General features: G+C 71.3%; 53 protein-coding genes, 1 tRNA gene and 1 pseudogene (2 of these 55 running past the window's edge). 18 read left to right on the top strand and 37 right to left on the bottom strand.

The window, feature by feature from the left end:
* The 4 genes in view from ACFMQL_RS16210 to ACFMQL_RS16195 are tightly spaced (at most 28 nt apart) and all read left to right on the top strand, a layout consistent with a single transcriptional unit that may run on beyond the window.
* Positions 1-824, top strand: partial view of a hypothetical protein gene (locus tag ACFMQL_RS16210; protein WP_378786004.1) — the 3' portion only. It extends 340 nt beyond the left edge of the window; the window shows 824 of its 1,164 coding nt (coding positions 341-1,164); its start codon lies off the left edge, out of view; it ends in the stop codon at positions 822-824.
* The gene (locus tag ACFMQL_RS16205; RefSeq protein ID WP_364062576.1) at positions 811-2,307 is read left to right on the top strand and encodes an SCO6880 family protein; all 1,497 of its coding nucleotides are present in this window, start codon (positions 811-813) and stop codon (positions 2,305-2,307) included. The genes ACFMQL_RS16210 and ACFMQL_RS16205 overlap by 14 nt, the downstream gene beginning before the upstream one ends.
* 28 nt (positions 2,308-2,335) lie before the next feature.
* Entirely contained in the window at positions 2,336-3,826 is a 1,491-nt protein-coding gene (locus tag ACFMQL_RS16200; RefSeq protein ID WP_378786003.1) for an ATP/GTP-binding protein, read from the top strand.
* 28 nt (positions 3,827-3,854) lie between these two features.
* Positions 3,855-4,385 carry an SMI1/KNR4 family protein gene (locus tag ACFMQL_RS16195; RefSeq protein ID WP_378786002.1) on the top strand — a complete coding sequence of 177 codons (531 nt, stop codon included), beginning with the start codon at positions 3,855-3,857 and terminating at the stop codon, positions 4,383-4,385.
* Positions 4,386-4,394: 9 nt separating this feature from the next.
* Here ACFMQL_RS16195 and ACFMQL_RS16190 read toward each other — a convergent pair whose 3' ends face one another.
* From ACFMQL_RS16190 to ACFMQL_RS16175, 4 genes are all read right to left on the bottom strand, one after another.
* Positions 4,395-4,949: a hypothetical protein gene (locus ACFMQL_RS16190; protein WP_378786001.1), complete on the bottom strand. Its 555-nt coding sequence runs from the start codon at positions 4,947-4,949 to the stop codon at positions 4,395-4,397.
* Positions 4,939-5,073, bottom strand: a complete 135-nt coding sequence (locus ACFMQL_RS16185) for a hypothetical protein (protein WP_364062567.1) — start codon at positions 5,071-5,073, stop codon at positions 4,939-4,941. The genes ACFMQL_RS16190 and ACFMQL_RS16185 overlap by 11 nt, the downstream gene beginning before the upstream one ends.
* Positions 5,070-5,456, bottom strand: coding sequence for a hypothetical protein (locus ACFMQL_RS16180; protein WP_364062564.1), 387 nt, complete (start codon positions 5,454-5,456; stop codon positions 5,070-5,072). The genes ACFMQL_RS16185 and ACFMQL_RS16180 overlap by 4 nt, the downstream gene beginning before the upstream one ends.
* Before the next feature lie 418 nt (positions 5,457-5,874).
* Complete coding sequence (locus ACFMQL_RS16175; RefSeq protein WP_364062561.1) at positions 5,875-6,708, bottom strand: helix-turn-helix transcriptional regulator; 834 nt, start codon at positions 6,706-6,708, stop codon at positions 5,875-5,877.
* 165 nt (positions 6,709-6,873) lie between these two features.
* On the opposite strand from ACFMQL_RS16175, the gene ACFMQL_RS16170 reads away from it, so the two are divergent.
* Complete coding sequence (locus ACFMQL_RS16170; protein WP_378786000.1) at positions 6,874-7,893, top strand: aldo/keto reductase; 1,020 nt, start codon at positions 6,874-6,876, stop codon at positions 7,891-7,893.
* A gap of 82 nt (positions 7,894-7,975) precedes the next feature.
* Here ACFMQL_RS16170 and ACFMQL_RS16165 read toward each other — a convergent pair whose 3' ends face one another.
* Together ACFMQL_RS16165 and ACFMQL_RS16160 are read right to left on the bottom strand one after the other, a co-directional pair.
* Positions 7,976-8,320, bottom strand: coding sequence for a hypothetical protein (locus ACFMQL_RS16165; RefSeq protein WP_364062555.1), 345 nt, complete (start codon positions 8,318-8,320; stop codon positions 7,976-7,978).
* Positions 8,321-8,514: 194 nt separating this feature from the next.
* Entirely contained in the window at positions 8,515-9,213 is a 699-nt protein-coding gene (locus ACFMQL_RS16160) for a TetR/AcrR family transcriptional regulator (RefSeq protein ID WP_378785999.1), read from the bottom strand.
* Between the two features lie 39 nt (positions 9,214-9,252).
* On the opposite strand from ACFMQL_RS16160, the gene ACFMQL_RS16155 reads away from it, so the two are divergent.
* Together ACFMQL_RS16155 and ACFMQL_RS16150 are read left to right on the top strand one after the other, a co-directional pair.
* Complete coding sequence (locus ACFMQL_RS16155; protein ID WP_378785998.1) at positions 9,253-10,254, top strand: saccharopine dehydrogenase NADP-binding domain-containing protein; 1,002 nt, start codon at positions 9,253-9,255, stop codon at positions 10,252-10,254.
* Between the two features lie 724 nt (positions 10,255-10,978).
* Positions 10,979-11,926, top strand: a complete 948-nt coding sequence (locus ACFMQL_RS16150) for a hypothetical protein (protein ID WP_364062546.1) — start codon at positions 10,979-10,981, stop codon at positions 11,924-11,926.
* Between the two features lie 234 nt (positions 11,927-12,160).
* On the opposite strand, the gene ACFMQL_RS16145 is transcribed toward ACFMQL_RS16150, so the two are convergent.
* A tRNA-Tyr gene (locus ACFMQL_RS16145) sits at positions 12,161-12,245 on the bottom strand.
* 519 nt (positions 12,246-12,764) lie between these two features.
* On the opposite strand from ACFMQL_RS16145, the gene ACFMQL_RS16140 reads away from it, so the two are divergent.
* On the top strand, positions 12,765-13,256 hold the full coding sequence (locus tag ACFMQL_RS16140; RefSeq protein WP_364062543.1) for a YajQ family cyclic di-GMP-binding protein: 492 nt from the start codon (positions 12,765-12,767) through the stop codon (positions 13,254-13,256).
* Positions 13,257-13,388: 132 nt separating this feature from the next.
* The gene (locus tag ACFMQL_RS16135) at positions 13,389-13,853 is read left to right on the top strand and encodes an NUDIX domain-containing protein (RefSeq protein ID WP_364062540.1); all 465 of its coding nucleotides are present in this window, start codon (positions 13,389-13,391) and stop codon (positions 13,851-13,853) included.
* A 5-nt stretch (positions 13,854-13,858) separates the two neighbouring features.
* On the opposite strand, the gene htpX is transcribed toward ACFMQL_RS16135, so the two are convergent.
* From htpX to ACFMQL_RS16095, 8 genes and pseudogenes are all read right to left on the bottom strand, one after another.
* A complete protein-coding gene (gene htpX, locus ACFMQL_RS16130) occupies positions 13,859-14,710 on the bottom strand; it encodes a zinc metalloprotease HtpX (RefSeq protein ID WP_364062537.1) in 852 nt (283 codons plus the stop codon).
* Between the two features lie 163 nt (positions 14,711-14,873).
* The gene (locus ACFMQL_RS16125; RefSeq protein ID WP_378785997.1) at positions 14,874-16,337 is read right to left on the bottom strand and encodes an NADH-quinone oxidoreductase subunit N; all 1,464 of its coding nucleotides are present in this window, start codon (positions 16,335-16,337) and stop codon (positions 14,874-14,876) included.
* Positions 16,334-16,684, bottom strand: a complete 351-nt coding sequence (locus ACFMQL_RS16120) for a hypothetical protein (RefSeq protein ID WP_378785996.1) — start codon at positions 16,682-16,684, stop codon at positions 16,334-16,336. Before ACFMQL_RS16120 ends, ACFMQL_RS16125 begins: the two co-directional genes overlap by 4 nt.
* Entirely contained in the window at positions 16,681-18,135 is a 1,455-nt protein-coding gene (locus ACFMQL_RS16115) for a NuoM family protein (RefSeq protein ID WP_378785995.1), read from the bottom strand. Before ACFMQL_RS16115 ends, ACFMQL_RS16120 begins: the two co-directional genes overlap by 4 nt.
* Positions 18,132-20,162 carry an NADH-quinone oxidoreductase subunit L gene (locus ACFMQL_RS16110; RefSeq protein WP_378785994.1) on the bottom strand — a complete coding sequence of 677 codons (2,031 nt, stop codon included), beginning with the start codon at positions 20,160-20,162 and terminating at the stop codon, positions 18,132-18,134. The genes ACFMQL_RS16115 and ACFMQL_RS16110 overlap by 4 nt, the downstream gene beginning before the upstream one ends.
* Before the next feature lie 560 nt (positions 20,163-20,722).
* Positions 20,723-21,019, bottom strand: a pseudogene (gene nuoK, locus ACFMQL_RS16105) (NADH-quinone oxidoreductase subunit NuoK); the annotation flags it as partial.
* Positions 21,019-21,744: an NADH-quinone oxidoreductase subunit J gene (locus ACFMQL_RS16100; RefSeq protein WP_364062525.1), complete on the bottom strand. Its 726-nt coding sequence runs from the start codon at positions 21,742-21,744 to the stop codon at positions 21,019-21,021. The gene ACFMQL_RS16100 and the pseudogene nuoK, both read right to left, overlap by 1 nt.
* The gene (locus tag ACFMQL_RS16095) at positions 21,741-23,315 is read right to left on the bottom strand and encodes a 4Fe-4S binding protein (protein ID WP_378790166.1); all 1,575 of its coding nucleotides are present in this window, start codon (positions 23,313-23,315) and stop codon (positions 21,741-21,743) included. The genes ACFMQL_RS16100 and ACFMQL_RS16095 overlap by 4 nt, the downstream gene beginning before the upstream one ends.
* A gap of 314 nt (positions 23,316-23,629) precedes the next feature.
* Here ACFMQL_RS16095 and ACFMQL_RS16090 point away from each other — a divergent pair, with 314 nt between their 5' ends.
* Entirely contained in the window at positions 23,630-24,901 is a 1,272-nt protein-coding gene (locus tag ACFMQL_RS16090) for a protein kinase (RefSeq protein WP_378785993.1), read from the top strand.
* Positions 24,902-25,074: 173 nt separating this feature from the next.
* Here the strand turns inward: ACFMQL_RS16090 and nuoH are convergent, their stop codons facing one another.
* The 3 genes from nuoH to ACFMQL_RS16075 are packed head-to-tail and all read right to left on the bottom strand — an operon-like array spanning position 25,075 to position 27,111.
* The gene (gene nuoH, locus ACFMQL_RS16085) at positions 25,075-26,016 is read right to left on the bottom strand and encodes an NADH-quinone oxidoreductase subunit NuoH (protein ID WP_364062519.1); all 942 of its coding nucleotides are present in this window, start codon (positions 26,014-26,016) and stop codon (positions 25,075-25,077) included.
* Positions 26,009-26,563, bottom strand: coding sequence for an NADH-quinone oxidoreductase subunit C (locus ACFMQL_RS16080; RefSeq protein WP_364062516.1), 555 nt, complete (start codon positions 26,561-26,563; stop codon positions 26,009-26,011). Before ACFMQL_RS16080 ends, nuoH begins: the two co-directional genes overlap by 8 nt.
* Positions 26,560-27,111 (bottom strand): NADH-quinone oxidoreductase subunit B, encoded by a 552-nt coding sequence (locus ACFMQL_RS16075; protein ID WP_378785992.1) that lies wholly within the window; start codon positions 27,109-27,111, stop codon positions 26,560-26,562. The genes ACFMQL_RS16080 and ACFMQL_RS16075 overlap by 4 nt, the downstream gene beginning before the upstream one ends.
* Positions 27,112-27,774: 663 nt before the next feature.
* Between ACFMQL_RS16075 and ACFMQL_RS16070 the strand changes: the two genes are divergently transcribed.
* The 5 genes from ACFMQL_RS16070 (at position 27,775) to ACFMQL_RS16050 (ending at position 34,046) form a co-directional block, all read left to right on the top strand.
* Positions 27,775-28,146, top strand: a complete 372-nt coding sequence (locus tag ACFMQL_RS16070) for an NADH-quinone oxidoreductase subunit A (protein WP_364062513.1) — start codon at positions 27,775-27,777, stop codon at positions 28,144-28,146.
* A 104-nt stretch (positions 28,147-28,250) separates the two neighbouring features.
* Positions 28,251-29,732: a polysaccharide deacetylase family protein gene (locus tag ACFMQL_RS16065; protein ID WP_378785991.1), complete on the top strand. Its 1,482-nt coding sequence runs from the start codon at positions 28,251-28,253 to the stop codon at positions 29,730-29,732.
* A gap of 248 nt (positions 29,733-29,980) precedes the next feature.
* Positions 29,981-31,825, top strand: coding sequence for a 2-oxoacid:acceptor oxidoreductase subunit alpha (locus ACFMQL_RS16060; protein WP_364062507.1), 1,845 nt, complete (start codon positions 29,981-29,983; stop codon positions 31,823-31,825).
* Positions 31,818-32,864: a 2-oxoacid:ferredoxin oxidoreductase subunit beta gene (locus ACFMQL_RS16055; protein ID WP_364062504.1), complete on the top strand. Its 1,047-nt coding sequence runs from the start codon at positions 31,818-31,820 to the stop codon at positions 32,862-32,864. The genes ACFMQL_RS16060 and ACFMQL_RS16055 overlap by 8 nt, the downstream gene beginning before the upstream one ends.
* Before the next feature lie 189 nt (positions 32,865-33,053).
* Entirely contained in the window at positions 33,054-34,046 is a 993-nt protein-coding gene (locus ACFMQL_RS16050; protein WP_378785990.1) for an NAD-dependent epimerase/dehydratase family protein, read from the top strand.
* Here the strand turns inward: ACFMQL_RS16050 and ACFMQL_RS16045 are convergent.
* The 4 genes from ACFMQL_RS16045 to ACFMQL_RS16030 are packed head-to-tail and all read right to left on the bottom strand — an operon-like array spanning position 34,028 to position 39,572.
* On the bottom strand, positions 34,028-35,323 hold the full coding sequence (locus tag ACFMQL_RS16045) for a hypothetical protein (protein WP_364062498.1): 1,296 nt from the start codon (positions 35,321-35,323) through the stop codon (positions 34,028-34,030). The genes ACFMQL_RS16050 and ACFMQL_RS16045 overlap by 19 nt on opposite strands.
* Before the next feature lie 10 nt (positions 35,324-35,333).
* Positions 35,334-36,662 carry a hypothetical protein gene (locus ACFMQL_RS16040; protein ID WP_364062495.1) on the bottom strand — a complete coding sequence of 443 codons (1,329 nt, stop codon included), beginning with the start codon at positions 36,660-36,662 and terminating at the stop codon, positions 35,334-35,336.
* Positions 36,659-38,791: a glycosyltransferase gene (locus ACFMQL_RS16035; RefSeq protein WP_378785989.1), complete on the bottom strand. Its 2,133-nt coding sequence runs from the start codon at positions 38,789-38,791 to the stop codon at positions 36,659-36,661. Before ACFMQL_RS16035 ends, ACFMQL_RS16040 begins: the two co-directional genes overlap by 4 nt.
* Before the next feature lie 25 nt (positions 38,792-38,816).
* Positions 38,817-39,572, bottom strand: a complete 756-nt coding sequence (locus ACFMQL_RS16030; protein ID WP_364062489.1) for a WecB/TagA/CpsF family glycosyltransferase — start codon at positions 39,570-39,572, stop codon at positions 38,817-38,819.
* Positions 39,573-39,726: 154 nt separating this feature from the next.
* Here ACFMQL_RS16030 and ACFMQL_RS16025 point away from each other — a divergent pair, with 154 nt between their 5' ends.
* A complete protein-coding gene (locus tag ACFMQL_RS16025) occupies positions 39,727-40,272 on the top strand; it encodes a dTDP-4-dehydrorhamnose 3,5-epimerase (RefSeq protein ID WP_364062486.1) in 546 nt (181 codons plus the stop codon).
* Here ACFMQL_RS16025 and ACFMQL_RS16020 read toward each other — a convergent pair.
* Positions 40,269-41,609 (bottom strand): O-antigen ligase family protein, encoded by a 1,341-nt coding sequence (locus tag ACFMQL_RS16020; RefSeq protein WP_378785988.1) that lies wholly within the window; start codon positions 41,607-41,609, stop codon positions 40,269-40,271. The two genes, ACFMQL_RS16025 and ACFMQL_RS16020, sit on opposite strands and share 4 nt — an antisense overlap.
* Complete coding sequence (locus ACFMQL_RS16015; RefSeq protein WP_364062480.1) at positions 41,606-42,328, bottom strand: hypothetical protein; 723 nt, start codon at positions 42,326-42,328, stop codon at positions 41,606-41,608. Before ACFMQL_RS16015 ends, ACFMQL_RS16020 begins: the two co-directional genes overlap by 4 nt.
* A 121-nt stretch (positions 42,329-42,449) precedes the next feature.
* Here ACFMQL_RS16015 and ACFMQL_RS16010 point away from each other — a divergent pair, with 121 nt between their 5' ends.
* Entirely contained in the window at positions 42,450-43,373 is a 924-nt protein-coding gene (locus ACFMQL_RS16010) for a DUF6492 family protein (RefSeq protein WP_378785987.1), read from the top strand.
* Positions 43,374-43,380: 7 nt separating this feature from the next.
* Here the strand turns inward: ACFMQL_RS16010 and ACFMQL_RS16005 are convergent, their stop codons facing one another.
* From ACFMQL_RS16005 to ACFMQL_RS15960, 10 genes are all read right to left on the bottom strand, one after another.
* Positions 43,381-44,178, bottom strand: a complete 798-nt coding sequence (locus ACFMQL_RS16005) for a hypothetical protein (RefSeq protein ID WP_364062474.1) — start codon at positions 44,176-44,178, stop codon at positions 43,381-43,383.
* A gap of 2 nt (positions 44,179-44,180) precedes the next feature.
* Positions 44,181-44,846, bottom strand: a complete 666-nt coding sequence (locus ACFMQL_RS16000; RefSeq protein WP_364062471.1) for a hypothetical protein — start codon at positions 44,844-44,846, stop codon at positions 44,181-44,183.
* A gap of 82 nt (positions 44,847-44,928) precedes the next feature.
* A complete protein-coding gene (locus ACFMQL_RS15995; RefSeq protein ID WP_364062468.1) occupies positions 44,929-45,831 on the bottom strand; it encodes a glycosyltransferase family 2 protein in 903 nt (300 codons plus the stop codon).
* Entirely contained in the window at positions 45,818-47,320 is a 1,503-nt protein-coding gene (locus ACFMQL_RS15990) for a lipopolysaccharide biosynthesis protein (RefSeq protein WP_378785986.1), read from the bottom strand. The genes ACFMQL_RS15995 and ACFMQL_RS15990 overlap by 14 nt, the downstream gene beginning before the upstream one ends.
* Positions 47,321-47,341: 21 nt before the next feature.
* Positions 47,342-48,295 carry a hypothetical protein gene (locus tag ACFMQL_RS15985; protein ID WP_364063251.1) on the bottom strand — a complete coding sequence of 318 codons (954 nt, stop codon included), beginning with the start codon at positions 48,293-48,295 and terminating at the stop codon, positions 47,342-47,344.
* Entirely contained in the window at positions 48,295-49,569 is a 1,275-nt protein-coding gene (locus tag ACFMQL_RS15980) for a DUF4910 domain-containing protein (RefSeq protein ID WP_378785985.1), read from the bottom strand. Before ACFMQL_RS15980 ends, ACFMQL_RS15985 begins: the two co-directional genes overlap by 1 nt.
* Complete coding sequence (locus ACFMQL_RS15975; protein ID WP_364062460.1) at positions 49,566-50,588, bottom strand: SDR family oxidoreductase; 1,023 nt, start codon at positions 50,586-50,588, stop codon at positions 49,566-49,568. The genes ACFMQL_RS15980 and ACFMQL_RS15975 overlap by 4 nt, the downstream gene beginning before the upstream one ends.
* Before the next feature lie 6 nt (positions 50,589-50,594).
* Positions 50,595-51,242 carry a PIG-L deacetylase family protein gene (locus ACFMQL_RS15970; protein ID WP_378785984.1) on the bottom strand — a complete coding sequence of 216 codons (648 nt, stop codon included), beginning with the start codon at positions 51,240-51,242 and terminating at the stop codon, positions 50,595-50,597.
* A complete protein-coding gene (locus ACFMQL_RS15965; RefSeq protein WP_364062455.1) occupies positions 51,239-52,012 on the bottom strand; it encodes a sugar phosphate nucleotidyltransferase in 774 nt (257 codons plus the stop codon). Before ACFMQL_RS15965 ends, ACFMQL_RS15970 begins: the two co-directional genes overlap by 4 nt.
* Positions 52,009-53,232: a class I SAM-dependent methyltransferase gene (locus tag ACFMQL_RS15960; RefSeq protein ID WP_364062452.1), complete on the bottom strand. Its 1,224-nt coding sequence runs from the start codon at positions 53,230-53,232 to the stop codon at positions 52,009-52,011. Before ACFMQL_RS15960 ends, ACFMQL_RS15965 begins: the two co-directional genes overlap by 4 nt.
* A gap of 176 nt (positions 53,233-53,408) precedes the next feature.
* On the opposite strand from ACFMQL_RS15960, the gene ACFMQL_RS15955 reads away from it, so the two are divergent.
* Positions 53,409-54,014, top strand: coding sequence for a dTDP-4-dehydrorhamnose 3,5-epimerase family protein (locus ACFMQL_RS15955; RefSeq protein ID WP_364062449.1), 606 nt, complete (start codon positions 53,409-53,411; stop codon positions 54,012-54,014).
* On the opposite strand, the gene rfbD is transcribed toward ACFMQL_RS15955, so the two are convergent.
* The 3 genes in view from rfbD to ACFMQL_RS15940 are tightly spaced (each overlapping or abutting the next) and all read right to left on the bottom strand, a layout consistent with a single transcriptional unit that may run on beyond the window.
* On the bottom strand, positions 53,937-54,824 hold the full coding sequence (rfbD, locus tag ACFMQL_RS15950) for a dTDP-4-dehydrorhamnose reductase (RefSeq protein ID WP_364062446.1): 888 nt from the start codon (positions 54,822-54,824) through the stop codon (positions 53,937-53,939). The two genes, ACFMQL_RS15955 and rfbD, sit on opposite strands and share 78 nt — an antisense overlap.
* The gene (gene rfbB / locus ACFMQL_RS15945; RefSeq protein WP_364062443.1) at positions 54,821-55,750 is read right to left on the bottom strand and encodes a dTDP-glucose 4,6-dehydratase; all 930 of its coding nucleotides are present in this window, start codon (positions 55,748-55,750) and stop codon (positions 54,821-54,823) included. Before rfbB ends, rfbD begins: the two co-directional genes overlap by 4 nt.
* On the bottom strand, positions 55,747-55,902 hold the end of the coding sequence (locus ACFMQL_RS15940) for a glucose-1-phosphate thymidylyltransferase (RefSeq protein WP_364062440.1). The gene runs 912 nt beyond the window's last position; only the last 156 of its 1,068 coding nucleotides appear in the window; its start codon lies beyond the right edge, outside the window — the gene reads right to left on this strand; it ends in the stop codon at positions 55,747-55,749. Before ACFMQL_RS15940 ends, rfbB begins: the two co-directional genes overlap by 4 nt.

Here is a 55,902-nt window from a genome sequence, read left to right as displayed (position 1 = left end):
CGATGCGGGCCACGGCGGGCCTGCTCACGCTCGCGGTGGTCACCGGCTGCGGCACGGCGGCGATGTCGCTGCTGGTCGAGGCCGGTGACGCCTACTCCGGCTGGATCATCGGCCAGGCCCTGGACAGCGCCGGCCTCGGCTACGACTTCGGCACCGCGATCACCCGGCTGGCCGGTCTGCAGAGCGTGACACTGCCTCCCGGGCTGATGATCGTGCTGGCGTTGGCCTCGATCGTCTCCTGCATCCTGCAGATCATGCTCATGCTGGCGCGCGTCGCGCTGCTCGGCCTGCTGGTCGGGATGCTGCCGATGGCGGCGGCGCTGAGCGGCACCGAGGCGGGGCGCGCCTGGCTGACCCGCATCGCCGTCTGGGCGCTCGCGTTCGCGCTGTACAAGCCCGCCGCGGCAACCGTCTACAGCTACGCCTTCCTCGCGATGGGCACCCCGTCGTCGGAGCTCGCGCAGATGTCCGGCCTGGTGGTGATCATTCTGGCGGTCGCGGCGCTGCCGGCGCTGATGCGGCTGCTCGCCCCGGTGGTCGGCGCGGTCAGCCGAGGCGGCGGCGATACCGTTCCCGCCATGGCGTACGCGGGCGTCGCCACGGGCGCCCGCATCCTGCCCGCGCTCGGGAGGAACCACGCCGCCGTCCCCGGGATGGACGCGGGCAGGACGGTGCGCCCGGCGGGGCCGACGGGCGCGCGGCCCACGACCGACCCCCGCGACTCCCGAGGCAAGGCCCCGAGCGCCCCGACGATCAGGAAGGCGGCCGCCGCCACCGCGGGCGGCACACCCCTACGAGAAGGAGAACCGGATGGCGACCGCTGACTCCGAGCGCACCTACGGCAACTGGCGCCGCCCGGCCAGCCCGGGGATCGGCGAGCTCGGCCTGCTGGGCACCCTGCTGCTGCTCGGCGGCCTGGTGGCCTGCGTCATCACCATGATGGTCTCGTTGCGGGCCGCGCTGGTCCTCGCGGCCGTGCTCGCGTTCGTGCTGGCGCCGATGCTGCTGCTGCGCGACCGGCACGGGCGTACCGGGCTGCAGATCGCCGTCGCCCGCCTGTCGTGGCTGCGCGGCCGCAGCAGCGGGCGGCACCTGTACCGGTCGGGGCCGCTCGGCCTCACCCACCGTGGCGCCTTCCAGCTTCCCGGCCTGGCCGCGGCCTCGCACGTCCTGGACGCCAAGGACTCTCGCGGCCGGGACTTCGGCCTGATCGTGGTGCCGGCGACGGGGCATTACACGGCGGTGTTCGAGGCGTCCGTCGAGGGGGCCGCGCTGGTCGACGGCGACCAGGTGGACACCTGGGTGGCGCACTGGGGGCAGTGGCTGGCGGGCCTGGCGTACGAGCCGTCGCTCGTGGCCGCCACCGTCACCGTCGAGACCGCGCCCGACCTCGGCACCCGCCTGCGGCGAGAGGTGGCCGACAACCTCTCGCCCGACGCCCCCGACCTGGCGGCGGCCGTGCTGAACGACGTCGTACGGACCTATCCCGCCGGTTCCGCGCAGGTCTCCACCCGGATCGCCGTCACGTACGCGGCCAACCCGCGCGGCGGCGGCCGGCCCCGTACCACCGAGGCCATGACCCGCGAGATCGCCACCCGCCTGCCCGGACTGACCGCCGGGCTCAGCATGGCGGGCGCGGGCGCCTGCCGTCCCATGACCAGCGCCGAGATCGCGGAGGCGATCAGGATCGCGTACGACCCCGCGAGCCACCGGCTGCTGGAGGCGGCCAGGTCGGGAGGCGAGCCGGTCGCCCAGCCCTGGGACCAGATCGGCCCGGCCGCCGCCCAGGAGTCCTGGGACCACTATCGGCACGACTCCGGCATCTCGGTCACCTGGGCGATGAGCGAGGCCCCCAGGGGCGAGGTGCTCGCCCCGGTGCTCACCGACCTGCTCGCCCCGCACCGCGACGTCGCGCGCAAGCGGGTCTCGCTGCTGTACCGGCCGTACGATCCGGGTAGCGCCGCCCGCCTCGTCGAGCGCGACCGCAAGGACGCCCGCTTCCGTATCGGCGGCGTCAACGCGGCCGCCCGCGACACCGTGGCCGTGGCCGCCGCCGACCAGAGCGCCCGCGAGGAGGCCAAGGGCGCGGGCCTGGTGCGCTTCGCGATGCTCGTCACCGCCACCGTCCCGCGTTTCGAGGACCTGCCGGCGGCCGTCGCCGCGATCGACACGCTCGCCCCATCCGCGCGGATCCGGCTGCGCCGCATGTACGGCGCCCAGGCCGCCGCGTTCGCCGCCGCGCTGCCGCTCGGCCTGGTACTGCCCGACCACCTGCGGATTCCCGCGTTCGTCAGGGAGACCATGTGACCGCCCCCGTCCCGGGAGGGAGCTGACCATGCCTCGGAGGACTTCCGCGTCACCGCCGCCCGTCCGGCGTCCTGGCGCGCGCGGGTACGCAGGGCGCGGCGGCGGCCGCGTGCCGTACGTCGAGGCTCCGCCCGAGTGGCGCGGCACCACCGTGCAGGTGTGCGGGCTGTGGCCGTTCGGGGTCGGGTCCAGCACGCCCGCGATCGGCGTGCCGCTCGGGCGCGAGCTGACCGGCGGCGCGACGCTGTGCTGCGACCCGATCTCCTGGTTCGCCCGCGCCGGGCTCATCCACAACCCGTCGGAGCTGGTGCTCGGCAAGCCGGGGCTGGGCAAGTCCACCTTGGTACGCCGCCAGATCGTCGGCCTGGCCGGCTACGGCGTGATCCCCCTGGTGCTCGGCGACCTGAAGCCCGACTACACCGACCTCATCGCCGCGATGGGCGGGCAGATCATCAAGCTCGGGCGCGGGCTCGGCGCGCTCAACGTCCTGGACCCCGGCGAGATCGGCGCCGCCGCCGCGCGGCTGTCCGGCCTCGACCGCGAACGGCTGCTCGCCGACGCGCACGGCCGCCGGCTCAACACCGTCTCGGCCCTCATCACGATCGTGCGCGGCCGTCCCGTCGCCGACACCGAACGCACCATCCTGTCGGCGGCGCTGCGGGTGCTGGACGAGCGCCACCCGGGTGTGCCCATCCTGCCCGACCTGATCCACGTCATCGACGTCGGCCCCGACCCGGTGCGCGCGGTCACCCTGGCGCGCGGCAGCGAGGAACGCTACCGGCAGGTCGTCGATCCCCTGCACGCGTCCCTGCTCGGGCTGCTTGACGGGCCGCTCGGCGACGCGTTCGCCCGTGACACCACCACCCCGATCCGGCTGGACACCCCCGCCGGTGCCTGCATCGACATCTCCGGCATCGACGAGGCCGATCAGGAGCTGCAGGCGGCCGTGCTGCTGGCCTGCTGGTCGGAGGGGTTCGGCGCGATCGAGGCCGCGCACGCCCTGGCCGACGCCGGCCTCGCCCCGCAGCGGCGCTTCTGGGTGGTGCTCGACGAGCTGTGGCGGGTGCTGCGGGCCGGGCGCGGCCTCGTCGACCGCGTCGACGCGCTCACCCGCCTGAACCGGCAGCGCGGCGTCGGCCAGGCGATGATCACCCACACGATGAGCGACCTGCTGGCCCTGTCGGAGGAGGCCGACCGCCTCAAGGCCCGGGGCTTCGCCGAACGCGCCGGCATGATCATCTGTGGTGGGCTGCCCGAGGCGGAGATGGCCGCGCTCACCCAGGTCGTCCGCATGTCCGCCGCCGAGCAACGCATGATCGTCGACTGGTCCACCCCGCCGAGCTGGGACAGCGCCCGCGACCGCGACGGCGAGCCGCCCGGCCGCGGGAAGTTCCTGGTCAAGGTGGGCGGCCGGCCCGGCATCCCGCTCCACATCGACCTCACCGCCGCCGAGCTCGCCGTCGATCGCACCAACAAGCGCTGGGCCCTGCCCGAGCCGCGACCCCCCAGGGACGCCTGAGCCCTGATGATCGTCTACCCTTCCGAGGATGGCGGATCTGGCGCTGCCCGATGCCCTGGCCGAAGTGGCCGGGATCGGCTTCGAGTGGGAGTGGGACGAGGAGGCCGACGAGGCCCGCGGCATCGACTTCGAGCCGTACGACCGGTTCGAGGCGCCCGAGCGTACGGCGTGGTGGCTGCGCCTGTGGACCGGGAACCCGGAGGTGGACGGCCGGGAGTTCCGCTTCTTCGGCACGACCGGGGGTGGCGGCTACGCCGGTTTCTGGCTCGTCCGGCCGGGCGCGGCCGTCTCCGAGCAGCCCGTCGTGTACCTCGGCTCCGAGGGCGAGCGCGGCGTGATCGCCCGCGACCTCGGGGACCTGCTCTGGCTCTTCGCCGCCGGCCTGGGCCCCGCCGAAGCCTTCGGCGACCCCGGCTGCGCCGCCGAGCCGAACGAGGGCTTCCGCGCGATCGCCGAACACCACGCGCCGGGTGGCCGCCGCTCACCGGCGGAGATCGTGGAGGCCGCCCGCGCGGAGTTCCCGCACTTCCCGGACGTCATCGACGCGATGTGCCGCTGACGCGCCCGATCAGGCGGGCACGGTGAGTCGCTGCGTACCGACGACGGAGACGAGCCTGAGCGCCTCCTCATCCGGAGAACCAGGCTCAGCCGTATAAATCACGACCTGCTGATCCCGATCGGAGATGTCCAGCACATTGCAGTGGAGCGTGACCGGCCCCACCAGCGGATGGCGCAGGGTCTTGCCCATGCTCGGCTCAGGCGAGACGTCGTGCGAGGCCCACAGCTCGGCGAACTCCGCACTCCCCTCCAGCAGCTCCGCCACCAGCTCCTCCACCTCGGCGACCCCTGGATAGCGCGCGGCGGCGGCCCGCAACCGCCGGGTCACCTCCCGCCCGAACGCCACCCGATCCTCCTCCATCAGGACAGGCAGCCGGGTCTCACCCTCGCGCGGACCGAGAAAGGCGTACCGGACGAGGTTGCGATCACGCCGCGACAACGCGGAGAAATCGATGAGCAGAGCCGCCGCAAGGTCGTTCCAGGCGATCACCTCGTAGGTCGCCGACAGCACGAGCATGGCGGCCTGCGGCAGGCGTTCCAGCAGCTCGAAGACGCTACGGTGCACGTCGCGGCACGGTCCGGGCGGCGGTCCCGGCGGCGCACGCGCCCTCCGGAGCCTCGGCGGACGCCGGGACGGCGGCTGCACCGGCGACCAGCAGGCCGGCGGCGACGGCGAGGGGGAATCTCATCGGTGCTCCTTCAACGGGTTGGTGTCCGCCCAGCGGCTGTCCCTGATCGCGGTGTACGTCAGGAGCCCGCTGTCCGCGGCGGATCGGACTTCGAGGGAAAGGGGCCTGCCGGAAGCCGGGTCGATCACCAGCCGGGTCCTGGTGGCCCCCCGGTAGTCCGGCGGCGCGAACTCGCCGGAGTCGTACTCGACCGCCTGCCCGGCCCGGCCCAGCACGTCGGTCGTCACCCCTACCGTCCCCGTGGCAGCTCTCGTCAAAGCCCGCACCACAACGTTCAGCTCTTCCCGGGCCACCCACCCCGACGGCATGACCGGCACCTGGAACAGCTCGCCACGAACCCGCCGCCCAGCCGGCCACGCCGACCAGACGATCAGTAACGTCACCGCGACAAGGCCGGCGATCAACGCCCACCGATACGCCGTAACCCCGTCGGGCAGATGATCACTGACCACATTGACCGGTGAGCACCACCAGCGTCCCGATCACCGCACCCGCAGCGCGCCGTCTCCGACGAGCCACAACCCACCTCGACGCCATGGCGGCCCCCGCACCGCTTCCGCCCCGATCAGCGCTCACCGTACTCGGCACGTCTCAATCCGCGCGACGTGGATTCGATCATGCAGCGGCATGATGCGTCTCCGTCGCCCCACTTCACGCTCTGGCGACGGCGCTCCTCTCCCGGAGGGATCACCCCACCGATCACCTCTCGTCAGCTCGCTTGCTGCCGGCCGTGTAGAGGCATCGGCCCCGGCGAACCTCCGGTGGCGATGCTGCCCGATCGTGTGCCCGTTCCGGTGCCCGTCAGACCTGGGCGCCCACGACCTCCAGCAGGCGCAGCCGCTCGGCCGTCTCACTGCCCTCCGCCGCCGTGAAGGCCATGATCCGCAGATCGGTGCCGAGCGCCGCGAGGATGTCGCAGTCGAGGGTGAGTTCGCCGACGCTCGCGTGCCGGACCGTCTTGGTCAAGGGCTCGTGCACACCCACCACGCCGGAGTCCCACAGCGCCGCGAAGTCCTCGCTCCGGGCACGGAGCTCATCGATCAGTGCGGCCAGTCCGGCGTCCTTCGGATAGCGAGCCGACGCCGCCTTCAAGTCGGATACGAACGCGGCGCGGTGACCCGTCTCCCTGCTCACCGCCTGGGGGTATCCGGCGGGCGGCTCCACGAAGGACCACCACACCGCGTTCCTCCCGAAGCCGCGCTGCGCGGGCGGGTTGCCGAACAGCGCGGCCCACAGCCGGTTCCACGTGATGAGGTTCCATGCGGCGTCGTACACGCTCAGCGGGGTGCCGGTCAGCCGATCCAGCAGGCGCTGGACGCCTGCCGGCACATGGTCGGAGATCTGCCCGGGGCCCGGCACCGCCTGACCGGCGAGCACGAAGAGGTGCTCACGTTCCGCCATCGTCAGCCGCAACGCCCGAGCCAGCGCGGACAGCACCTGCGGGGACGGGTTCGTCGACCTGCCCTGTTCGAGCCGCACGATGTAGTCGACGGACAGGCCGGCGAGCTGGGCGAGCTCCTCACGCCGCAGGCCGGGCGCGCGGCGTCCTCCGTCGTCCGGCAGGCCGACCTCGGCCGGTTTCGTACGATCCCGCCAGGCGTGCAACGCCCTGCCGAGATCCGTGGATCCGGTCATCTCCCCAGTATGGGCATTCGGCCCTGTCCCGTCGTGGTACTGCGGGTCCACTGGCTGTGGCGGGCACTGGCTGATGCCCGCGGGTCCGCGGAAGGTGGACGCACCGGCCGACGGGCGGTGGCCGGCGGGGACCCACTCGCCGGTCGGGACCGAAGGAGCACGTTCATGAAGTATCGCAACCTCGGGCGTACCGGGATCAAGGTCAGCCCGTACGGACTGGGCACGCTGATGTTCGCCAGCCAGATGGGCAACGACCCGGACGAGTCGGTCCGGATCATCCACAAGGCGATCGACGCCGGGATCAACCTCATCGACACCGCCGACCGCTACGCCGACTCCGAGGACATCGTCGGAAAGGCACTCAAGGGCCGCCGTGACGAGGTCGTCCTGGCCACCAAGGTCGGCCTGCCCATGGGCGAGGGCGTCAACCAGCAGGGCGCCTCCCGCCGCTGGATCACCGCCGCCGTCGAGAACTCCCTGCGCCGCCTCGGCACCGACCACATCGACGTCTACCAGCTCCAGCGGCCCGACCCGGACACCGACCTGGAGGAGACGCTCTCCGTTCTGACCGACCTCGTCAGGGCAGGCAAGGTACGCGTGATCGGCTCCTCGACGACGCCCGCCTCGATGATCGTGCAGGCCCAGTGGGCCGCCGGACGCGCCGGGCTGCAGCGGTTCCGCACCGAGCAGCCGCCGTACTCGCTCCTGAACCGCGGCATCGAGCGGGAGGTCCTGCCGCTGGCGCAGGAGTACGGCATGGGCGTCATGGTGTGGGGTCCGTTCGGCCAGGGCCTGCTCACCGGCCGGGTGCGCAAGGGCGGCGGGAACGACCTCAAACGCGTCCGGTTCTCCCGCCACCTGTCCGACGAACGCCGCATCGACGTCGTCGAACAGCTCATCCCGCTCGCCGAGGAGGCCGGCCTGCCCATGACCCACCTGGCCATGGCGTTCACCATCGCCCACCCGGGCGTCACCGCCGCGCTCCTCGGCCCGCGCACCATGGAACACCTCGACGACCTGCTGGCCGGGGCCGACGTCGAGCTGTCCGACGACATCCTCGACCGGATCGACAAGATCGTCCCACCGGGCACCGACGTCACCGCGCTCGACCAGGAGTACAAGCCGCCGGCGCTGCTCGACCCCACCCTCCGCCGCCGCCCCGCCGGGCTCCGCTCGGCGGCCTGAGCGCTCGAAGGCCTGCCCTGGGGGTGGTCCGGCCCTGGCACACGGCAAGCCGGCGTACGAGGCAAGGCTCAGCACGACCCGCTCACCGCTCAGGAACGGCAGCGTGAGTTGAGCGGAACGCACTGACCCCGACCGACGCCTTCGCGACCGCCATCAATTTCGCGGATCGCGGGCACGGGGCTCGAAGCCATCGATCGAGGACTGCGATGTCTTCGTTGGTGAGTCCTCGAAACGGCTCCACGTGGTGAAGGAGTGCCCGGCCGCTGTGGTGCGTGGAGACCCAGGTGCGATCGGCGTCGGTGATCTCGTCGTCGACCCAGGCGAACGAGCGTCCGGCCGCCCATGTCACCAGGGTGCGGGTCTTCCAGCAGAGCCCGAACCATCGGTCTTCGCGCTCGTGCTCGCCGGATGTCTCCGGCCAGGTCACGACCGGCAGGCGTGGCAGTCCGATTCGGGGTGCTATCTCGGCGTTCGCCTCCTCTTCCCAGGTGGTGGCCCAGACGAGATCGCAGGGCAGCGCCGCCAGCCTTCCCGGCCGGCGCGCCAGCGTCGGCCCGCTCAGCGACCTTCGATTCGACCACTCAGGCAGGGTACGTCCCCGAGCCGATCCACAGGCTCTGATCATCGCTCCCGGTCGTCGAGCGACCGAACGGGGCGGGGCAGCGTGGTGAGCATGCCGACGAGGGCGTCGAGTGCCCAGTCCCGCCACCGCGCATGGCTCCAGCCGCGGTCGCGGACCAGCAGGTTGTACGTCTCGGGGGACAGGACGGTCAGCGCGACGTCGGCCGCGAGCTCGCTGGTGAGCCCGTCGCGCAGGGGCGTCTTGCGGGCGAGCGCTTCGGCGAAGACCCGGAGTACGGTGAGGCGTTGCCGGAGGTTCGTGGACCAGACCGCGGCGAGGTCGGGATCGGCGGTGGCGGCACTGCGTACGACGTCCAGGAGGGCGGCCGCACGGAGGTAGATGTCCCCGGCGCCGGCCACCTGGCGGCGGAGCTGCCCGAGCGGGTCCGGATCGGCGATCGCCTCCCGCGCCCAAGAGCGTTCGAGGGTGGGCACGGGCTCGTCGTCGCCCGCGACAGCCACATCCAGGGCCGCGGTGAGAATGGCCCGCTTGGTGCTGAAAGCGTAGTAGACGGTCTGCTCGCCCACGCCTGCCTTGGCCGCGATGGCGTTGATGCTCGTGCCGGCGTAGCCGGTCGTGGTGAACAGTTCGGTGGCCGCCGCCAGGATGCGGGCGCGCGTCGCCCTGGCCCGTGCGGCCCTGCCGTCGCCTTTCCTCGCCGTACGGATGCCGCTGTCGTGTCGTGGTGCCGTGCTCACGACTTGACTATAGCGTCACTACAAAAACATTCTTGTAGTGTGACTACGAAAAGATCGGTCCTCATCCTCGGCGGGTACGGCGCGGTCGGCCGCGAGGCCGCCCTGGCCCTGGCGGAACGCCCTGGCACGAAGGTGATCGTCGCCGGACGCAATCCGGCTCAGGCCCGGCCCATCCCCGGTGTGACATCGGTACGCGTGGACGCCGCCGACCCCGCCGATCTGGCCGCATCGCTGAATGGCGTCACGACGGTGCTCATGTGCGCCGAGACCGGCAACGCGTCGGTCGCCCGCACCTGCCTGGAACGCGGCATCGGCTATGTCGACGTATCGGCCTCGCCTGACGTGCTGGCCGCGATCGAGGAACTGGACGATCTCGCCACGGCGCGCGGCGCGACCGCCGCCCTGAGCGTCGGGCTCGTACCCGGCGTCTCCAACCTGCTGGCCCGCGTGGTCGCCGAGCGCTCGCCCGGCAACGGCCTCGACATCGGCGTGCTGCTCGGCTCGGGAGAGCGGCACGGCTCGGCGGCGATCGCCTGGACCCTGGACGGGCTCGGCACGCTCAACGGCTCCTGGACGATGACCTTCCCCGAGCCGTACGGCGCGCGCACCGTCCACCGCTTCCCCTTCTCCGACCAGTACACGCTGCCCCGGACGATCGCCGTGCCGTCCGCCCGCACGGGCCTGTGCCTTGACTCCCGCCTCTTCACCACGATGCTCGCCGCCGCCCGCCGCCCCGCGATCGCCGGGCTACTGCGCCGCCCCCGCGTACGACACCTGCTGCTCAAGACCCTGGAGAAGGTCCACCTCGGCAGCGACGGTTTCGCCGTGACGGTCACCGCCGGCACCGCGCGGGCGTCCTTCAGCGGGCGCTCACAGAGCCGCGCGACCGGCCGCGCCGCCGCCCTGCTCGTCCGCCACCTGCCGCAGGCGAAGGCCGGCGTGCACCACATCGAGCACCTGGTGGACCCGATCACCTTCCTGACCGAGCTGGCCGCCGAAGGTTTCGCCCTCGACATCGACGGCCGGCGCCATGGAGAGTAAGGCCGCCGGTAGGACCCCCAAGCGCCTCGAACTCAGAACCCACGGATCAAGGCCGGCGGACATCACGTCACCGCGCACCGACGGGCACAGCGTCGCCGCAGGGCAATCAGGCCCCGTCCGCCGAGTGCTCCCCACGCACGTGGGGATCTCACGAGCCCTCTCGTGGGGCCCACGCGTAGTCCCCGGCGTCAAGCGCTCGGCCCGCAACCGGTGCTGATGCGGCGCCTCGGCTACGACTCCTACCTGGCGCAGGGCGGCGACTGGGGCGGCGTGGTGGCCACCCGCATGGGGAAGCAGCGCCCCGACGGCCTGCGCGCCGTCCACCTCAACTTCCCCGAGTTCCTCGCCCTGCCGCCGGCCGGCGACGAGCCGACCCGGGAAGAGGCCGCGGCCCTGGCCCAGGGCGAGACGTGCGCCCATGTCCACTCCGGCTACCACCTGCTGCAGCGCACCCGGCCGCAGACCATCGGCTACGCCCTGACCGACTCCCCGGCGGGTCAGGCCGCCTGGATCTACGAGAAGTTCCTCGATTGGGCCGCCCCCCGGCGCCTTCACCCTGGACGAGAGGCCGTACGCGGCGGCAAAGAGCCGCGACAGTATGTCCGACGCCCTCGCAACAGCCCTCCCGGCCCTGACAAGAGACAAGCCCGGACGCCCGGACCCAGCACTCCTCCGCAAGGCCCTACGCCACTACGTCCTGCTCCCCGAGGCCAAACGCCCGGATATGCCCGCCGACATCGCACGGGCCGTCCGCTGGCTGGAGACCGCATCGCTCACCATGCAGGATCTCAACGACACCAAGGCGGTCCGCCCGGCCCTGGACGCCCTCGCGCTCCGCCTCGACGGCAAGCAGGCCGGCGCCAACACGATCCGGCGCAAGCGCGCCGTCCTGCACCACCTCTTCGAGTACGCCGTCGAGCTGGAAGAGCTGCCGTCCAACCCGCTGCACCGCATCAAGTGGAAGGTCCCCAAGACGACCGAGACCGTGGATCCGCGGGTCGTGGTCAACCCCCGCCAAGCCCGGGAACTCCTGATCGCGCTCACCTACGTGGGCAAGCGCCAGCGCAACGGCAAGGGCCGGGGCCGGCGGCTGATGGCCATGTTCGCCTGCATGTACTTCGCCGCGCTCCGCCCCGCCGAAGCGGTCGGTCTCCGCGAGCAAGACTGCCACCTCCCAGCCGAGGGCTGGGGTCACATCACGCTCGACAGCTCCCGCCCCGAGGTCAACCGCCGCTGGACCGACACCGGCGACACCCACGAGCTACGCGGCCTCAAACACCGGGGCCAAGACGACGTCCGCCGCATCCCCATCCCTCCAGAACTGGTGAAGATCCTCCGGCAACACATCGAGGAATTCGGCGTGGCCCCGGACGGGCGGCTGTTCCGCAGCGAACGCGGCGGCGTGGTCGCCTCGACGGCCTACACCGAGGTCTGGCAGGAAGCCCGCACCCTCGCCCTCACACCCGCCCAAGTCGCCTCGCCGCTCGCCCGGCGACCGTATGACCTTCGCCACGCTGCCGTCTCGCTCTGGCTCAACGGCGGTGTCCCGGCCCCGGAAGTCGCCGCCCGCGCCGGCCACGGGGTGGACGTGCTGCTGCGGGTCTATGCCAAGTGCATCGACGGCCAGGAGGAGATCGTGAACCAGCGGATCGCGGACGTCCTCACCGCATGAGATCACGATCCGAACTCGAAAGGCCCCGGCTCCCCCGGGGCCTTTCGCCGTTCCCGGGGCCTCGCCATCCCGCGAAGCCCCCGCAACACGGGCCTCGACCTGGGGGAACGCCCCTCAGCTCCATCCCGCGTATATCCCGCGACCACCGACAACGGGCCGCTCAGGGCTGCCTCTGGCTGCATACCCCGGAAATGCAGAAGAGGCCCCGTAGGGCCTCTGAGCTGCACTTACTGCTGGTGGCAGGTGCAAGGTTCGAACTTGCGTAGGCTGAGCCGACGGTTTTACAGACCGCTCCCTTTGGCCACTCGGGCAACCTGCCTTGCCATCCGCTCTCGCGGCGACAGAAAGAAGGATAGCGGACTTCGGAGGTGTACGTGACACCGGTTTGTCCCGGAGCCGGATCTAATCTGATCTAGGCGGCCCTGACGCCGCCCCGGACTGCGACCGAGCGCTCCCCGGACGCCCCGCGCGGCGCCCCGAACGGCCCAGGCGGTACTCCTGGACGCCCCCGCGCGGGGTGCCACGGGTGCCGCCCAAGCCGGAGGCCCGGACACGCCCCGTGCGGAGCCCCGGGCGGCCACGCCCAGGAAGCCCGGCCGGCCCGGTGCGGAAAGCCTGGCGCCGGCACGGTGGCCGGCCCGATGTGGGAAGCCCAGACAGCGGCCCCGAGCCAACGAGGCGCGAAGGGGAGGTCTCGGGCGTACGGGAAGGGTCGCCGTACGACGTGACCAAGGGGGCGCGAACCTGCACGGCGGGCCGATGCTGGCTAGGCTCGTGCGCTGGGTCCGTACGTTCGAACGGCCGGGCCGGTTTCACCGCAGCTGAGAGGATGGGTGCTTTGGCCGATTCATCTTTCGACATCGTTAGCAAGATCGACCGGCAGGAGGTCGACAACGCGCTCAACCAGACGGTCAAGGAGCTGGGGCACCGCTTCGACTTCAAGGGGACCGGGGCGAGCATCAGCTGGTCCGGGCAGAACAACATCGAGCTCAAGGCCAACAGTGAAGAGCGCGTCAACGCGGCGTACGACGTGTTCAAGGAGAAGGTGATCAAGCGCGGGCTGTCGCTGAAGATCCTGGACGCGGGTGAGCCGAAGCTGTCCGGCAAGGAGTACCGCCTGCTGGTGAGCCTCAAGGAGGGCATCGACCAGGAGCACGCCAAGAAGATCTCCAAGATGATCCGTGACGAGGGTCCGAAGGGGGTCAAGGCGCAGATCCAGGGCGACGAGCTGCGGGTCAGCTCCAAGAAGAAGGACGACCTGCAGCAGGTCATCGCCATGCTCAAGGGCAAGGACCTGGACATCGCCCTGCAGTTCGTGAACTACCGCTAGCCGGTCCGCGGGCATGCTGCGCCGGCTCGTACGATCGCGGAGAGCGTATTCGGGGCATGCGGCGACCCATCGCGCCGTGTGCCCCGAGCCGCCTCATAACGATCCGGTAAGCGGTGCGTATGCTCCATAGGCGTGGCGAAAATTCCCCTGCGCCGGTTCACGGCCCGCGTGCTGCCCATCGACGAGAATGACCGCGTTCTCCTCCTGCACGGTCTCGATCCGGCCCAGCCGGACAGGCGGTTCTGGTTCACCATCGGCGGGGCGCGCGAGGACGGTGAGACGCTCCAGGAGGCGGCGGCGCGCGAGCTGTACGAGGAGATCGGCGTCAGGGCGCGGCCCGAGGAGTTCACGGGGCCGCACGCCGAGGCGCTGGTCGAGTTCGAGTGGGGCGATTACGCCTTCACCCAGGATCAGGCGTTCTTCGCGATCCGGCTGGGCGGGCAGGCGGCGGTGTCGTTCGATCACATGGAGCAGATCGAGAAGGACACGACGCTCGGGCACCGCTGGTGGAGCGCCGAGGAGCTGGACGCCACCGACGAGACCGTCTACCCCGAGGACCTCGCGGTGATCCTGCGGAAGATCACCACGGGTCCGTAGAGGCGTCAGCGGCGGTAGCCCGCCATCCGCTCGAGGCGGGCCACCCGCTCGGAGGTGGGCGGGTGGGTGGAGAACAGGCGGCCGAAGCCGGAGCCGCTGAACGGGTTCGCGATCATCATGTGCGAGGCCGAGGTCAGGCGGCTGTTCTCGGGAAGCGGAAGCCGGCGCGCGCCCATCTCGATCTTGCGGAGGGCCGAGGCCAGCGCGAGCGGGTCGCCGGTGAGCCGGGCGCCCGATTCGTCCGCTTGGTACTCCCGCGTACGGGAGATCGCCATCTGCACCATGGTGGCCGCCACCGGCCCCAGCACCATCATCAGCAGCGCGCCGACGAAGCCCGGCCCCTCGTCGTCGTCCGAGCCGCCGAAGAACACCGACACGTAGCTGAGCCAGGTGATCATCGTGGCGAGCGCGCCGGCCACCGAGGAGATCAGGATGTCGCGGTTGTAGACGTGGGACAGCTCGTGTCCGATCACGCCGCGCAGCTCGTCTTCGTTCAGCAGCTGGGTCAGCCCGTACGTGACGCACACGGCCGCCTTGCGCGGATTTCTGCCGGTCGCGAACGCGTTGGGCTGCACCGTCGGCGAGATGTACAGCCGCGGCATGGGCTGGCGGGCCTGCGTGGACAGCTCGCGGACGATCCGGTAGAGGGTGGGCTGCTCGACCTCGCTGACCGGCCTGGCGCGCATCGCCGACAGGGCGATGCGGTCGGAGAAGAAGTACGCCACGCCGTTGCTCGCCAGGGCGAGCACGAGCGCGATCCGCACACCGGTGCCGCCGCCCAACCACGCGCCCACCGCGAGAATCAGCGCCGACAGACCGCCGAGCAACACGGCGGTGCGCAGACCGTTGTGGTGCAAGGTCCCCCCCTTCGTGGTCCGGGTTCCACCACGTCCAACGTCGATGGCCCGGCTCTTCGTTCCCCAATGTGCTCACGTGGAGGCGCAGCGCGACGCGCCGGGGTCTCAGGCCAGGGCCGATGTTTCAGGCCGGGGGCGGGTTTCACGAGCCAGGATCGAGGGCTCAGGTCAGGGAGGCCATGTCGAGGACGAGCTGCGGCGCGAGTGAGAACAGCACGGCCGCCACCACGGCCACGCCCATGGCGTACCAGGCGGTGGCGGGCGGCGAGAGCGGCGCCCGGCTGCCGGGTGCGAACAGGCGGGCGGTCCAGACGGCGTAGTAGTAGAGGCCGATCACGGTGTTGACGGCCATGACGAGCGCCAGCCAGCCGGCGCCGCCCGCGACGATCTCGCGGAAGACGAACACCTTCGCGAACAGCCCGGCCAGCCCCGGCGGCAGGCCGGCCAGGCAGATCAGGCAGAACGCCAGCGCCAGCCCGGCCGCGGGGCGCCGGAACACCAGGCCGCGGTAGTCGTCGAGCTCGGTTTTGGAGACGAGCATGACGACGGTGAACGCGCCGAGGTTCATGGCGGCGTAGATGACGAGGTACGCGATGGACGAGCGCACCGCGGCCGTGCCCGTGACCGCGAGCGGCGCCAGGATGTAGCCGGACTGCGCGACCGAGGACCACGCGAGCAGTCGTACGACGGAGTGCTGGCGCATCGCGAGCAGGTTGCCCGCGGTCATGGTGAGCGCGGCCACGATGCCGACGATCGGCGCCCACGTGGCCGCCTGCCCGCCGAGCGCGGCGACCAGGACCAGGATCAAACCGGCGAAACCGGACGCCTTCGAGATGACCGAGAGCAGCGCGGCGACCGGGATGGGCGCGCCCTGGTAGACGTCGGCCGCCCATGAGTGGAACGGCACCGCGGCGATTTTGAACGCGAACCCGGCGACCACCAGCACCACGCCGACCGTGACGACCGCGGGCAGGCCCTCAGGGGCCCCAGGAGCCGCCACCTGGCCACTGAACACTCCGGACAGGCGGGACAGGTAGACCGTGCCCGAGATGCCGTACAGGAGCGACACGCCGAACAGCATGATCGCGGTTGAGACCACCGAGACCACGAACAGCTTCACCGCCGCCTCCGACGCGCGGCCGTCGTAGCGTTTGAGCGCGGTGAGGGCGAAGACCGGGAGGGAGACCAGTTCGAGCGCGACCACGAGCATGATCAGGTCGCGGGAGGCGGGCAGGGTGACGGCGCCGACGATGGTGCACAGCAGGAGGAAGTACCACTCGCCGACGGGGATGCCGCCGCCGGCCAGCTCGGTCATCGACATCAGGACGACCACCGCGGCGGCCACCAGCACCAGCCCGGCGAAGACCAGCGTGAACCCGTCGGCCACGAACGAGCACGTCGCCGCCGTGCCACCGAGCCGCTGCGGCACGCAGAACGTCGACCTCGAGCCCGTTCCCGCCGCCTGAGCGACCACGAACCCGGCCGCGACCGCGATCCCCGCCAGCGCGAGCACCCCGCTGAGCACCGGGCGGGCCGGCAGGAACGCGTCGAGCAGCAGCACCAGGGCCGCCGACAGGGCGAGCACCAGCGGGGGCGCGATCACGAAGTAGTCGATCTGCTGGATCATGACAGTGCTCCCAGCAGCGCCTGCACGGGGGGTGTGGTCAGGGAGAGCAGCAGGCCCGGCCAGAGGCCGAACAGCAGGGTCAGGACCACCAGCGGGGTCCAGGCCAGCCACTCGTTGGGCTTGACGTCGATCGTCGCGCCGGGCGGAAGCGCGGCGTCCGTACGTCCCGCCACGCCGGTCGTCGCATCAGGCGGAAGCGCGTCCGTACGCTCCGCGACGCCGGTCGTCGAACCAGGCGAAAGCGCGGCATCCGCACGCTCCGCCACGTCGGTCGTCGCACCCGGCGAAAGCCCGGCATCCGTACGCTCCGCGACCGCGATCGCCGCGCCGCCGCCCGAGCCGGTCACCGCGCCGGCCCCGTGTCAGTCGCCGCGTCAGTCGCCGCGTCAGTCGCCGTGTCAGCCGCCGGGCCGGTCTCCGCCTCGTCCGCCGCACGCGGCCGTCCGTGGGTGACGCGCGACAGCATGACCAGGAAGTACGCGGCCGTCAGGACCGCGCCCAGTCCCCCGATCACCATGTACGTGAGGAACAGCCCGCGCGGCAGCGCGTCAGCGGGCTGGAACGCCCCGAGCAGGGCCAGCATCTCGCCCCAGAACCCGGCCAGCCCCGGCAGTCCCAGCGAGGCGATCGCCGCGAACGTCAGCAGCGAGCCCAGCCTGGGCAGCCGCGCCAGCAGGCCGCCGCCCAGGGCAGGCATGTCGGCGGTGTGGTGGCGTTCCTTGATCGCGCCTGCCAGGAAGAACAGCAGGCCGGTGATGAGGCCGTGAGCGACGTTCGCGAAGAGCGCGCCGTTGGTGCCGACCGGGGTGAGCGTGGCGAAGCCGAGCAGGACGAAGCCCATGTGGCCGATCGACGAGTACGCGATCATGCGTTTCAGGTCGCGCTGGGCCAGGCAGGCGAGGGCGCCGTACACGATGCCGACCACCGCGAATGCCCCCAGCCACGGGGCCGCCGCCTCCGCGCCCTCGGGCAGGACGGGGATGGCGATCCGGGCGAAACCGTACGTGCCCATCTTCAGCAGCACGCCCGCGAGCAGCACCGACCCGACGGTGGGCGCCTCGGTGTGTGCGTCGGGCAGCCACGTGTGCAGCGGCCACATCGGCGTCTTGACCGCCAAGCCCGCCCCGATCGCCACGAACGCCAGGATCTGTACGGACCTCGACATCCCGGCCCCGTGGGAGGCGTTGAGCGCCACGATGTCCAGCGTGCCCGCCTGCGCCCACACCAGCAGCAGGCCGAGCAGCATGACGACCGAGCCGAGCAGCGTGTAGAGGATGAACTTGACCGACGCCGCCCTGCGTCCGTCCCCGCCCCAGATGCCGATCAGGAAGTACATCGGGATGAGGACGATCTCGAAGAAGACGAAGAACAGCAGCAGGTCGAGCGCCAGGAACGTGCCGATCATGCCGACTTCGAGCACGAGCAGCGTGAACACCAGCGCCCGCGGCCTGGCGTTCATGAACTCGCGTGCGGTGCCGCGCCCCCAGCACAGGTAGACGAAGCACAGGAACGTCAGCAACGCCGTCAGCGTGATCAGCGGCAGCGAGATGCCGTCGACGCCGAGGTGGAACCGCATCCCCAGCCCTGGCACCCACGGCAGGTCCAGCTCGTACTGGATCGCGGCCGGGCGTCCGTAGTCGAAGGCCGCCACGAGCACGAGGCTCGCGGCCAGCGTGACGGCCGACAGGATCAGTCCGTACGGGCGGAGCACGGGGTGCAGGGCGCGCGGCGCGATCAGGAGCATCAGGGCCCCCAGCAGGGGCACGGCAAGGAGGACGACCGGGATCCACGCCATCATGTGAACACCACCGCCCCCACTGCGATCAACAGGACCCCGGCCAGGAGGCCGCTCACGTAGAGCTGGACGTTGCCGTTCTGGGCCAGGCGCAGCACCCCTGACAGGCCGCGGGCGGCCCTGCCTGAGCCGCGTACCGCGCCGTCCACGACCGTGTCGTCCGTCCTGACCACCCCTGTGGACAGGGCCAGGATCGGGCGGACGAACAGGGCCGCGTACGCGGTGCCGACGTAGAACGCGCGCTCGCACGGCGCCTGCAGCGGCCCGAGGAGGCGGGCCGGGTCGGCGAGGGGGTCGCTGCGCCAGAACGCGTAGACGACGCCCGCGCCCAGCACCGCGAGCACCACGCTGACGGCGGCCACGCCGAGCTCGACGTGCAGGTCGCCCGCGAACCCCAGCATCAGGGCGGGCACGGCCAGGACCGCGACGGGGACGAGCATCGTGCGCGGGGCTTCTCGGGCGTCCACGACATGGGCGGTGCCGGGCTCCGGCTCCTTGAGCGCCACGGCTCTCGGTTCGCCGAAGAACGTGCGCAGCCAGGCTCTGGTGGCGTACGCGCCGGTGACGGCCACGGTCGCGAGCGCGCACCCGTACAGGAGAAGCGCCGCAGCGTCGGTGAGGCTCTGGCCGGACAGAGCGTCGTCCATCGCGGACAGCAGGCCGTCCTTGCTGAAGAAGCCGCTGGCCGGCGGGAGGCCCATCAGGGCGGCGAACCCGATTGTCATCGCCACGAACGTCACCGGCAGCTCCCTGCGCAGGCCGCCCATCCGCGTCATCAGGTTGGAGCCGACGTGGTGGATCACCACGCCCGCGCATAGGAACAGCAGCGCCTTGAACGCGCCGTGCGTCAGCAGGTGGAAGACGGCCGCGGTGTCGGAGCCTGCCGCGAGCCCGCCGGCCATGTAGGCGAGCTGGCTGACCGTGGAGTAGGCGAGGACGCGCTTGAGGTCGTCCTGGGCGAGCGCGGCCAGCGCGGCCCCCAGCATGCCGAGCGCCGCGATGACGGCGAGCACGTCGAGCGTGGGCCGCGCGGCCACGAACGCCGGGAACAGCCTGGCCACGATGAAGATGCCGGCCGCGACCATCGTGGCGGCGTGGATCAGCGCGCTGATCGGGGTCGGGCCCGCCATGGCGTCCGGCAGCCACGTGTGCAGCGGCACCTGGGCGCTCTTTCCCGCGACGCCCGCCAGCAGCAGCATCGTGGCCGTCACGAGCGTCGCCGCGGACATCTCGGGCACCTTCGCCAGGACGTCCGCGATGCGGAAGCTGCCCGCCCCCATGCCCAGCACGAAGATGCCGAACAGGAAGCCGACGTCGCCCAGGCGGGTCACGAGGAAGGCCTTCACCGCGGCGCGCGAATTGCCGCGATCCTCCCACCAGTGGCCGATGAGAAGGTATGAGCAGAGGCCCATGATCTCCCAGCCCACGTAGAGGACGAGGAGGTCGCCCGCGTACACGACGAGGAGCATCGCGCTGGTGAACAGGCTGACGAAGGCGCTGTAGGAGGGGTAGCGCGAGTCGTCTTTGAGGTAGCCGACCGAGTAGACCTGTACGGCCAGCGCCACGAGCGTCACCAGGACGCCTAGGACGGCGGAGAGCGCGTCGGCCTGGAGGGTCAGGGAGATCGGGACGCCGCCGGTGATGATCGTGCCGTAGGTCTGGCCTGTGGGTGGGGGGTGCTGGGCCCCCGTGAAGTAGGAGAAGCCCGGCGTCCACGCCAGCCAGACGGCCAGCACGGCTGAGGCTGCGGTGGGGACGACGGCGATCCACGCCGCCCTGCGGGAGCCAGCGGTACCGGCAGTGCCGGCGCGGGAGCCAGGGGCACCAGCAATGCCGGCGCGGGAGCCAGCCGTACCGGCAGTGCCGGCAGCGGTTGTGCCGTCGGTACCGGCAGTGTCGGCTGCGTCAGCCGCGCGAGCGGCGCCTGTGGTGCCCGCCGGTGGCCTGCCGGGACGCCAGCGGGAGAGCAGCAGACCGGCCGCCGCGGCGACGAACGGCAGAAGCACGGCCAGCAACGGGAAGTTCGTCATCAATCACCACCGCCTCGGTTGACGCGGTGCTCGGACTCCTCCGGGAGGTGCTCGGCAGGCTGATCCGCCTGCAGGCCGCGCTCCGCAGGACCATCCGGCTGCAGGCCGTACTCAGCAGGACCATCCGGCTGCAGGCCGCGCTCCGCAGGACCATCCGGCTGCGGGGCGCGCTCCGCAGGATGATCCGGTTGCGGGCCCGAGGCGGGTCCAAGCCGTGCAGCGGCAACGCCCGGCTCAGAAGCAGGTTCGGTCTCCGGCTGCCCAGCGGCAACGTCGGCCTCCGGAGCGGGCGCCGCCTCGGGGGCCGAAGAAAAGTCCGGCTCCGATCCCGTCACAGCATCGGGTCGCCTAGAAGCGACGTCCGACGCCGAAGCCGACGCGAACTCTGGTCGCACAGAAGGGCCGCCGACCGACTGAGTGGGCGTTTCTGCGGGGGCGAGGACCGCCGGCTCGGTGGGCGTTCCTGCGAGGTCGAGGGCCGCCGGCTCGGTAGGCGTGCCGGTGGGGTCGAGGGCCGCCGGCTCGGTAGGCGTGCCGGTGGGGTCGGGGGCGGGTTCGGTGAGGGCGCGGAGGTGGTCGATGTCGATGGTCTGGCGGTTGCGGTAGAGCGCCAGGACGATCGCCAGGCCCAGCCCCACCTCGGCGGCGGCGATGACGATGACGAAGAGGGTGAGCACCTGCCCGCTGTGCAGACGGTCGCCCAGCCACACGTCGAACGCCACCAGGTTGAGGTTGACCGCGTTCAGCATCAGCTCGACCGACATCAGCACGAGGATCGTGTTGCGCCGCGCGAGCACGCCGTAGACGCCGATGGAGAACAGGAGCGCGGAGACGACGGCCGGATAGACGATGTGCACTACTGCCCCCCGGTCTGGTCGGGAGAGGTGCCGCCGACAGTACGGTCGTCCGACGACGGCTCCGCCGTCTGATCAGGCGGTGCGGCGGCTACGGGCTCACCTGGAGGCGGCGTGCTCTGCGGGTTGAGGCGCGCCGTGCCGGAGTCGCCGCCGTCCGGTTGCTCACCCGGTGTGCCGCCCGAGGCGGGTGCGGGGCCGCGGATGTCGGTGCGGGATAGGACGATGGCGCCGATCAGGGCGGCCAGCAACAACACTGACAGTGCCTCGAAGGGCAGGACCCACGTGGCGAAGATGCTGGCGCCGAGCTCTCCTGCGGCGCCGGGGCCCGGGGTGAGGGGTGTGTAGGCCGTACGGAAACCATCGATCACGACCGTGACGAGGATCGCCGCGGTCGCCACCGCCACCACGGCGGCGACCACTTTGTTGCCGCTGTCGAGGTCGGCTGAGCGGCCGATGGGCGCCCGGGTGAGCATGAGGCCGAACAGCAGCAGCACGATGATCGCGCCCACGTAGATGAGCACCTGGACCCAGGCCACGAACTCGGCCGTGAGCACGAGGTAGCCTCCGGCGAGCGCACCGAAGCAGACCACGAGCCAGAGGGCCGCGTGGACGATTTGCTTGGTCATGACGACGAGCAGCGCCGATCCAACCGCTACCGCTCCCAGCAGCAAGAAGACGATCTCTTGCCCGGTGGGTGACAGGTAGGAGGGCACCGCCTCGGTCACGACTCCTCCTCGGACTCCCTCGGCTCGTCAGGACCGAGCCGCCCTGGGGGCCTGATGGACCGTGGATCGGCCATCCTGCGCCGGCGGCGGCTCGCGGCAGAAGTCTGCCCTGGCTGATCGGGCTTCGGCGGCGGCTCGCCCTCGGCTGTGGACAACTTGCCTGGAGGCGGGTCGCCTGTGGATGAAGCCCCGTCTCGGTCTTGCGTTACGGGCTTGTCTTGGGTTGTGAGGTTGTCGCCTTGAGCTGTGTCGTTGCCTGGAACTGCGTCGTTGTCGCGACTTGTGGAGTTGTCGCGGGCCGTGTCGTTGTCTCGGGGTTGTGCCTCGTCTCGTGCTTCTCGTGCCTCGTCCGAACGACCGTCGCCGGCCTCAGCGCCATCTGAGCGCACGTTGCCGGAGCCCGCGTCACCGGAGCCCGCGTCACCGGAGCGCGCGTTGCCAGGGCGGGTGTCGCCGGAACGCACGTCGCCAGACCCGGCATCACCGGAGCGGGCGTCGCCAGAACCTGCGTCGCCGGAACGCACCTCGCCAGAGCCCATGTCACCGGGGCGGGCGTCGCCGGGCTGGAGGGCCTGCCCTGGGTAGGTGGGACCTCCCTTCGCCTCTTCGGCGGGCGCTTGGGACTGAGTGGCCGGGGTGACGGTAGGAGTGTCCGGGGTCGGCAGGGAACCCGGAGGGCGGATTCCCCGTACGTTCGTCATCACGCGGCGAGCACGGCCACCCGGGCGGGACGGCCTGGTCGTGGGGCCCGGCTCGGCGGACGGAGTGCCCTGGGCGGTTCCGGACGCCGACGTGGCTTCCCCACTCACGCCGGACGCCGGCGTGGCTTCTCCGCCCGCGCCGGACGCCGACGTGGCTTCCCCGCCCGCGCCGGACGGTGCTCTGGTGTCCGCAGCGGCGCCGGACGACCGTGTCCCGCCTTGATCAGCAGCGGACGGCGGCGTCATCCCCCCGCCGACGGATGACGACGGCGCGATCCTCCGGCCAGCGCCGGGCGGTGGCACCGCTCCACTCTCGGTGCCAGGCGTCGACACAGCCCTCTGCTGGGTTCCAGGCGTCGCCTCGGCTCCCTGGCCTGTGCCGGGAGTTGCCTCGGCTGCCTGGACCGTGCCGGACGGCGGCTTGGTTCCCTGGTCCGTGGCAGGAGCCGAGGCGGCCGCCTGGCCCGTACCGGAAGCACCCTGTGGCCGGGCCGCGGGCTGGTCGGCGGCGGGGCGGGGGCGAGGGGTACGAGCGGGGCGGCGGGCGGCCGTCAGCTCCTTGGGCGGTTCCGCGCCCGGATCGTGGGCGGGCGGCGGAGGGACGGTCTGCACCCAGGCGCCCAGTTGCTCCTTCTCGTGAAGGAGGTCACGGATGTCGCCTTCCGCGTACTCGAACTCCGGCGACCAGAAGAGCGCGTCGAACGGGCAGACCTCGATGCAGATGCCGCAGTACATGCACAGCGAGAAGTCGATCGCGAAGCGGTCGAGGACGTTGCGCTGCCTGGGGCGGCCGCCCTCGGGGGCCGGGATCGTCTCCTTGTGCGAATCGATATAGATGCACCAGTCGGGGCACTCTCGGGCACAGAGCATGCAGGAGGTGCAATTCTCCTCGACCAGTGCGATGACCCCGCGGCTCCGGGGCGGCAGGGCGGGCTTGACCTCGGGATATTGCTGCGTAACCGACTTACGCAGCATGTGGCGAAGGGTGATCGACAACCCCTTCACCAGTCCCACTCCCGGCATCCGCCCCATGTTCAACATCATGGCGCACTTGGGGGCGGACGTGAATGAGGGAGTCGGTTGTCCCCAGGTTTTCCACAGCTATCCACAGACTGAGGGCTAGTTATCCACAGACTGTGTGCATGCCCGGAATGAACCGATCGCAGGGCGATAGTCTCTCGGCCATGCAGCACAGCGATCCGATCCGGCCGAGTGGCCTGCGATGGGCGGCCGCCGTTGTGTGGGCCTGCCTGCCGTTGGTCACCTGCGGCGTCGCGACCCCGGTCACGATGGGGATCGCGGCCATCTGGCTGCGCAACGTCTGGCATGGGGTCGCTGCCTGCGTCTATGCGGTCGGCATCGGGTCGTTCGTTCTGACCGCGCTCACGTACGAGTACGAGCTCGCTCCTACGGAGCTGTCGATGCTCGTCACCCTCGGACTGGTGATCAGCTGGATCGGCGGGACCATCCACTCGGGGATCCTGGTGCCGTCCATGGTCAAGGCGCGGCTGGGCCCCGCCCCGATGGTCCATGCGCCGATGCCGCCCGCCGACGTACGGCATCGCCCTGCCGAGATGCGTCACACTCCTCCAGCCGAGTTGCGGCACACCCCTCCCGCCGACATGCGGCACACCCCTCCCGACGTGCGGCAACGCATAACCGCGCCCTCCCAGCGGCGGCCGCCTGAGCAGCCGGAGTGGATCGGGCATTACCGCGTGCTGCGGCAGCTCGGGCGCGGCGGTCAAGGGGCCGTCTACCTCGCCATGGCGCCCAACGGGACGCAGGTCGCGGTGAAGGTGCTGCACGATCTGGTGGACGAGGTGGCGCGGGCGCGGTTCGCGCGGGAGGTCGAGTCGGCGCGGCGGGTGGCCACGTTTTCCACAGCCCGGGTACTCGACGTGAACATCGGGGGGCAGCACGCGTACATCGTCAGCGAGTACGTGGACGGACCGTCGCTGGAGCAGCTCGTCAGGACGCACGGTCCCCGGGACGCGGACAGCCTGACGCGGCTGGCTTTATCCACAGCCGGGGCGCTGGCGGCCATCCACAAGGCCGGGGTCGTTCACCGGGACTTCAAGCCGAGCAACGTGCTGATCGGGAACGACGGGCCGCGGGTGATCGACTTCGGCATCTCGCGGGCGCTCGACCAGGTGACGATGACGTCGGGGAAGATGGTGGGCACTCCGCCGTACATGTCGCCCGAGCAGCTCAAGGGCGAGCCTGTGGGGCCGCCGTCCGACGTGTTCAGCTGGGCGGTGACGATGGTGTTCGCGGCGACCGGGCGGCCGGCGTTCGGGGAGGACACGGTGCCTGCCGTGTTCAACCGGGTGCTCAATCACGAGCCCGATTTGTCGGCGGTGCCGCCCTCCTTACGCGGCATCGTTGGCGCCTGCCTCAGTAAGCAGCCTGCGGATCGTCCGTCTGCTTCGGATGTGATGTTGTCGATTGTGCGCTGAGCTTCGGGGGTCAGCGGCCCTCGCCGGAGCTCAGGCGGTCGTTGTTCGTCGGGGTCTCGGTGGCCGGGGGTCACGGTGGCCGGGGTCTCGGTGGCCGGGGGTCACGATGGCCGCGGGTCACGATGGCCGCGGGTCACGGTGGCCGGGGGGACGCAGGTAGCACGCGGATGGCGTCAGGTGAGGACCTTGACGAGGCCGGTGAGGGCGAGCTGGACGAGGGCCAGGGGGACGAGGACGGCCCAGGCGAGCTTCTGGAGCTGGTCTTCGCGGAACCGGGGGAAGGTGACGCGGAGCCAGATGACGACGAAGGACAGGAAGAAGACCTTGGCCAGCGTCCAGATCCAGCCGGGCAGGAACGGGCCGTGCCAGCCGCCGAGGAACAGCACGGTGGTCAGGAACGACAGTACGACGATGCCGACGTACTCGGTGAGCATGAAGAGCGCGAAGCGCATGCCGGTGTACTCGGTCATCGGGCCCATGATGATCTCGGACTCGGCGATCGGCATGTCGAACGGCGGTCGGCGCAGCTCGGCCAGGCCCGCGAGGAAGAAGACGACGCCGCCGATCGCCTGCCAGGGCAGCCACCACCACTGCCAGGCCTCGACGATCCCGGGGAGTGACAGGGTGCCCGCCGCCATGGCGACCGAGGAGGCGGCAAGAACGAGGGGCAGCTCGTACGACATGAGCTGGGCGGCGGAACGCATGCCGCCGAGCACCGAGTATTTGTTGGCCGACGCCCAGCCGGCCATGATCGAGCCGAGCACGCCGACGCCCATGACGGCGAGGACGAAGAACAGGCCGAGGTCGAGGTCGACGGCCACGAGGCCGCGGTCGAGCGGGATCGCGATCAGGACGACGAGGTACGGGACGAGCGCCACGCCTGGGGCGATCATGAAGATGCGGCGGTCGGCCGCGGCCGGGATGACATCCTCCTTCTGGGCGAACTTCACGCCGTCGGCGATGAGCTGCGCCCAGCCGTGGAAGCGTCCCGCGTACATGGGGCCGAGCCTCGACTGCATGTGAGCCATGACCTTGTGCTCCGTCTGACCGACGATCAACGGCAGCACCAGGAACACGACGAGGATGACGACGAAGCTCAGCACCACGTCAAGCATCAGGAGGCCCCCAGTCGGCTGGAACTCCGGGCGGAAGGGTCTTGCGGCGGCTCGGGGCGCCGTGTCCTGATTCGCCGGGCTCCTTGGCGCCGGGCCAGGGCTTGGCCACGCGGGCGGCGAGAATGAAATCCTTGCGCAGCGGGTGGCCTTCGAAGCCGTCGGGCAGCAGCAGCGGGACGAGGTTGGGATGCCCGTCGAAGATCACGCCGAACATCTCGTACGTCTCGCGCTCGTGCCAGTTCGCGCCCCGGTAGATGGGCACGGCGGTGGGGAGGTGCGGGTTGTCGCGCGGTACGCGGGTGCGCAGGAGCAGCCTGCTGCCGGCGCTCGGGCTGTAGACGTGGGCCACGACCGCGAACGCCTCCGGTGGCTCGTCGACGCCGGTCAGCCAGTCGAAGAAGGCGTAGTCGAGGGTGTCGCGGACGAATCGGAGGAGATTCGTCCAGTCGGACGGCTCCACGTCCACCGTGGTGTCGCCGTAGGACTCCGTGACCTGGGCGCGGTCGCCGAAATGGTCCGCCAGCCGGGCGGCGTGGTCGGCGTTCACGCCTGCTCCCGGCCCGCGGGCGGCTCGTCCGCGTGGGGGCGCGACCAGACGTAGCGGTCGGTGAGCTTCTCGCCGGCGATCTTCTCCTGGAGCTTGGTGATGCCGTACAGCAGGGCCTCGGGGCGCGGCGGGCAGCCGGGGACGTAGACGTCGACGGGGATGATCTGGTCGACGCCGTTCGTGACGCAGTAGGAGTCCCAGTACGGGCCGCCGCTGTTGGAGCAGGCGCCGAACGAGATGACGTACTTGGGGTCGGGCATCTGCTCGTAGAGGCGCTTGACCGCCGGGGCCATCTTGTCGGTGACCGTGCCCGAGACGATCATCAGGTCGGCCTGGCGCGGGCCGTTCGCGAACGGGATCACGCCGAACCGGATGAAGTCGTGGCGGCTGGTGGACGCCGCGATGAACTCGATGGCGCAGCAGGCCAGCCCGAAGTTGAACACCCACAGCGAATAGCGGCGGCCCCAGTTGAGGATGAAGCGCATCGGCTTGGGCGCCAATCGCGAGACCGGGCCCACTGTGGGCATCGGGAGGTCCGTTGCTGCCATACGGCCATTCTTGCGCGGATCAGGATGCAGGCAAAGAAAGGTGTGCGGGGGGTGGTGCGGCCGAGTCTCGTGGGGGTCAAGTTTTCTCCACGAAGTGCGCGGGGTTCCGGCGGCGGCCCAAGCGTCTCAGACATCGCCGAAGTCTCAGCGTCGCAACGTCGCAGGCGCTTGGCGTCTCGCGTTTCAGCGTCGCAGGGGTCTCGCGGTCGCAGGCGTGGTGCGACTTGGACTCTGGCGGCATCTCGGGCGTCCCGGATCGCAGGCGTGGTGCGCTTGGGCGCGCTGGGGTGGCGCGCGGGCGACCTCTTGCAGGGTCTCAGGGCTGTGGGAGTGCGCTGGATGCCTGGGGCGAGGTCCTGATAAGGCGCGGTGGGGGTCGGACGCCGGTGCGCAGCGCAAGCGGGGGTGGCGCAGCGCAAGCAGGGCGCGAAACGCAGACGGGGCGCGCGCAACGCGGGCAGGACACACAGCGCGGGCGAGGCGCACCACGCGGGCGGGGCGCGTAACGCGGGCAGACCGCACAGCGCGGGTGGGGTGGGGTGGGGGTGTGGGAGCGGTGAGAGGGGGTGAGCGAAGCGCGGGTGGGGAGGCGGGCGGCAAAGTGCGGGTGAGGGTGGGGGCCAACCCTCTTGTGGGAATCGCGGGGCGGGTTACGATCCGGGCATGGACGGCTACTTCGGCTCCTACGTGCTCGTGGCCGCGTTGCTCGTCATCGGTGTCGCGATCGTCGCCGGCGCGCTGCTCGCCAACCGTCTGCTCCGTCCGTCCCGGCCGACGCCGGACAAGCTGACCACCTACGAGTGCGGCGTGGACCCCGTGGGCGAGGGGTGGGCGCAGTCGCAGATCCGCTACTACGTTTTCACGTACCTGTACGTGGTCTTCGCCGTGGACGCCGTCTTCCTCTTCCCGTGGGCCACGGTGTTCGACGCCCCCGGTTACGGGCTGACGACGCTCGTGGAGATGTTCGTCTTCCTGGGGTTCATCGCCCTCGGCATTCTGTACGCGTGGCGGAAACGGGTCCTGACCTGGACATAGGTCCCTCAAGCCGTTCGAGGCGGTTACCCAGCGCGGTCAAAGTGTCCGGACTGATCACACAAAATCAGGGTAAATCGTAAGATCGCGCCCATACCCTGACATCCATGCATAAATCGCGATTCTGCGCCGGAATCGCTCTGCTGGCACTCTCCGCCTCGGGTTGCGGTCTCGCCGCCGCCTCCAACGGCAAGGACATCGTGGTCCCGGCAGAGCCGACGATGATCGACTTCGTCGATCCCGCCACCGTCGTCGGCCTGTCCACCGCTACCGTCACCGACGGCGACTCGGCGGCCGGCAGGTATGTGCACATCAAGTACCCGGTGCTGGCCGGCGCCTCCGCGCTGAACCGGACGCTGAAGGCTCGCGCCGAGCGGCAGCTCAAGGAGTTCAGGCGCGCGACCGGCGGCGACGCCCCCATCCTGCCGAAGCCGGAGCTGAACGTGGACTGGCAGCTCGCCGCCGCCTCCCCCGACGCGGTGGGCGTCCGGCTGCGGACCGGCGAATTCCTGGGTACGAGCTGGGGCAACTCCACCCGTACGTACTGGTTCGACCCGCACACCGGCAAGGCCGCCGGCTCGACCGGGCTGCTGTCGGGACGGCCCGCGCTGGAACGGCTGGCGGCGCTGGTCAAGGAGGCGCTCGCGGACCGCGGCGCGCAGGTGGAGCGCAACCGGGTGACGGCCGACCCCGATCTGTTCGACTCGATGGCGTTCAACAGGAACGGCGACCTGGTGGTCGAATTCGACGACTGCGAGGTCGGCAGGTGCTCGCTCGGCCGGGTGGCGGTGGCGATCCCGGCACAGCAGGTGGCGCCGCTGCTGTCGGAGCTGGGTCGGCATGCGCAGCAGGCGGTACGTGATGCGGCCAGGCGGTCGGCGGCCCCTGAGGTTCCGTCGTTCACGCCTACGAGCAGCCCCGACGCGGTGAGCACCCGGGCGAGCGGCGTGGACTGCCGCGTGCGCAAATGCGTGGCGCTGACCTTCGACGACGGCCCGGGACCGTACACGGGCCTGCTGCTGAACACGCTGGCCGAGCACCGGGCGCGGGCCACGTTCTTCACGCTCGGCGGAAGCGTGTCCACAGAGCCCGCGCTGATCCGGCGGATGAGCATGGAGGGCCATCTGGTCGGCAACCACAGCTGGTCGCACAAGGACCTGTCGAAACAGCCGAGCAGCAATGTCGCCGACTCGCTGGGGAAGACCTCGGACGCGGTGTCGGAGGTGATCGGGCAGCGGCCGGCGCTGGTGCGGCCGCCGTACGGGGCGGTGAGCCCTCAGGTGCGCGATGTCGCACGTCAGATGGGGTGCGCGGTGGTCACCTGGGACGTGGACTCCAAGGACGAGTCCACAAGGGATGCCTCCGAAATAGCGGACCGGGTCGTGCACGCGGCCCATCCAGGTGCGATCATTCTCATGCACGACATTCATCGGGAAACCGTGGATGCGGTTCCGGACATCCTCAAAAGGTTGCGCGGGAACGGTTACACCTTCGTCACCGTTCCAGAGCTGTACGGCCCTGTGGGGATGCAGGCCGGCCGCATGTACAGGTCAGGGAACGAGCTGCCGGGTAAGCAGCCCCTGACGTAGCGCATCTGTTGGGGGGACGTATAGTTGGCGCTCGTGACCCGAACCGTCCTGTTCGCCCGCCTGCATGTAGACCTCTGCAGGCTGGCCGCCGGGCTGTGTCGTCGCTCTCTCACCTCGCCCTGACTGACTCCGACCGCGTTTACCCGCTTCAGGTGGCATGCAAACGCGTCACCTTCCGAGGATCTAGCATGGAAACAGAGAACGCGCCTAAGGCAACCGCGCAGTGGCGCGTCGAGGAGGACTGAGCTGTGACGAAGCAGGTCCAGCAACTCGACCGCGTGATCATCAGATTCGCCGGCGACTCCGGCGACGGAATGCAGCTCACCGGCGACCGCTTCACCGCGGGCACGGCTGAGTTCGGCAACGACTTGTCGACTCTGCCCAATTTCCCCGCCGAGATCCGCGCCCCCGCAGGCACCTTGCCGGGCGTGTCGAGCTTCCAGCTGCACTTCGCCGACCACGACATCCTCACGCCGGGCGACGCGCCGAACGTGCTGGTGGCCATGAACCCGGCCGCGCTCAAGGCCAACCTGGGCGACCTGCCCAAGGGCGCGGACATCATCGCCAACACCGACGAGTTCACCAAGCGCAACCTCCAGAAGGTCGGCTACGACTCCAACCCGCTTGAGGACGACTCGCTCAGCGAGTGGCGGGTGCACGCGGTGCCGCTGACCTCGCTCACGGTCAAGGCCCTCGAAGACTTCGACCTGTCGAAGAAGGACGCCGAGCGGTCGAAGAACATGTTCGCGCTCGGCCTGCTGTCGTGGCTCTACCACCGGCCGACCGAGCACACCATCAAGTTCCTCGAGCAGAAGTTCGCGAAGAAGCCCGAGATCGCCAAGGCCAACATCGCGGCCTTCCAGGCGGGCTGGAACTACGGCGAGACGACCGAGTCGTTCTCGGTCTCGTACGAGGTGCGTCCTGCCCGGCTGGCGCCGGGCGTCTACCGCAACATCTCCGGCAACCAGGCGCTCGCCTACGGCCTGATCGCCGCGAGCGTGCAGTCGAAGCTGCCGCTGTTCCTCGGCTCCTACCCGATCACCCCGGCCAGCGACATCCTGCACGAGCTGTCCAAGCACAAGCGGTTCGGCGTCCGCACGTTCCAGGCGGAGGACGAGATCGCGGGTGTCGGCGCGGCGCTCGGGGCCGCGTTCGGCGGCGCGCTCGGCGTGACGACCACGAGCGGTCCCGGTGTGGCGCTGAAGGCCGAGACGATCGGCCTCGCGGTCACCACCGAGCTGCCGCTGATCATCGTGGACGTGCAGCGGGCCGGGCCGAGCACCGGCATGCCGACCAAGACCGAGCAGACCGACCTGCTGATGGCGATGTTCGGCCGCAACGGCGAGTCGCCGGTGCCGGTCGTGGCGCCGATGTCGCCGAGCGACTGCTTCGACGCGGCGCTGGAGGCGGCCAGGATCGCGATCAAGTACCGTACGCCGGTCATGCTGCTCTCCGACGGCTACCTCGCCAACGGCTCTGAGCCGTGGCGGCTGCCCGAGGTGTCGGAGCTGCCGGACATCTCGCAGCCGTTCACCACCGAGCCCAACGGCGAGGACGGCAAGTTCCTGCCGTTCAAGCGCGACCCCGAGACGCTGGCCCGCCCGTGGGCGATCCCCGGCACGGCCGGGCTCGAGCACCGCATCGGCGGCATCGAGAAGGCCGACGGCACCGGCAACATCTCCTACGACCCCGACAACCACGACCTGATGGTGCGCACCCGCGCCGCCAAGGTGGCCGGGATCGACGTGCCCGACCTGGTCGTCGACGACCCCGACGGCGAGGCGAAGGTGCTGGTCGTCGGGTGGGGCTCGACGTACGGGCCGATCGCCGCGGCCGTGCGCCGCATCAGGAGGAGCGGCGGCAAGGTCGCCCAGGCCCACCTGCGCCACCTCAACCCGCTGCCCGCCAACACCGGCGAGGTGCTCAAGCGCTACGACAAGGTGCTGCTGCCGGAGATCAACCTGGGCCAGCTCGCGCTGCTGCTGCGGGCGAAGTTCCTCGTCGACGTGATCAGCTACAACCGTGTGCGCGGGCTCCCCTTCAAGGCCGAGGAGCTGGCCGGAGTCATCCAGGACGTGATCGACAGTGACTGAGCTGGTGAACGGGAAGGGCCTGTCGCTCGTCCCCAAGACCGACGTGAAGCAGAGCCTGAAGGACTTCAAGTCCGACCAGGAGGTGCGCTGGTGCCCGGGTTGCGGTGACTACGCGATCCTTGCGGCGGTGCAGAGCTTCCTGCCCGAGCTGGGGCTGAAGCGCGAGAACATCGTGTTCGTCTCCGGCATCGGCTGCTCGTCGCGGTTCCCGTACTACCTCAACACCTACGGCTTCCACTCCATCCACGGGCGGGCGCCGGCGATCGCGACCGGGCTCGCGGCCAGCAGGCCCGACCTGAGCGTGTGGGTGATCACGGGTGACGGCGACGCGCTGTCGATCGGCGGCAACCACCTGATCCACGCGCTGCGCCGCAACGTCAACCTGAACATCCTGCTGTTCAACAACCGGATCTACGGTCTGACGAAGGGCCAGTACTCCCCCACCTCCGAGCTCGGCAAGATCACCAAGTCGACGCCGATGGGCTCGCTGGACAAGCCGTTCAACCCGATCTCGCTGGCCATCGGCGCGGAGGCGTCGTTCGTGGCCCGCACCATCGACTCCGACCGCAAGCACCTGCAGTCGGTGCTGCGCGAGGCGACCGCGCACCGCGGCACGTCGCTGGTGGAGATCTACCAGAACTGCAACATCTTCAACGACAACGCCTTCGAGCCGCTCAAGGACCCCGAGGTCCGCGACGACATCACGCTGCGGCTGGAGCACGGTCAGCCGATCGTGAGCGCCAGCAAGGCCGTGGTGCGCGGCGCGTCCGGCGGCATCGAGGTCGTGCCGCGCGACAGCGTCAGCGAGGACCAGATCCTCGTGCACGACGCGCACAACCCCGACCCGTCGGTGGCGTTCGCGCTCAGCAGGCTGGACGAGCCGGCGTTCGAGCACGTGCCGATCGGCATCTTCCGCAACGTCGACCGGCCGTCGTACGACTCGCTGATGGCCGACCAGCTTGAGGAGGCCGTGGCGCAGCAGGGCCCCGGCGACCTCGGCGACCTGCTCATGGGCGGGGACACCTGGCGCATCGCCTGACGCCTTCCCCCGCGAGCGTCACGGACGCCGCCGCCCCGTGCGGGGCGGCGGCGTTCGCCGTTGTAGAGCGTCCGTGATGCCGGCCCACCCGCGGTGACAGGGCGTCCCTCATTACGGCGCGTCCGTCGTAACGGCGCAGGAGCGGGTCCGGATACATCTGTGACCGGCAGGCAGGGGGAAGGGACGCCAATGACGTGGACGGGCAGACGGGCCCTGGTGACGGGGGCGTCGGGCTTCATCGGCGGGCACCTCGCCGCGCGCCTGGCCGCGCTGGGTGCCGAGGTGCACGGGGTGAGCAGGACCCAGCGGCCCGGCGGCGCGGAGGTGCGCCGCCACCAGGTGGACCTGCGCGACCAGGAGGCCACGGCCGAGCTGGTGCGCACGGTACGCCCGGACGTCGTGTTCCACCTGGCGAGCGAGGTGAACGGCGCGCGGGAGCCTGAGCTGGTGCCGCGCACGCTGGCGGGCAACCTGCAGACCACGGTGAACCTGCTGACCGCCGCCGTGCGCGCGGAGTGCCGGGTGGTGCTGGCGGGCTCGATCGAGGAGCCCAGGCCGGGCAACGAGCAGGCCGCGCCGCCGTCGCCGTACGCGATGGCCAAGCACGCCGCCTCCGGCTACGCCGACCTGTACCGGCGGCTGTGGGGGCTGCCGTGCACGGTGCTGCGCCCCTCCATGGTGTACGGGCCCGCGCAGCGCGACCAGACCAAGCTGGTGCCGTACGTGACACTGGCGCTGCTGCGCGGCGAGGAGCCCCGCCTGACCAGCGGCGCGAAGCTCGCCGACTGGGTGTACGTGGACGACGTGGTGGAGGCGTTCGTCGCCGCCGCGGACAGCGACCGGGCGATCGGGCGGTCCTTCGACGTCGGGACCGGGGTCACGACGTCCGTGCGCGAGGTGGTCGAGCAGCTCTACGAACTGGCGGGCAGCCCGGTCAAGCCGCGCTTCGGGGCGGTGGCGGACCGGCCGCTGGACATCACGCAGGTGGCCGACACCGGCCCTGCGCAAGAGCTGATCGGCTGGCGGGCCACCGTCGGCCTGACCGCCGGGCTGCGCCGCACGCTCGCCTGGTACGCCCAGCGCCTCGCCGACCAGGGCGTGACCAGGAAGCTCAACCAGGGCGTGACCAGGAAGACCGACCAGGGCACGACCAGGAGCCCCGATCAGGGCGTGATTCGGTAGACGTGGTAGGCGTGCTCGGTGGCGAAGGCGTCGGTGACGACGCCGTCGCGGATGGGCACGCTCCGGTTCTCGAACAGCACCTCGGCGCTGCCGGCGGAGGCGAGCGCGGCGGGCAGCCGCAGCCGGTAGGTGCCGGGCGAGCCCTGCTCTCCCACGGTGGCGAAGACGTAGTAGGAGCCGTCGTGCCGCTTGAGCATGGTGTCGAGCCTGGGCTCGAACGTGTGGGCGTACGACTGGGTGTTGAGCACCGGCGCCAGGGAGGTGATGCGCCGGTTCAGCTCGGTCACGGCGGCCCTGATGTCCTTGGTGCACGGCTCGCGCAGCACGTGCTGGCTGACGCATGCCCCGCCGAAGCTGTGGTTGAAGTAGACGATGCCGCGCGCCTCGTGGACGAGGGCGTTCATGACGGCCCCGGCGATCTGGTCGGCGGTGATGGCGGTACGTCCGTTGGCGCCGGGCCAGCCGACCTCGACGAAGGCGTACACGGGCTGGCGGCGGCCGTCGAGCGCGTCGAGCCGGCGGGTCCTGTCGACGACCCGGCCGTAGTTGGCGGCCCTGGGGCAGCGGTCGCGGGGCAGCTTGAGCCAGGTCTCGGCCTCTGAGCAGATGTGGGCGTCGGTGTACCAGTAGATGTCGGTGGACAGCACGTCGGTGTAGCTGTTGACGAACGTGCTCGCCTCCTCGTCCGACTCCCACATGGCGACGCCCTTGCCGAAGTTGGCGTAGTGCAGGCGGCCGTCGCCCTTGGGCAGCTTGTCCTTGAGCGTGCGCATCACCGTGTAGCCGCAGGGCGGCTTCTCCGGCAGGCAGATCTGTCCCTCTCCGGCGAACTTCCCGCTCCACTTGCCGTCGCCGGGGCCCGCGAACATGTCGGGCTCGTCGGTGAGCAGCCAGCCGACCGTCTCGGGGCCCGCGCCGGGAAGGGGCTTGCTGGTCATGGCGTACATGCCGTGCTCGCGGATCAGCTTCATGTCGCTGTTGGCGGTCAGCTCGACGTACGTGTTGAGCCCGGCCTCCTTGTCGAGCCGGACGTCACGTTCCTCCAGGACGGACTCGAACCAGACCCCGATGGGGAAGAACGCGGGGTCCGTCCATCCCGCCTCCTTGGCCACGGGGAAGTCCGCGTAGTAGGCGGGGCCGCCCTCCCAGGGCACGCGCGGCAGATCGAAGCGCTCGGCCGTGGTGGCGGCTCCCCCTTGCGCGATGACCCAGGCCACGCCGACCACCAGCACCAGCGGGATGAGCAGTAACCACTTCGATAGCCTGCGCGAAGCCATGTCCCTCCAGCTACGGGGTGATCCGATAGACGTGGTAGGCGTGCTCGGTGGCGAAGGTCGCGGTGAAGCGGCCTTCCCTGTCGACCTCGATCGGGCGTCCAGTGAGATGGTCCACGATCCGGCCGCGCGGCGACAGGTTCGCCGGGACGGTGAGCGTGTGGTCGCCGGTGGCCGCGCCGCGCCCCGGCATGGCGAACAGGTAGTACGCGCCGTCGTGCTCCTTGAGCACGGTGTCCAGCTCGGGGGCGAAGTCGTAGGCGTACGAGGGGCTGTTGAGCACGGGCGCGAGCCGCTCGATCAGCGCGTTCAGCTCGGTCACCGCCTTCCTGACCTTCGCGCCGCAGGCGCTGCGCAGCAGGTCGTCGCTCTTGCAGCGCGGGCCTGGACCGTGCGGGTCGTAGACGATGCCGCGCGCGCCGTGGATGAGCGAGCTCATCACCGCGCCGCCGACCTGGCCGGGCGTGAGGCCGGCGAGCGAGATGACGGCGAAGACGGGCCTGCGCAGGCCGTCGCGGGCGTCCAGCTCGCGTACGCGGTCCACGGTCGCGCCGTAGTTAGCGGCCAGGCGGCACTGTCCGGCCGGTAGCTGCCGCCAGCGGGCGGCCTCGGCGCAGACGTTCTTGTCGGCGTACCAGTTGACGTCCACGCCGATGAGGTCGGCGTAGTCGTTGACGAACCTGCCGGCCTGCGGGTCGGTGGCCTGGTGGACGACGCCCTTGCCGAAGGTCGCGTAGACGGGGCCGTCGCGGCGGGGCAGCTTCGCGGCGCTCGCGCTCAGCACGCTGTAGCCGCAGTACGACAGCTCGGGGCGGCACGGCGCGCGGCCGGTCCTGCCGCTCCAGCGAGACTGCCCGATGCCCGCCCACTCGTCGGCCTTGGCGGGCAGCGTGGCGCCCACGGTCTCCGCGCCCGTGCCGGGCGGGCGCTCGGTGGTCAGCGCGGTCATCCCGGCCTTGCGCAGCAGGCGGGGGCGGCTGTCGGCGGTCAGCTCCAGGTACGTGTTCACGCCCATGGCCCGGTCGGCGGCGACCTGCCGGGCCGTGCGGGCCGAGGAGAACCACAGTCCGACGGGGAAGAACGACTCCCGCGTCCAGCCCGCCTCGGCCAGGCGCGGCCATGCCGCGTACGCGTCCGGGCCCTCCCCGGGCAGGGCGCGCAGCGTCATGGACGGCGCGGTCAGCGACGGCGGCGGGGGCTGTGCCGGGTGGTCGCGCAGCCAGACCCAGCCGCCCGCCGAGATCGCGGCGGCCGTCACCACCGAAGCCACCTTGGCCCACGTGCCTCGCCCCACCGCCGGTGTGCCCTGCCCGGCCGTCTTCGCGGGCTCGTCCCGGCTCATCCCGGCTCCCGTTCGGTCAGGGCCGCCAGTGCGGCGGCGCGGCCGGCCCAGGTCGCGCCCGCCAGCGAGGCGCGCAGTTCCTCCGCGGGCAGCGGCGGGCCGTCGGCCAGGCTCGTCTTGATGGCCGCGACGAACTCCTCCGGGGTGGCGGCCACCCTGACCCGGCCCGCGTAGTGGGCCAGCTCGTCGAACGGGGTGCTGACCACCGGCAGGCCGAGCGCCAGGAACTCCTTGAGCTTGATCGGGTTGGCGTGCCTGATCCAGTCGTTGGCCGGCCAGGGCATGATCGCGACGTCGAAGCCGGAGCCGTACGCGGGGATCTCCTGGTACGGCCGGAAGCCGAGCCAGTGCACGTTGGGGTGCTTGGTGAGCCGCCCGATGTCGCCGTTGGCGTCGCCGATGAGCACGATCGAGGTCTCCGGCAGCTCGACGGCGACCCGTTCGAGCAGCTCGAAGTCCACCACGAAGTCGTCGAGCGCGCCGAAGAAGCCGATGCGCGGTCCTGGGATGGCGCGCAGGTCGGCGGGCTGCCTCTCCTCGGGCACGGGGGTGAAGTGCGCAAGGTCCACGCCGTGGTCGAGGAAGTACGCGCGCTCGCCGGTCAGCGGGGCCTCCTCGCGCATGAGGGCGCGGCTGACGTAGACGATGTGGTCGGCACGTTCCAGCAGGGCGCGTTCGAGCGCCTCGATGGTGGGGCGGTCGGACTCGGGGAAGTCGGAGTGGCGGTCGGAGCGGTTGAAGATCAGGGCGCGGCGGGGCATGAGGCGCACGGCGTCCCAGGCGGTCGGGATCGTCACCATGATCACCGGGCGGCGCAGGCCGAGAAGGGCGCAGACCGCGCGCACCTGGGTCCTGACCAGCCAGGCGTTCAGCGCCCTGCCCCTGGGGCTGCGGTAGAAGGGCAGCGGCAGGGGCGACATGACCCATAGGCGCGGCTCGACCCTGCGGACGAGCTTGGCGACGCTGCGCAGCTTCCTGATGATGCGCCTGGCCACGTACGTGGTCTTGCCGGGTGTCGGCATGCGCATGCCGATGCTGTTGACGATCAGGACCCGGCGCGAGCGGGCCAGGTGGCGCATGAGCTGGAAGTCGGAGTGCGCCCTGTTGTGGTACCACCAGTCCTGGCCGGAGAAGCAGACGTACGGCGGCGGCTCCCCCGCCGCCCGCGGCTCCCCGGAAGTTCCCGGGGAGCCGCCGGAAGCCCCCGGCGGGGTGGGCCAGGCGGGCATGCGGGCGAGCTCGCGCAGCGCCTGGCGGTGCCGGGCGCCACCGGTCCGGCCGCGGGCCACGGCGCGCAGCGCCTCGTTCAGCGCCACGGCCAGCCGCATGAGCGAAGCCCTGGCGGGTCCATGACGCTCGCGGTGCAGCCTGACCCGGTTGAGCGCGGACATCGTCCACAGCGGGCTCGACCGGTCCTGCTCGCCGCCGATGTGCACGGCCCGCGCGCGCGGCTCGTACGCCACCCGCAGCCCGTGGTCGCGGGCCCGCAGCATGTACTCGGTCTCCTCGGAGTACAGGAAGTAGCGCTCGTCCAGCAGGCCGACGGTGTCCAGGCAGCGGCGGGAGATCAGCCAGGCCGCCCCGGTGGCCCAGTCGGGGTAGGCGGGCCGGTCGTACGCGCGGGGATCGACCACCAGCTCGCCGAGCGGCGCGTACCTGCCCGCACGCAACCCGCCGAGCAGCGCCTCGCCGAGCGCCCGCAGCACGGTGGGGCGGCGGCGCAGCGAGAGCTGGAGCCTGCCGTCGGGGTGGGTCAGCCGGGGCACCGCGATGCCGGCGCCGGGCTCGCGCAGCTTCTCGCGCAGCAGCCGCACCGAGCCGGGCGCGAGCCTGATGTCGGCGTTGAGCACGAGGACGTCGCAGCCGGGTGCCGCCTGGATGCCCGCGTTCACGCCGGCCGCGAACCCGCCGTTGCGGCCCGTACGGACCAGCTCGACGCCCGGCCCGGCGGCGAGCACCCTGGCCACGGTGTCGTCGCGCGAGTCGTTGTCCACCACGATCGTCCTGCTGGGGCCGGCGTCGCGCAGCGCGTCAGGCAGGCCGGCCAGGCAGTCCTCGATGACCTCGCCGCTGTTGTAGGTGACGATGACGACGGCAAGCGCGGGGTGGTCGATCGCGGGCACGCTCATCGGCGGTGGCCAATCTGTCGGGTGTCTAGGGGCGGCGGCCGGCGGTCAGGCGCCGCCATGCGGCGCCGGCCAGCAGGCCGAAGGCGAAGGGCAGGTCGTCGCGGAGGTACCGGCGTGCCAGGCGGCGCGGCTCCAGCGCGAGCCGGAACAGCCACTCGGCGCCCGCTCGCTGCAGGGCGCGCGGCGCCCGTTTGAAGCGTCCCGCCGCCATGGGGATGCCCGCGCCGCAGCCCAGGTACCAGGCGCGCGGCAGCTCGGGACGGAGCACGGCGATGAGCCGTTCCTGCTTGGGGAAGCCGAGCCCGACCAGCACCAGGTCGGGGGCCGCCGCGCAGACCAGCTTGACGGTCCTGTCCACCTCGGCGGGGTCGCGCTCGAAGCCGAACGGCGGCGCGTACGCGCCCGCCACCACCAGGCCGGGGTATCGGGCGGCCAGCACCTCTCCTGCCCGCTCCGGCACGCCGGGCTCGCCGCCGACCAGGAAGACCGAGCGGCCTTCGCGGGCGGCGCACGCGGCGAGCGTGAAGACCAGGGACGCGCCGGTGACGCGGTCGGGCAGGCGGGCGCCGGCGATCCTGGCGGCCCACACGACCGGCATGCCGTCGGCCACCACCAGCTCCGCCGCGGCGACCAGCGCGGCCAGGTCGGGTGCGCGGGTGGCGGCTCTGACGATGTCCACGTTGGCGGTCACGATCGCGCCGCCCAGGCCGGCGCGCCAGGCGCGCGTGACGTGCTCGGCGACCTCGGCCTCGGTCATCGCCATGACCTCGATGGCCCCCACCCGGGCTCGGGATGCTGGATCGTTCCTGTCAGAGGAGCGGTCCACGGGATTGTCCTCACCCCTCCTCGGGCTTGACGTGCCTGGCCGTCAGTCCTTCCTTTTTGTCATCGGGGCAGGGCTTTATCCGTTACGTGCCAAGGGTCAGGATTGCCCTATGAGAGTGGAGCGCGGCCCGCTGGCCGGGACACTGCTGTTCACCCCCACCCCGCACCGCGACGAGCGCGGATTCTTCACCAGGACCTTCGACGCCGCCATCGCCGAGGAGCATGGTCTCGACCCGGCCGCGTTCGTCCAGGACAGCCAGTCGCGTACGGTCGCGGGCGGCATCCGCGCCCTGCACGGCAGAAGCGGGCGTGGCGAGGCCAAGCTCGTCAGGTGCGCCCGCGGCGCGGTGTACGACGTGCTCGTGGACGCCCGCCCCGGCTCGCCGACGTTCGGGCGGCAGATGGCGGTCACGCTCGACGACAAGGACTTCGTCCACCTGTACGTGCCCCCGGGCCTGCTCCACGGCTACCAGGCGCTCACCGAGGCCGACGTCTGCTACCGCATCGACAGGGAGCACGACCCGTCCGAGGACATCTCGGTCCGCTACGACGACCCCGACCTCGCCATCGCCTGGCCGCTGCCGGTCACCGCGATCAGCGCGCGGGACCTGAACGCGGGCTCGTGGAAGGACGCGCTGCGGCGGCTGGGCCTCTAAAGCGCCGCCCCGGCTCGAACCCCGGCGGCTTGCGCGCCGGCGTCGCGGCGCACCATCCGCAGCAGCGCGCCCACCAGCCCGATCAGCAGGAAGGACAGCGAGTTGGCGGTGCTGAAGGAGTTGAGGTCGAACGTGGCACAGCCGAGCAGCGGCACCGCCAGCGCCGCCGCCAGCGTCAGCCCGAGATCCTTGGTACGCGCGTCCGCGCCGATCCGCCGTACCCGCAGCGCCGCCACCATGCCGACGACGAAGAGCCCGGCGAACCCGAGCAGCCCCCAGATGCCGCCCTGCACGGCGGTGAGCAGGTACTGGTTGTCGAAGACCGGGTGGTGCGGCGGGAACCAGGTGCCGTGGCCCCGCCCGAGCCAGGGATGCCGGAGGAACTCGGCGAGCGCGGTGCTGTAGTCGTTGGTACGCCAGCGCAGGCTCTCGTCGTTGTCCAGGTTGCCGAACAGCCCGATGATCGCCCCGAGCAGCCCGGGGACGAACAGCCGCAGCAGCACCAGGAAGCCGATCAGCCCCGCGCCCGCCCGCAGCCGCCGCGACCTGTTCCACCCGGCGAGCAGGATGACCCCCGAGCCCGCCAGGCCGAGCACGGTCGAGCGGGAGGCCGAGAACGCCATACCGCCCGCGATCAGCGCGCACATCACCCACCAGCGCAGCGAGGGCGCGCGGCGCTCCCAGGCGTCGAACGCGTAGTGCAGCCCGAGCGGCAGCACCATCGCCGACACCACGCCGAACTCGATGGGGTGCGTGGCCGTCGAGGCGACCCTGTTGACGCCGTTGCGCTGCAGGATCGTCTCCTCGACCGAGCGCAGGCGGGAGCCGGGCATGTGCAGGTATTCGGTGAGGTCGAAGGTGAACAGGAACTGCAGCCCGCCGATCACGCCCATGATCGCGCCCGCGACGACGAGCGTCTTCAGCACCAGGTCGAGCCGGTCGCGCCCGGACACGCCGTCCACGGCGAGCAGCGCGATGCCGGCGACGCCGACCGTGATGACGAGGATGTGGTCCGACAGCGCCAGCTCGTGCGCGGGCAGGTAACCGGCCGTCGTGTACGCGTACGTCACCAGGAACGTGATCACGTAGAAGTAGATCGCGTACCTGACCATGCTGGGGCCCTTGGCGGCGCCGAGCGTGGTGGTGAGGTGGGCACAGCACCACCAGACGGCGGCCATCAGGCCGATGGCCTCGGCGTAGGTCAGGTCGAACGGCAGCCCGCCGATCACCTGCCGGGCGGGCACCAGCATGAGCACCACGACGAAGACGGCGCACAGCGTGGCGGCGTCCGCGCCGCGGCGCCCCGTGCTCGACGATGGCAGCCTGGCCACGCTCATCGCGGCAGCACCGCCTCCTCGGCCGCCGCGGCGGCCGCGCCGGCCTCCTGCGGCCGTTGCTCCTGACGCCGCCGCCGCAGCCCCTGCGCGATGCTCTCGGTGGCGTAGGAGGCGCCCAGGGCGGCCATGACGCCCAGCGCCAGCACGACCGCCGCGGCGCGCGTCTTGCCGCCCCGCTCGGGCTGGGGCTCGGTCGGCCCGATCATCGGGGTCAGGTTGATGAACGTCTCCGGCGGCGCACCCAGCAGGTGCTGGCGGCGGTCCAGCTCGGCCTTGGCCCGCTCGGCGACCCGTTCGACGATCCGCTTGGCGTCCTGCGGCGACGGGCTCGTGCCCTCGATCACCACGAACGGCGCGTTGATCAGCAACTCCGGGTTGGGATGGCCGTTGTGCACCTCGTACGTCGTCGGCGAGTCGGGGTGCACGCCGAGCTGGGCGGCCACCTCGGGGCTGCCCAGCACCTGCACCATGATCGAGGCCGTCATGTTCAGGCCGCCGTCGAAGTTCAGCAGCGGGTTGACCAGCGGGTTGGGGTGGTTGGGCTGCGGCATGCGGTAGGAGCCGCTGGTCGGCACCGTGAGCACCATGAGGGTGGTCGAGACGTACCGGGTGGGGACCGTGGTGTACATGCCGTACGCGGCGGTGATCGTCAGCAGCAGCGCCGACAAGGCCACGTACCAGCGGCGGACGAGGACGGAGATCGCCTGCCATAAATCCACGTCGTCCCCCTCACCCCTCTTTGAGGCAATCGACGGGAAAGCGGGGCGTGTTACCCGATGTCTGTAACGTGCCAAAGTCCTGCCTCGATACACCGGGGGCCGACAGAGGCATCCGCGAGAGGTGAGCCGTGGAAGAGTGCTGCGCGCCGTGGGGCCGCCCATGAGGACGCTGGCCGTCGTGACCCCCAGCTACGGCCCCGACGCCGGCCACTTCGGCGACCTGCACGACTCGGTGCTCCGCTTCACCCCGCCCGGCACCGTGCACCACGTGATCGTGCCGCGCCCCGACCTGCGGCTGTTCGCGCCGTACGCGGGGCCGCGCTGCCGGGTCTGGACGGTGGACGAGCTGCTGCCCAGGCGGTACGTCCAGGTGCCCCGCATGGGCATGTGGGTCAATGTGCGCCGGCCCTGGCCGCCGGTGCGCGGCTGGGTGATGCAGCAGATCGTCAAGATCGCGGCCAGCGCCGCCATGGACACCGACGTCGTGCTGGTCGCCGACTCCGACGTGGTGCTGCTCCGGCCGGTCACCGCCGCGCGGGCGCTGGTCGACGGCAGGGTGGCGCTGCACAGGCTGGAGGGCGGCGTGCACGCGGCGATGCCCCGCCACCTGCTCTGGCATCGCGTCGCCCGCGACCTGCTGCGGCTTCCGCCGCCGCCGGGGCCGCCGCTGCCCGACTACATGAGCCCGCTGACCTTCTGGCAGCCCGCCACCGTGCGCAAGCTGCAGGACCGGCTCAGGGAGACCACCGGGCGGCACTGGATCGAGGCGTTCGGCTCGCGGCTGCACGTCTCCGAGTTCATGCTGTACGGCGTCTTCGTCGACGAGGTGCTGAGCGCCACCGACGGACGGCCGCCCTCCGACACCTCGATCTGCCACAAGACACCCGACGAGTCGCCGATGGACCTGCGCACCGCGCTGGACTTCGCCGGGCGGGTGGGGCCCGAGGCGATCGGCATGATGATCTCCTCCAAGTCGGGCACACCGCCCGAGGTGCGGCAGGCGGCCATCCGGCACGGCATGGAGGTCGCCGCCCGGACGTCCTGACCCGGCGTCAATCGCCTTCGCCGGACTTGTCGGCCGCCGTCTCGTTCGACGCGCCGACCAGATCCGCTCCGGTTCCCGAGGTGCTCGCGGGTGCCTGGCCGTTGGGCGAGGCGTCCGAGGTGAACGTCCCGCCGTCCACGGCCGGGGCGGTGCGGCGGCGGAAGAGGCCGCGCACCTGCACCGCGTACGCGCAGCCGAGGCCGGCGAGGATCGTGGCGAGCAGCGCGCCCACGGCGTACTGGATCTTCGCGGTGGGGTCGTACTTCGGTGGCAGCACCACGACGGTGCTGAGCGTGATGTACGTGCTGCGCGGCGCGCCGAGCGCGACCTGGTACGCGGTGAGCCGCTCGCGCAGCCGCCGGTGCGCCCGTTCCAGTACCTGCGTGGCGGTCGCCGGATCGTCGCTTTCGACCGCGACGTGCAGGAACGGCCCGAGCGTCACGACGCCGAGCAGGTCGGCGTTCGACCGCCCGTCGTCGATGACGATGGTGGTCGGGCCGTTCTCGGTGACGCCGAGGCGGCGCAGCTCGTCCTTGCCGTTGAGCGCGACGATGAGGATGCCGGCCACGGTGCGCAGCCCGTTGTTCTGCTGCAGCAGGGGGTTGGTCTGGCCGACCGGGCCGGCCGGGTCGAGCGAGAGGGTGCCGCCGCTCGGCGGCGGGGTGAGGATCAGCGACGACTCGGTGGCGTAGCGGGCAGGGGTGATCAGGTACGCCGCCACCGCGAGGACGAGACCGAGTGCGAGGATCGGCAGGGCGATGGCGCGCCGCCGGAGCAGCCCCAGCACATCGTTCCAGAAAGCCATGGTCACCTTCGCCCCCCAGCCTTCCTCGCCCGCCGCATGAGCGCGTACGCCGCCCCGGCTCCGATCAGCGCGCCGAGCGCCCCGCCGCCCGCCGCCGCCAGGATCCTGTCCCGGTAGACGGGCTCGGGCGGGGTGGCGGGCCGCACGTCGAGCAGGCCCATGTGGGTGATGGGCGGCGCGCCCAGCGACGTCTGCCAGTTCTTCAGCTCCGTCCGCACCTGGCCCTGTGCCTTGGCCATGACCTCCCGCACGGTGGCGGCGGACGGGCCCTCCACCTCGATGTGCAGGAACGGCCCGCTGGAGCCCACCTTCAGCAGGTCGGGGTCGGTGCGCCCGTCGTCCACGGTCACCTCGACCGGCCCGCCGTCGGTGACGCCCAGCGCCTTGGCCACCCGCTCGTTGCGCATCGACAGGATGACGATCCCCGCCGTGGTCCGCAGCGGGTCGCCGAACTGCAGCAGCGGGTTGGTCAGGCTCTGCTCGGCGGCGGGCCTGACCTCTTGGGTGCCGCCCGCGGTGGAGATGGTGACCACCATGGCCGCCGTGGACGCGTAACGGGCCGGCATGAGGAGGAACCCGGCGGCGGCGAACGCGAGCGCCGCCACGACGACGGGAGGACCGACGAGCTTGTTCCCGGCCAGACCGAGAAGAGTCGTCCAGAAGCGCACTTGGCCCGCCCGTCCGCGTTGTTCCGGTATATCGGATACATCGGGAAATCGTGCGTTCATGGCATTCGTTACGCAGCACTCGTTACGCGGGGCGCAGCAGGGACAGCACCTTACGGCCGCGCCGGGCGACCGTGCGGCGCTGTCTGCGCGCGTACATGCGCAGCACGGCCGCCCGCGCCGCGCGGCGCTGCGCGGCCGTCAGCCCCGGCACGTGCTCGGCGGAGCCCACCCACCGCAGCAGCTCGCGGAGCTGGAGGGTGTTGGACACGTGCGCCTGCCAGGACGGCACGCCGAGCCTGCGCGCCACCTTGGTGATGCGCTCGACGCGGGTGTTGCGGTGCGCCAGCACCTCGGGCACATGCCCCCAGGGACCGGCCAGCGCCAGCTTGGCCGCGAAGATCTCGTCCTCGTGCAGCATGTTCCTGCGCGGGATGCCGGTCGCGGGCCCGCGCCGCAGCAGCCCGTAGAGCGGGTCCATGAGCAGCGGGCTCTCGTTGAGCAGCCGCAGCCACTCGCGCAGCCGCTCCACCGGGTCGTCGGAGCCGAGGCCGGTGCCGTCGTAGGCGGCCATCCTGGTCACGCCGTCGGGGCCGGTGTAGGCGACCTGCGTGGTGACCAGCACCAGCCGCTCGTCCGCCGCGAAGGCCGCCATGGCGCGCGAGATGCAGGACGGGTCGAGCCGGTCGTCGTCGCCGATCCAGCGGACGAACGCGCCGCGGGAGATCCTGGCGGCGTGGATGAAGTTGCCGAGCAGGCCGACGTTGTGCGGGTGCCGGTGGTAGACGATCCTGGGGTCGCCCGCCGCGAGGTCCCTGCACACCTCCTCGGTGGCGTCGGTGGAGGCGTTGTCGGAGATGACCAGCTCGACGTTCCCGTAGTCCTGCGCGAGCACGGATTTCACGACCTGTTCCAGCCGTTCCGCGCCGTTGCGGACGGGCAGGGCGATCGACACCAGTTCAGCACCGGACATCTCAGAGCCGGACATGGGTCCTCCCTCGACGCGTCAGCCGGCCGAGCATCGCGCGCGGCGTGGCCAGCAGGGCGAATACGACCAGTCCTGAGCCGCCCACGACGAGCAGCTCTGGCAGCGGGGGCCACGCGAAGGCGGCGGCGAGCGCGGTCAGGTACGCGCACGTCACCGCCGAGGCCAGCGCGGGCCGGAGCAGGCCGGGCAGCACGCCGCGCAGCCGTACGCCCTGCCGGCGCAGCAGCAGCGCGCCCAGCGGCAGCGCGACGAGGACGGCCACGGCGGCGTGCCCGATGGCCGCGCCCGTGATGCCGCCGAGGTGCGCCCCGATGATGAGGGCGGGCAGCAGCGCGAGCGCCCAGCCGAGGTTGAGCCAGACCGTGCTCCTGGTCGCGCCGGTCGAGATGAGGATGTCGGTGACCAGGTACGACGTGATCATCCTGACGACCATGAGCACGGACAGGAAGCTCAGCACGGGGGCCGCGGGAGCCCAGCGGGGCTCGTACAGGAACGTGATGAGGGGATGCGCGAGCGTGGCCATGACCAGCGCCACCGGCATCACGAACGACACCAGCAGCGGCACCGACCTGCGCACGCCCTCCGACAGCGAGTCCGGGTCCTCGGCCAGCCGCGAGAAGCCGGGCAGCGCGACGTAGCGCAGCGCCGTGCCGATCACCCCTGGCACCCAGCTCGACACGTTGAAGGCCAGCAGGTAGTAGCCGAGCTGCTGCTCGCCGAGCACCGCGCCCACGACGACGAAGCTGGAGTTCATCAGCACGGCCTCAAGGCCGAAGCCGAGCGCCGACGGCAGGCCGAAGCGCAGCAGGCGGGCGGCGATGGCCCGGTCGAAGCCGAACCGCCACGGCATCCTGGCCAGCCGGACGATGACGGCACCGGTCACGATCGCGCCGCCGAGCTGGCCCCAGGCGAAGCTGTAGGCGCCCGCGCCGGCCGCCGCCAGCGAGATCGCGACCGTGGCGTTGACCGCGAACCCGGCGAGGTTCGCGGCGGCGAGGCGGTCCTGGGCGAACTCGCGCATCAGCACCGCGCTGCGCACGGCGGTCACGGCCTCGACGAGGATGACGGCCGTGAGCAGCCGCACCACGCCGGTCGCCGGCTCGCTGCCGGCCAGCGCGGCGAAGTACGGCGCACCGGCCCAGAACAGCCCGTACAGGCCGGTGGCGAAGCAGAACGCGAGCACCGTGGCCGTGGGCGCGATCTCGGAGACCCGGCCGCGCCACTGGATGACGGCGGCCATGACGCCCGCGTCCTTGACGACCATGACGAACTGCGTGGCGGCCAGCGCGACCGCGTAGACGCCGAAGTCCTCGGTCGCCAGCAGCCTGGCCAGCACCAGGCTCATGACGAACGAGGCCGCCTTGGTGACCGTGTTGCCGAGCAGGCTCCAGCGCAGCCCGCTGCTCGCCTTGCGGCCGATGGACTCGACCCTGTCGCCGGTCACAGGGTCGCCGGTCACAGGGTCGCCGGTCACAGGGTCGTCAGTCACGGGGTCGTCGGTCACGGCGGGTCAGACCCGTTCCAGCCAGATCTCCCGCCAGAACGGTACGAACTCGCGCGGGCAGTTGAGGCTGTGCACGCCCGCGCAGACGACCCCCTCCAGCACGATGCACGGGTTCTTCATGGTCAGCATCTCGCCCGTCTTCTCGTCGATGCAGCGCTCGACCCTGGCCTGCACCCGCGCCGTCTTCCCGCAGTAGCGGGCCATCTCCTGCTCGAAGCCCATGCCGCGGTTGAGCAGGTCCTCGTTCAGCGTGGCGAGGATCTCCTCCTTGGACTTGACCCGCACCAGCTCCCCGGGTCGCAGGCCGAGGGTCTGCGTGGGCGTCCGCCCCTTCAGGCGGCCTTTGAGGAAGCCCCACGGCAGCCCCTCCTTGATCAGCAGCCATCGCGGCAGCACCCGCCTGGACAGGCGCTGGAGGCGGTTGAACAGCCCGATGGCGATGGCCTGCACGGTCCTGCCCAGGCCCACGTTGCCGGAGCGCACGTCGGTGACGTACTGGCGGGCGTTCGTGAACGGCAGGCAGGCCGGCGCGGCGCGCAGCAGCTCGGTCGCCTGGCAGGAGTAGCGCACGGTGCCGTCATCGGCGGGCGGCTTGCGGGTGTTCGCCTCCAGCAGCGGCAGCAGCCTGGCGTCCTGCGGCGCGGTCGTGGGCTCGTCCGTCACCGGCTTGAGCCATGCCTCCTTCCAGTAGAGGGAGCAGGCGGTCTGGCAGCCGCCGTGCGCCGAGCCGTCGCAGCGGGCGCCGGTCAGGTGCACGGCGCTGTCCATCTTGCGGAGCCCCGTACGGGTCTGGGTGTCGCACAGCTTGTGCGCCACCTTGTGCACGGTGAGGCGTTTGCCGCAGTAGGCCAGCATCTCGGGCATGAACGGCAGCCCGTCGAGCTCGCCCCGTTCGTCCAGCGTGGCCAGGATCTCGGCCTCGCTTCGCACTTCCACGAGGTCTCCGACCTTGTAGCGCATCACCCGGTCTCCTTGAGCAGTCCGGCCGCCAGCAGGGCGTCCGCCGCCGCACGCAGCGCGGCGAACGGCAGGTCCGAGCGCTCGGCGATGTCCAGCAGGCTCTTGCTCCCGTCGGACAGGTTGAGCACCCATAACATCGCGAGCTGCGCCTGTTTCGTGTCGCTGCGCCCGCCGAGCGAGTCGTAGAGCCCGCGCCGGCCGAGCTGCGGCTCGCCGTACGGGCTGAGGTTGAGGTAGGTACGGTCGCCCTCCAGCACCCCGGTGATGGCCTGGAGCGCGTCCAGGGTGTCCTCCAGGGCGGCCGGGGTGACGAAGTCCAGGTCGTCCCCCGAGGTGTGGTACTCGGGGTATTGGGCGTACGGGGTCCTGGTGAGGCTGCCGAACGGCAGGTCGAAGCCGGGCGAGCAGAACTGCCGCTCGTCGTAGCCGTACGGTGTGAACGGCAGCACCCGATGCGGCCGGCCCTTGAGCACGAGCGTCGCCGCCCGGTCGATCGCCGCGTCACCCCTCCTGCTCCGCTTGTAGGTGAGCCGCCCGGAGTCGCCCGCGCAGGCCAGCGTGAGCCCGTGCTTGATGCGCCCCACGCGCTCCCGGTTGCGGGCCAGCCACGTGATGGCGCCGATCGTGCCGGGTGCGAACAGGAACCGGTAGGTGTGGCGCGGCCGCTCCAGGCTCCTGGCCAGCGCCACGGCCACCGCGATTCCGGCGAGGTTGTCGTTGGCCAGTGACGGATGGCAGACGTGGCAGGAGATCATCACCTCGTCGCCGGTCTGCCCCGGCACGACGTGCTCGGCGTAGGTCAGGGACCCGTCGGCCAGCGTCGAGTCGATCACCACCTCGTACGGCCCGTCGCCCATGGCGTCGAGCGTGCGCTGACTGAGGCAGAAGCCCCACGTCCGCGCGTAGTACGAGGTCCGGTAGGGCACCAGGTCCGGCTGCTCGGGCAGCGTGTGCAGGTGGGGGCGGAGCTCGTCCAGCGTCATGGTGGCCGAGACCGGCTCGCTGTAGCCCACGACGTGCAGGTTCGAGCGCCGGAAGTCCACCACGCGCCGCCCTGAGGCGTCCTTGATGTAGGCGTCGCGGATGTTCCACTCCTGCGGGATCGTCCAGTCGAGCACCTGGGTCCCGGTCGGCACCTCGTGCACGGTCAGCGGCAGGTGCTCGCCGATGACGCCGAGGGTCGCGCGGAGGCCGTCGCCGGTGATGCTCCTGCACAGCGGGTAGAGCCGCGCCACCAGCGCGTGCATCTCCGCGCCCGTCATCTGGCCGCTCATGACGGGCGCAGCTCCGCGTTCACGGTGCCCTCCGCCTGCCGGTCGGCCAGCCGGGCGAGCCGGGTGAAGCGCCGCTCGAACGCCTCCCTGGTCAGCCCGTGACGGCGGTAGGCGTCGATCAGCTCGATCGCGCCGTCCTTCACCGTCCGCCGCGCCTCGGCGGCCGGCAGCGCCGCGCGCAACCGGGAGAAGTCCACCCGGTACGAGCGCGGATCCGCGCCCGTCTCCCCCGTGATCGTCACCGAAGCTCCGGGCACCGCCTCGGCGACGGTGGCGGCGATCTCGGCCACGGTGACGTTGTTCTGCTCGCCGCCCACGTTGAACGCCCGCGCGTGCACGACCTCCCTGGGCGCGGTGAGCGCCGCGGCGAACGCCTCCGCGATGTCCAGCACGTGCACCAGCGGCCGCCACGGCGTGCCGTCGGAGAGCACCTTGATCTCGCCCGCCAGGTGGGCGTGCCCGACCAGGTTGTTGAGCACGATGTCCGCGCGCAGCCGGGGCGAGAAGCCGAAGGCGGTGGCGTTGCGCAGGAAGACCGGGGTGAAGTCGGCGTCGGCCAGCTTCACCAGCTCGTCCTCCACGCGCACCTTCGACTCGGCGTACGGGGTCAGCGGCCGCAGCGGCGCGTCCTCGGTCACCAGCTCGTCGCCGCCTGAGGCGCCGTAGACCGAGCAGGTGGAGGCGTACAGGAAGCGCCGCACCCCGGCGTCGCGCGCCAGCCGGGCCAGCCGCACCGACGCGTGGTGGTTGATGTCGTACGTCAGCTCCGGCGCGAGCGAGCCCAGCGGGTCGTTGGAGAGCGCGGCCAGGTGGATCACCGCGTCGAAGCCGCGCAGCGCCTCGGCCGGCACGTCGCGCAGATCGGCCGCCAGGCCCGGCGGGTCGGTCGGCGGCGGGCCGAGCACGCAGTCGGCGAACAGGCCCGAGTCGAGGCCGGTGACCTCGTGCCCGGCCGCGCTCAGCACGGGAGCCATGACGGTGCCCAGATAGCCCTGGTGCCCGGTCAGCAGTACACGCATGTCGGCCTAGCCTCCGAGGTCGAGGACGAGTTTGGAGCCGTGGAACGCCTCGGCGTAGCGCGCGCCGCACTCGATGCCGCGGATGCGGGCCAGGCCGAGGAACGCCTCCCGGTCGTACCAGGGGCGGTGCCGCTGCGAGGGGTAGTGGCGCTGGAGCAGGGAGACCTTCTCCTCGGCCACTTCGGGCCGCAGCGGCTGGTAGACGTTGGGACGTCCGAGGTCGCCGTCCCACTTGACGATCTCGTAGCCGAGCGTCAGATGGTCGCGGAACGCGGTGGGCACCAGCTCGGCCAGCCCGCGATGATCCTGGTGGGCGTCGTCGCGGCGGGGCGCGAGTATCAGGTCGGGCTCGGTGGCGGCGCGCAGCTCCTCCACCGCCTCCTTGGCCTCGTGCCAGTGCGCGGGCAGCCGCCCGTCGGGCAGCTTGAGCACGTTCAGCCGCAGATCCGCGCCGGGGCAGAAGGCCGCGAGCGCCGCGTGCTCCTCCTCCTCGCGCTCGGTGCCGCCACCGGAGAGCACCAGCGCGTCGACGCGCAGCCCCGGACGGGCGGCGCAGAGCGTGAGCAGCGTGCCGCCGGCGCCGATGGCGACGTCGTCGCAGTGCGCGCCCACCGCGACCAGCGAGCCCAGCCTGACCGGTACGAGTCCGATCATCGCTCCCACAGCGCCCACGGACGCTCACCCCGCGAGTAGGCGTCGTCCAGCTCGATGCGCTGGTTGACGGTGTCGGTCGGCCGCCAGTAGCCGCGATGCCGGTACGCGGTCAGCCGCCCGCGTTTGGCCAGTTCCACGCAGGCGTCGCCGACCAGGTCGCCGTTCTCGGGGATGTGGTCGAAGACCTCCTGGCGCAGCACGAAGTAGCCGCCGTTGACCCAGAGCGGCATCTCGCTGACCGGGCTGATGGCCCGCACGGCCCCGTCGTCGGCGACGTCCACGCAGTGGAAGGTGCCGGGCGGCGGCACCACCATCATCGACGCGCCCGCGTCCGCCTGCTTGAACCGGTCGATGATCTCCGGCAGCGGCGCGTCGGTGAGCACGTCGGCGTAGTTGGCCAGGAACATCTCCTCGCCCTCCAGATACGGCCGCACCCGGCGCAGCCGCTCCCCGATCGGCGAGCGCAGCCCGGTCTGCACGAAGGCGATGGACCAGTCGGAGGTGTCCTGCGAGAGCATCCTGACCTCGCCCTTGTGCAGGATGAAGTCGTTGGAGTCGGTCTCCTGGTAGTTGAGGAAGAAGTCCTTGATGTGCTGGGCGCCGTAGCCGAGGCAGAGCACGAAGTCGGTGTGCCCGAAGTGCGCGTAGTAGCGCATCACGTGCCAGATGAGCGGGCGGGGGCCGACGAGCTGCATCGGCTTGGGCACGTCTCCCGGCTGCCCGCTGCGCATGCGGGTGCCGTAACCGCCGCAAAAGAGCACGACCTTCATGGTGCGACCTCCAAGGACGGGATGGGGAAGACCAGCCGGCCGCCCCACTCGCGCACGTACGCGAGCTGCTCGGTCAGCTCGGCGCGCAGGTTCCAGGGCAGGACCAGCACGTAGTCGGGCCGGTCGGCGGCGATCCGCTCGGGCGGCAGGACGGGGATGCGGGTGCCCGGCGTGAACCTGCCGTGCTTATACGGGTTGCGGTCCACCGTGTACGGCAGCAGGTCGGGCCGGATCCCGCAGTGGTTGAGCAGCGTGTTGCCCTTGCCCGGCGCGCCGTAGCCGACCACGGTCTTGCCCTCGTCGGCCGCGTCGATGAGGAAGCGCAGCAGGTCGCGGCGGACCCTGGCCACCCGCTCGCCGAACCTCGCGTAGCCGCCGAGCTCCCGCAGCCCCGCGCTCTTCTCCATGTCGAGCACGTCGGCCACCCTGCGGCTGTGCCCGCTCACCGCCTCGGCGGGCCTGGCCCACAGGCGGATGGAGCCGCCGTGCGTCGGCAGCAGCTCGACATCGGCCAGGGCGAGCCCGCCCGACTCCAGCGCCCGCATGGCCGATGCGACCGTGTAGTACTGGAAGTGCTCGTGGTAGATCGTGTCGTACTGGTTCAGCTCCATGAGCGTGAGCAGGTGCTGCACCTCGATGGAGACCCAGCCGTCGTCGGCGACGAGCGCGCGCAGCCCCTTGGTGAAGCCGACGATGTCGGGGATGTGCGCGTAGACGTTGTTGGCGACGACGAGCCCGGCGGGCCCGTGCTCGGCCCTGATCGCCGCGCCGGTCTGCGGGTCCAGGAACGCCGTGAGCGTCGGCACGCCCTTCTCCCTGGCGGCGCGGCCCACGTTCTCCGACGGCTCGACGCCCAGGCAGCGCACGCCCCTGGCCACGACGTGCTGGAGCAGGTAGCCGTCGTTGCTCGCGACCTCCACGACGAAATCGGGGGCCAGCCGGTCGAGCGCGTCGTCGGTGAAGCGCCGCGCGTGCTCGACCCAGGAGGTCGAGTACGACGAGAAGTAGGCGTACTCGGTGAAGGTGTCCTCAGGCCGGATCAGCGGCGGGATCTGCGCCAGCCAGCAGCTCGTGCAGACGCGCAGGTGCAGCGGATAGGTGGGCTCGGGCTCGTCGAGCTGCTCGCGGGTGAGGAACAGCTCGCACGGCGGCGTGGCGCCGAGGTCGACCACGCTCGCGAGCTCGGTCGAGCCGCATAACCGGCAGCCTTTCACGGGCATCGACCCCGATCACGCATCATGAAATCTCCCCACTTCGGCCGTTGTGTGTGTCTGGCGCGGTCCAAAGCCGCGGCCGTCCGCCGTCCCCGTTCGCCCACCGGCAGACATTTCGCGGCGCTTGTCGTATTCGTTACAGAGCCTGGTCGGAACGTTCCCGTCATGTCATGATCCGCTTCATGGATCCCCTCGGCCTCGACGGCGCATGGCTGCACACTCCGAAGATCCACGGCGACCACCGCGGCGCGTTCCTGGAGTGGTTCAAACAGGACGCGCTCGACCGGCCCATGGACGTGGCGCAGGCCAACTGCTCGATCTCGGTCAGAGGCACGCTGCGCGGCGTGCACTTCAGCGACGTGCCGCCCGGCCAGGCCAAGTACGTGACCTGCGTGTCCGGCAGCGTGCTGGACGTCATCGTGGACGTCCGCACCGGCTCGCCCACCTTCGGCGAGCACGTCGCCGTCGAGCTGGACGACCGGCGGCGGCGTGCCGTCTATATCGCCGAGGGCCTGGGACACGCGTTCTTCGCGCTCAGCGAGTCGGCCACGGTCGTCTACCTGTGCTCCACTCCGTACGCGCCGCTGCGCGAGCACGGCGTGCACCCCCTCGACCCGGCCCTCGGCATCGGCTGGCCGTCCGGCGTCGAGCCCGTGCTGTCGGAGAAGGACGCGGCGGCGCCCACACTGGCGCAGGCTGCGGACCAAGGGCTACTGCCCTCCTACGCCGACTGCCTGGCTCACTACGCCTCCCCAGGCGGCCACCAGGTGGGGCCACGCGGCGGATAGGGCCGCGCGCCAGTCGCGCATCGGCACCGGCGGCCGCCAGGCGTCGCTTCCCAGCACGCTGTAGGCGGGGCGGCGGGCGGGCCGGGGGAAGTCGGCCGTGCTCACCGGCTCCACCATGCCGGGATCGGCGCCGACCAGCTCGAAGATCCGCCTGGCGTAGTCGTACCAGCTCGTCGTGCCCGCGTTCGTCACGTGGTAGATCCCCGGAGGCAACCGGCTGCCGCCGAGCAGGATCAGCCGCTCGGCCAGGTCCACGGTCCAGGTGGGCTGGCCGACCTGATCGTCCACCACCCGCACCGGCGTGCACTCGGCCGCCTTGATCGCCATCGTCCTGGCGAAGCTGCGCCCGTGCGCGCCGTACAGCCACTCGGTGCGCACCACGTAGTGGCCGTGGCCGAGCGCCGCCTGCTCGCCTGCCAGCTTGGCCCTGCCGTAGGCGTTGAGCGGGCGCGTCGGGGCGTCCTCCGCGTACGGCGTGCGCGCCGCGCCGTCGAAGACGTAGTCGGTCGACAGCTGTAACAGCCGCGCGCCCACCCGGGTGCAGGCCAGGGCCAGCCCGGTCACCGCCGTGCCGTTGACCGCCATGGCCCGCGCCTCGTCCCGCTCGGCGGCGTCCACGTCCGTCCACGCCGCGCAGTTGACCACCACGTCGGGACGGACCGCGCGCAGCGCGGCGGCGACCGCGCCCGCGTCGCACACGTCCAGCTCCGCCCTGGTGAACGCGTGCACCGACGCTCCCGGCACGGCCCGCAGCAGGCGCGTCAGGTCCCGGCCGAGCATGCCGCCCGCGCCGGTCACCAGCCACCTCATACCCCCGCCCACCAGCCGGGGTTGTCCTGATACCACCGCACGGTCTCCTTCAGCCCTTGCTCGAACGAGATCCTGGGCCGCCAGCCGAGCGCGCGCAGCTTGCGGTCGTCGAGTGAGTAGCGGCGGTCGTGGCCCTTGCGGTCGGCGACGTACTCGACCATGTCCCAGCCACGGCCGCAGGCTTCGAGCAGCCGGGCGGTCAGCTCCTTGTTGGTCAGCTCGGCGGTGCCCGCGATGTGGTAGACCTCGCCGGGCTCGCCCGCCTCGGCGACCAGGCGGATGCCGGCGCAGTGGTCCTCGACGTGGATCCAGTCGCGTACGTTGCCGCCGTCGCCGTAGAGCGGCACCTTCCTGCCGCGCAGCAGGTTGGTGATGAACAGCGGGATGATCTTCTCCGGGTACTGGCGGGGCCCGTAGTTGTTGCCGCAGCGGGTGATGGAGACGTTCAGGCCGTGAGTGATCGCGTACGCCTGGGCGATCATGTCGCCGCCGGCCTTCGACGCCGCGTACGGCGAGCGCGGCCGCACCGGCGCGGACTCGTCCCACGAGCCGATGTCGATCGAGCCGTACACCTCGTCCGTGGAGACCTGCACGACCTTGGGCACGCCCGCGTCCAGGCACGCCTGCAGCAGCGTCTGGGTGCCGAGCACGTTGGTGCGCACGAACTCCGCCGCGCCCTCGATCGAGCGGTCGACGTGGGACTCGGCGGCGAAGTTCACCACCAGGTCGTGGCCGGGGACGATCCGGCTCAGCAGCTCGGCGTCGCACACGTCGCCGTGCACGAAGCGGTGCGGCACCCCCTCCAGGTTGGCCCGGTTGCCCGCGTAGGTGAGCTTGTCGAGCACCGTCACGTCCGCGTCGCGCAGCCCGCGGACGAACTGGGACCCGATGAAGCCGGCCCCGCCCGTAACCAGAATGCGTTTCATGTACCGATCTGCACCTTGCTGTGATCGCCCAGCACGAGACGGTGGGCCTTGGGGGTACTGACTGAGGCGGTCACCTCGACGTGGTGGCCGATCAGGGAGGATTCGATCCTGCCCACCCCCGCGATGGAGGTGCCCCGCAGCACGATCGAGTA

It is taken from the genome of Nonomuraea fastidiosa (assembly GCF_042751225.1).
Classification (GTDB): Bacteria; Actinomycetota; Actinomycetes; order Streptosporangiales; family Streptosporangiaceae; genus Nonomuraea; species Nonomuraea fastidiosa.
This window is presented reverse-complemented; position numbering and strand designations above follow the sequence as displayed.

Excerpts from the sequence above, each read along its gene's own strand:
- ACFMQL_RS15975 (WP_364062460.1), bottom strand. The coding sequence starts at position 50,588 with ATGCGTGTACTGCTGACCGGGCACCAGGGCTATCTGGGCACCGTCATG.
- ACFMQL_RS16020 (WP_378785988.1), bottom strand. The coding sequence starts at position 41,609 with ATGAGCGTGGCCAGGCTGCCATCGTCGAGCACGGGGCGCCGCGGCGCG.
- ACFMQL_RS16110 (WP_378785994.1), bottom strand. The coding sequence starts at position 20,162 with ATGACGAACTTCCCGTTGCTGGCCGTGCTTCTGCCGTTCGTCGCCGCG.
- ACFMQL_RS16090 (WP_378785993.1), top strand. The coding sequence starts at position 23,630 with ATGCAGCACAGCGATCCGATCCGGCCGAGTGGCCTGCGATGGGCGGCC.
- ACFMQL_RS15980 (WP_378785985.1), bottom strand. The coding sequence starts at position 49,569 with ATGAGCGGCCAGATGACGGGCGCGGAGATGCACGCGCTGGTGGCGCGG.
- ACFMQL_RS15965 (WP_364062455.1), bottom strand. The coding sequence starts at position 52,012 with ATGAAGGTCGTGCTCTTTTGCGGCGGTTACGGCACCCGCATGCGCAGC.
- ACFMQL_RS15985 (WP_364063251.1), bottom strand. The coding sequence starts at position 48,295 with ATGCGCTACAAGGTCGGAGACCTCGTGGAAGTGCGAAGCGAGGCCGAG.
- ACFMQL_RS15995 (WP_364062468.1), bottom strand. The coding sequence starts at position 45,831 with ATGTCCGGCTCTGAGATGTCCGGTGCTGAACTGGTGTCGATCGCCCTG.
- nuoH (WP_364062519.1), bottom strand. The coding sequence starts at position 26,016 with ATGCTTGACGTGGTGCTGAGCTTCGTCGTCATCCTCGTCGTGTTCCTG.
- ACFMQL_RS16185 (WP_364062567.1), bottom strand. The coding sequence starts at position 5,073 with ATGAGATTCCCCCTCGCCGTCGCCGCCGGCCTGCTGGTCGCCGGTGCA.
- ACFMQL_RS16150 (WP_364062546.1), top strand. The coding sequence starts at position 10,979 with ATGCCCGCCGACATCGCACGGGCCGTCCGCTGGCTGGAGACCGCATCG.
- ACFMQL_RS16125 (WP_378785997.1), bottom strand. The coding sequence starts at position 16,337 with ATGATCCAGCAGATCGACTACTTCGTGATCGCGCCCCCGCTGGTGCTC.
- ACFMQL_RS16040 (WP_364062495.1), bottom strand. The coding sequence starts at position 36,662 with ATGAGCCGGGACGAGCCCGCGAAGACGGCCGGGCAGGGCACACCGGCG.
- ACFMQL_RS16195 (WP_378786002.1), top strand. The coding sequence starts at position 3,855 with ATGGCGGATCTGGCGCTGCCCGATGCCCTGGCCGAAGTGGCCGGGATC.
- ACFMQL_RS15955 (WP_364062449.1), top strand. The coding sequence starts at position 53,409 with ATGGATCCCCTCGGCCTCGACGGCGCATGGCTGCACACTCCGAAGATC.
- ACFMQL_RS16050 (WP_378785990.1), top strand. The coding sequence starts at position 33,054 with ATGACGTGGACGGGCAGACGGGCCCTGGTGACGGGGGCGTCGGGCTTC.
- ACFMQL_RS16070 (WP_364062513.1), top strand. The coding sequence starts at position 27,775 with ATGGACGGCTACTTCGGCTCCTACGTGCTCGTGGCCGCGTTGCTCGTC.
- ACFMQL_RS16075 (WP_378785992.1), bottom strand. The coding sequence starts at position 27,111 with ATGGCAGCAACGGACCTCCCGATGCCCACAGTGGGCCCGGTCTCGCGA.
- ACFMQL_RS16065 (WP_378785991.1), top strand. The coding sequence starts at position 28,251 with ATGCATAAATCGCGATTCTGCGCCGGAATCGCTCTGCTGGCACTCTCC.
- ACFMQL_RS15970 (WP_378785984.1), bottom strand. The coding sequence starts at position 51,242 with ATGATCGGACTCGTACCGGTCAGGCTGGGCTCGCTGGTCGCGGTGGGC.
- ACFMQL_RS16200 (WP_378786003.1), top strand. The coding sequence starts at position 2,336 with ATGCCTCGGAGGACTTCCGCGTCACCGCCGCCCGTCCGGCGTCCTGGC.
- ACFMQL_RS16045 (WP_364062498.1), bottom strand. The coding sequence starts at position 35,323 with ATGGCTTCGCGCAGGCTATCGAAGTGGTTACTGCTCATCCCGCTGGTG.
- ACFMQL_RS16005 (WP_364062474.1), bottom strand. The coding sequence starts at position 44,178 with ATGGCTTTCTGGAACGATGTGCTGGGGCTGCTCCGGCGGCGCGCCATC.
- ACFMQL_RS16170 (WP_378786000.1), top strand. The coding sequence starts at position 6,874 with ATGAAGTATCGCAACCTCGGGCGTACCGGGATCAAGGTCAGCCCGTAC.
- ACFMQL_RS16035 (WP_378785989.1), bottom strand. The coding sequence starts at position 38,791 with ATGAGCGTGCCCGCGATCGACCACCCCGCGCTTGCCGTCGTCATCGTC.
- rfbD (WP_364062446.1), bottom strand. The coding sequence starts at position 54,824 with ATGAGGTGGCTGGTGACCGGCGCGGGCGGCATGCTCGGCCGGGACCTG.
- rfbB (WP_364062443.1), bottom strand. The coding sequence starts at position 55,750 with ATGAAACGCATTCTGGTTACGGGCGGGGCCGGCTTCATCGGGTCCCAG.
- ACFMQL_RS16095 (WP_378790166.1), bottom strand. The coding sequence starts at position 23,315 with ATGCTCTGTGCCCGAGAGTGCCCCGACTGGTGCATCTATATCGATTCG.
- ACFMQL_RS15960 (WP_364062452.1), bottom strand. The coding sequence starts at position 53,232 with ATGCCCGTGAAAGGCTGCCGGTTATGCGGCTCGACCGAGCTCGCGAGC.
- ACFMQL_RS16115 (WP_378785995.1), bottom strand. The coding sequence starts at position 18,135 with ATGATGGCGTGGATCCCGGTCGTCCTCCTTGCCGTGCCCCTGCTGGGG.
- ACFMQL_RS16025 (WP_364062486.1), top strand. The coding sequence starts at position 39,727 with ATGAGAGTGGAGCGCGGCCCGCTGGCCGGGACACTGCTGTTCACCCCC.
- ACFMQL_RS16175 (WP_364062561.1), bottom strand. The coding sequence starts at position 6,708 with ATGACCGGATCCACGGATCTCGGCAGGGCGTTGCACGCCTGGCGGGAT.
- ACFMQL_RS16205 (WP_364062576.1), top strand. The coding sequence starts at position 811 with ATGGCGACCGCTGACTCCGAGCGCACCTACGGCAACTGGCGCCGCCCG.